Raw genomic sequence first — 57,671 nt, 5'->3', positions numbered from 1 at the left:
GCGTCGTATCTCATCCCAAAAAACTCCCCTTTAAATATGACTCCCCTCATTAAGTCCAGGTCCTAGTTTACTATTTATATGGATTTTATTCAATCGCCAATGTGGCATATTGTGTTTACTTAATTTATCCAAAAACATTTAGAACAAAGAGTCGCTCGAGACTCTTTGCGCGCTGGTGCGCGCAAGCTTTAGCTTGCAAAATTCATCTGCGCACCAGTCGCATCCATAGCGGAGCGCTTTTTATTCAATAGGAAATCCGAAGGAATTTCCTATTGAATAAAAAAAGACCGCCATGCTTTCGCATGACGGTCTCTGTTGTCTAAGACCAAAGGCTTTTATTACTTGCTGATACGAAGAGTGATGTACTCTGTACGTGAGCTGTATGCTTTTGTGATCTTGTTCTGATAGATGAAGTGAATAGCTGTTGTAGCCATATTGCCATCATATTTTGATGTTGATAAAGAGCTTGTCTTTGAATACTTCTTGCCCTGATATGAGTAGCTGTAATCTGTCTTATTATCTGCAACCTTACCAAGAGTAAGCTTTCCGCCATTCTTTAACTTTGTAAAGTTACTTGTCTTCTTGCTACCCTCTGAGAGGCCATCGATTGTATCGAAGCAATCGCCGTCGCTGTTAAGGTCAACTCCACCCTTCTGGTGAACGAGCTCTGTCTCTGTTCTTGTGCCGTACTCATCATCATAGTTTGAAGAATCAGCCTCAAGTACCCAGTCATTATCCTTCTCAACCCAGATGTTTACAAGTCTGTAATCCTTGTTCATCTTAACCTTAAGCTTACCGGACTTCTTTGTTGTGTAGCCTACGCCATACTTGCTCTTGCCGGAATAGATGTACTTGTTGTTGTTAGCGCCCTTTGAATAATCATAAAGGAGCTCTTTTCCAGCGTATGTGATTGACTTGAATGCAGCTGCATCCTTAGTTACGTTAACAGTGATTGTCTTCTTTGTAACTTTGCCTGCTTCATCCTTAACCTTGTACTGGATCTTAGCTGTACCAATGCTCTTACCGAAGAGTCTGTAATTAAATGATGAACGCTTCTTCTGAAGTGCAAGCCAAGCTTCTTCTGTGTAGTTAGCTTCTGTCAGAGTTGTGAAAGCCTTAGAACCATCTCTGTTTGTGAAGTAGTAAGTCTTAGTATCCTTATCCTTTGTAGGATAACCTGTGTTGGTTGATTCACCAACCTTCTTAAGAGTGATGTTCTTCTTACCCTTGATAACCTTTACAGAATCAAGTGTCTCACCATAGTTGAGAGCAATACTGAATGTGCTGTAGTTCTCTACTGCTACATTAACCTTAGAAGGTGTTCCAACATAGTATCTGAGAGCTTCATCTCTTGCACTGCTGTCATATGTTGACTTACCGTCTGCTGTCTTAGTATAAGAGTATGTTTTGCCTGTTTCTTTTCTAGTCTCTGTAACTGTGTAGTCCTTTGTGGTATCAAGTGTACCATCAGCTGTTGCTGAACCCTTGTAATCAACGTCTGTCATAGCGTTAACGCTAACAGGTGTTACAAGAGTGATTGAGAGTGCCATTGCAAGTGCAGCAGCACCAAGTCTTGTGAATCTTGTCATTTAATTTCCCTCCATTAAACTTTTTTCATATTGACGTTCTTTCGTGAACGCCAACCAATGACTTTTATATTCTATCCCCATATTTTCCCTATGTCAACACGATAATGTGGCATAATAAACCACCTTTTCATTTCCAATTTTGAATGTTAAATATCGTTAATTACACGTTCTACAATACTTTTATCTATTATAAAAGTAATAATTTCCCATATTCGTCCCTGTACACCAAAAAAGAAGACCGCCACGCTTAGGTGACGGCCTTCTGATTGCTTATAATAGTCTTCAATTACTTATTTAAACGAAGGTTGATATAATATGTTGCTGCACCATATCTCTTTGTATTCTTTTCCTGATAGATGATATGGATTTTAGTTATAGCAAAATTACTCTCATACTTTTGAACGCCCTTGGTATTATACTTTGATGTCTTTGACTGGAAAGTATAAAGATAATCTTCCTTTTCTCCGGGAACAGTGCTAAGAGCGAGCTTTCCGCCATTCTTCATCTTTGTGAAGTTTGCAGTTCTCTTACTTCCCTCTGACATGCCATCGATTGTATCAAAGTAATCGCCATCACCATTAAGGTCTACACCGGCTTTTTGCTTAACAAGCTCTGTAGCTGAAGAAATGCCATAATCTTTATCAAAAGTAGAATCCTTGTCAACCTCACTTACCCAAGGATTATCCTTCTCAACCCAAATATTAACAAGCTTATAATCCTTATTCATGTTAACCTTGAATTTACCGGACTTCTTTGTTGTATAACCTAAACCATGCTTATTCTTTGATCCTGCATAGATATATTTATTATTCTTAGCATCCTTTGAATAATCATAAAGCAGATTCTTTCCTGCATAAGTGATTGTTTTAAAAGGAGAATCATCTGTGGAAACAGTAACTGTGATTGTCTTCTTTGTTACCTTCCCTGCTTCATCCTTAACCTTGTACTGAATCTTAGCTGAACCAATAGCCTTACCAAAAAGTCTGTATGTATACTTGTACTGAGTCTTCTGAAGTGCATAATATGCATCTTCTGTATAGTTGCCATCTGTCAAAGTTGTATAAGCCTTTGTTCCGTCAAGATTCTCAAAGTAATAAGTTTTGGTAGTTTTATCATACTCAGGGTAATCTGTATAGGATGATTCACCAACCTTCTTTAAGGTAATATTTTTCTTACCCTTAATAATCTTTACGGAATCCAAAGTCTCGCCATAATTAAGTTCAAAATCGATTTCTTCATAACAATCAATACCTACGGTAAGCTTTGACGGAATTCCCGCAAAATAATTAAGAGCCTCTCTTCTGGCTTGATAATCATATGTTGAAACACCGTTGGTCTGGGAATATGAATAAGTTTTACCTGTTTCTTTTCTTGTCTCTGTGACAGTATAGTCCTTAGTAGTATCGAGGGTTCCATCCTCAGTTGCAGTGCCCTTAAAATCAGTATCGATCATAGCATTTACTTTAACAGGCGCTACCATGGTAATAGACAATGCTAAAGCAAGTGCAGTTGCACCAATTTTAGAAAAATTCCTCATAAAAACAACCTCCATCATAAGAATACATAACGGTTTTTCATTACCGTATCTACGTGACAGTTTTCATTCTAGCATCTGCAAAACATTTGTCAACCCGCTTATAATGGGCATCTTCGGGCATTTTATAAAGTTTATAAAATGTTTATAATTTCGTATATGGAGCAAATACAGTAAGGACACAGATTTTTCACATTTAAGAAACCGTATCATAATCTAATCGTGTTTTACATTTTCTGAGAAATTTAATATTTTGAACCCTCAAATTTCGGTCCAAAGTGGCTACCTCGTGCTATAAATTTCTCCTCTTCAAGCAATAGTTTATCTTTAATTTTTGTCGGATGTCCGTTTATCAGGCTATCATACCCCCGCTTTCATAAACTTATATATCCTCTCGCAGCAATCAGGAGCCTCGTCATATAAAGCATGACCATAATCTTCATAAATATATGATTCACACCCTATCTTTTCAGCGATCTCAAGAGATGGCTCTTTTCCGAAAACCAGGTCTTTATCAGCCCCTATAATAAGTGCTCTGTTTTTGATGTTTTGAATGCGGTCCGAAATATCGAAATCAAAGATTCCCTCTGCGATGATAACAAACCTCTTTAAATCTTCATCAGTTACAAGCGTTGCAAGCTTCTTAAATGCATCGCGGTATTTGTTTACATAGTCTGCCGTATAGCATTTATCGGCAAATTCAAGCATCAGTGCTTCACTTTCCCCGGATTTGGCAAGTTCGATCCATTTGCCGATTACAGCTAAAGACTTTTCATTCATATGGGAACTGCTTGACTCCACCACCAGGTTGTTTATGAGCTCCGGGCATTTAAGCGCGATCGTCATAGAAATCATGCCGCCCTGGGATGTACTTATTATATTTATGTTCTTCAAGCCAAGTGCCTTTATTACTTCTATAGTGTCATTTGCCATATCCTCTATGGCGTATTTATCCGGAAGATTTTGTCTTCTGTCCATCACATAGACATCAAATTCTTCAGCAAAGATTTTGTAAGCAGCAGCTATAAAATCCGCAGAATCCATAACGCTCTTTATTGAGAGTCCCGGAATTATCACTATCGGATAGCCACCTTCTTTTCCGAATCTGAAATAGTTCATTACGATATTATTTGTTGTTACGGTTTGGATTTTAATAGACATTTTGGCCCCTCCTCATGTTTCTATATATATATTTAATTCCCATTTCATCCTCCAAAAAAGTAGTGACTTTTACACTTTTATGTAATAAAATAGATAGGTTGCACTACAAACGAATCTGTTTTGTAAAGAAAAGTTTTAATTATAGGAGGTTATTAAAAAAATGGATTCAAAACGTATGAAATGGAGCACATTGGCATTCATTGCTTTCTCCACTGTTTGGGGCTTCGGAAATGTGCTTAACGGTTTCGTTTACTTTAATGGTATTCAGGTTATTTTCAGCTGGATACTTATGTTTGCACTCTACTTTATTCCCTACGCACTCATGGTTGGCGAACTTGGTTCAGCGTTCAAGACATCAGGCGGTGGTGTAAGCTCATGGATTCTCAGTACTACAGGTCCCAAGCTTGCTTACTACGCAGGATGGACATATTGGGCATGCCACATTACTTACATTGCGTCCAAATCATCAGGCGGACTTAAGGCTCTTAGCTGGGCTGTTTTCAGAAACGGTGAGACCTATGACACATTCCCCACACTTGCTGTTCAGCTTGTAACCTTTGCAATTCTTCTTATTTTCTGCTGGATTGCATCAAGAGGTCTTAATCCTCTTAAAAAGCTCACAACAATTGCAGGAACAAGTATGTTCGTTATGTCAATTCTTTACATCATTATGATGTTTGCAGCTCCTGCCATCAATCCAAATGCAGGATATGTATCAATGGACTTTACTGCAAAAAATCTTATTCCTAACTTTGATGTTAAGTATTTCACATCACTTTCAATCCTTGTATTTGCAGTTGGCGGATGCGAAAAGATCTCTCCTTATGTAAATAAGGTAGAGAATCCCAGCAAGGGATTTCCCAAGTCAATGATCACTCTTGCTATCATGGTCGTTGTTTGTGCAATCCTTGGTACTATCTCAATGGGTATGATGTTCGATCCCGCTGAGATCAATGCATCAGCTGAGAGTTTCAACGCTTACAACTCAAACGGAAGTTACTGGGCATTCCAGAAGCTTGGTAATTACTACCACATGGGTGACAGTCTTCTTATCATCTATGCTATATGTAATGCAATAGGTCAGCTTTCTACTCTTGTACTTAGTATTGATGCTCCTCTTCGTATGCTTCTCGACAATGAAGATGCCAGAGAGTTCATCCCCACAGGTCTTCTTAAGAAGAACGACAAGGGTGCTTATGTAAACGGTATCAAGATGGTTGCTGTTCTTTCAGGTTCAATCATTCTTATCCAGTCATTTGTACCTGGCGCAGCAGCAGTCCTCAAGCAGCTCACAAAGCTCAACTCTGTCTGCATGCCTCTCCGTTACCTCTGGGTATTCTTCGCTTACATGGCTCTTCGTAAAGCCGGCGATAAATTCCCTGCTGAGTATCGCTTCGTTAAGAATCAGACTGTAGCAATGTTATTTGGTGCATGGTGCTTCATCGTGACAGCTGCCAGCTGTATCCTTGGTATGTATGATGCAGATCCTTTCACCTTTGCACTCAACGTAATAACTCCTCTTGTTCTTACAGGACTTGGTGTAATCCTTCCTATCATTGCAAAGAACGAGAAAAAAAAATAATAAGGTCGACATAAAAGGACACAAACATGAAAAGCTTTTTTAGAAAGATCAAATCAGATCCTGTTCTTATAGCAGCATGGATACTTGCAATTATCTCTTCTGTAGTTGTAAGACCCGACAGATCATATCTGTCTTATATTGATTTCAGGTCCCTTGGCATTTTGTGGGGACTGATGATCGTTATACAGGGTTTCAGGGAAAATTCCATATTTGAAAAGATCGGTGAGATTCTTCTTAAGAAAGTACAGACGGGACGGCAGTTGGCTGCCGTCCTTATCCTTATGTGTTTTCTTGGAAGCATGCTTATCACCAACGATGTAGCTCTTATTACATTTGTTCCTTTCGCTCTCATGACACTTCACAGCTGTAAGCGTGAGGATATGATGATCCCGGTAATAGTTCTGCAGACAGTTGCGGCAAATCTGGGAAGCATGCTCACCCCAATAGGTAATCCTCAAAACCTTTATCTGTATGGTTTAACCGGAATGAGTCTTGTGGATTTTGTTCTGTGCATGTTACCCTACAGCCTGTTCTCCCTGCTTCTTCTTATTGTTTCGCTCTTCTTTATCAAGGGCGGAAAGGAAAGTCTCGGAGAAAGAAAAGACAACTACCAGGTAGTAAAAAGCTTTGGAAGCAAAAAGCAGGTAATTGTTTACAGCATCCTTTTTGTAATTGCACTTATCACTGTACTAAGGATAATTCCATGGTATGTAATGGCTCTTATAATCCTGGTTACTGTTGCAGTTATGGATGGCAAAATCCTTCTGAGAGCCGATTACATTCTTCTTCTTACATTTATCGGATTTTTCATTTTCACAGGTAATATGGGAAGGATTCCGGCGGTAAGTGATTTTCTTAGAGCTGTTTCTGCCGGGAAAGAATTTTTGATCGCAATTATTGCCAGCCAGTTTATCAGTAATGTTCCGGCTACTCTGATGTTATCCGGTTTTGTATCAGACTACAAAGAGCTGCTGATCGGCGTCAACGTAGGCGGACTCGGAACTCTTATTGCTTCAATGGCAAGCCTTATCTCATTTAAGGCCTACGGAAACGATTATAAAGATAATCGAGGAAAATATATTGCTGTATTCAGCCTTGTAAATATAGCATTTCTGATAGCACTTTCAGCATTTAAGCTTTTCGTATAGTTTACAGGTTTTTCGTAAACAGCCCCGCAGCGAAGCCATCCGTTCAGAAATGTGCAGTTCTCGGACTAGGATGATGATTTTCAAAATGAAGAAAGCAGCAACTGCCGATTGCTTTGAGCAACGTCGAAATGAGGCATTTGCTGCTTTATGAATTTATCTATAGAGTGCGCCAACATATGCTGCGCGGTCGATCACTCTTCTGGTATCGTTGCAGTAAACAACTATATTTATTCCGTCAACATGAAGTGAGTAATCCTCATTGTCAATCATTATGCTGCTCTCGTTTCCTGCATATTCACCCTTAGAAACAATGGAGTAGTCTACTCTGGATTTTCTGATACTGCCGACAGATCTTACCATATCTGTATCATGTTGCTGCTCCAGTATTTCTTCGCTTTTAATTCCGCAAAAGCTTTCGCCCTCTTCCATGCTCAGATCAAATCCCAGTTTTGCAAATTCAGCCTTAGCTTCATCGTCAAGACAGTACGATACATCGGATTGTCCTGCGAGAAATACGGTATATCTCGGATTAGCAAGGAGATTGATATACTTGCCAAGGTCGCTTATGTTTTGCAGCTCGCAGTCCTCCAGTACCTGTTTGTAATAGTCCTTAGTACTGCTCCACTGCTCATCCTCGATACCTGCAACGTCATAATCGTTCAAAAGAGTGTTTCCCATGTATTTTGAGAGTTTCTTTGCACCCCTGATGTTGCAGTGCCAGTCATCACTCATATTTCTGCTGTACTTAAATTTTGATGCTTCATAATAAGCATTCTCATTAAAGTCAATGAATTCCAGATTATTCTCATCAGCATATTTTTTTACCGTATTATGCTTTGAGGTATCCCATCCGGTGGTTGGTGTTTTTGTAAGTATGAGCTGAATTCCTTTCTCTTTGCACAGAGCTACGATTTTATCAAGATACTCTGACATAAGAGGATGCATTTCAGTAACCTGCTCGTGATCGAATTCCAGATATGGCTGATAATCCGGATATACTCCTCCGCGTCCCGCAAGTGGAGCAAAACCCTTAAGCTCAAAATGTTTTTCCATACTTGCGAAGACAAAGTCCGACTCAGCAAGGTTCATCCATCTTGTGTGGAATCTCTCATTCGTGAAAAGATAACTGTTTACGGTCTGACTCTCATCATATTTACAAATATCATTTATGCAATTCCACTTAACACCTGACCATTTCATGGCATCAATTGCCATTCGTGTAAAGGATTCAGCTGTATTAAGTGCATCATCAGGATTGAAGGTATAGAGCATATAAAGTTCCAAAACTACTGCAGAAGGGTTCTGAAATCTCAAAGCCTCCTGAAGCCAATAATAAGATACAAGCAGGTTTTGCTGCTCGCAGCAAAGATTGTAGCTTCTGATTCCGTTGTTGTCATAAACAACCTGGGGATTAAAAGCCGCTCCGCCGTGGCTGCTGCCGAGAAACAGAACATCAACGGTGTTCCTTTTCATCTTGTAGAATCCTTTAAAGGTGGAAGTCGTCGACCAGGAATCCTCATAGTATTTTTTCGGTGTTACCACATAATTTACCGTAGTTACCACAAAACAAAGTATTAGCGTAAATGCTATCGCCCGTATGGCGAATTTAAAATGCTCTTTCATTTAAAAGCCTCCATAGATAAAATCCTGAGCATCAAAGCCAAATCCATATGTACCAAGGAGCATAATGCCCACTATTGCAGCGATGTAAATTCCCCATCTTATTAAAAGAGGCTGTCTGTAGATTTTATCGCCTACTGATTTTCCAAGCTCCTGATACTGCCCGACCTTGATCAGAATGAAAACAGAAATAATAAGAACAACTATTTCCTTCCAATGAAGTCCCAGGGTGAAAATCCTGTCATTAAAAAGTACCCAGGGATTAAAATCGGTAAACATGTGAAGAATAAGCTTTAAGCCTTTGTTAAGGGAATCAGCTCTGAAAATAATCCATGCCCAGTTAACAAGCAAAAAAGTGCCTGTCTGTTTTATCCATCTCTTTTTATTGGATTCGGGTGTAATACTGCATACCTCATAAGCCCTTTCCCTTACATTGAAGGTCATCTCTCCGATTATCTGATAAAAAGCATGCATAGCTCCCCATACCAGGAACTTCACACCGGCTCCGTGCCACAGTCCGCTTAAGAGAAAGGTTATTACAAGATTTATATATTTTCTTGCTTTCCCATGCCTGTTTCCACCAAGGGGTATATAAATATAATCTCTAAGCCATTCACTTAAGGATATATGCCACCTTCTCCAGAAATCCTTGATTGAGAGTGAAAAATATGGTCTCTTAAAGTTGTTTATAAGCTCGATTCCAAAAAGTCCCGACACGCCTCTTGCAAGTGTGGTGCATGCGAGGAAATCTGCATAAAGCTGAAGGCTGTACAAAAATGATGCCACCCAGATATATGCGCCCGAGTAAGCGGGAAAATTATCAAAAACAGTGTTTACAATAACTGCAGCCTTATCGGCTATCACAAGCTTTAAGAAAAAGCCCCATATTATCTGCTGAAATCCCTTTATAAATCTCTCCTCATTAAAAAGATTTCCATCTATGAGCTGAGGCTGAAGTTGTTTATATCTTGGTATCGGTCCCTGAATTATCTGCGGGAAAAATCCGGCAAAAAGAGCATATTTGGCAATGTTCTTTTCAGGCTCTGTTTTACCTGTATAAACATCAGCAAGATATGCGATAAGCTGTAATGTGTAAAAGGAAATCCCAAGAGGCGTTATCCAGTTGACGGGATCCATCTTCAGAATATCCGCAATTACAAAGTTTGAATTCTTTATAAGAAACCAGGGCGCAGCCACGCCTAAAATTCCAAGGATAAAAGCAGCCTTTCTTCCGCCCTTTTGAAGCCTCTGCATCAGAACCGCTGCAATATAGCTTATGATAATCGTTCCAAGGAATATCCAAAGACCGGCTTTGTAGAAAGCTACGTAGAATGTGATGTCAGCAATAAGAAGCGCTATCCATCTTATTTTTTTCGGAAATGCATAATAAAGCACCAGTGCCAGAAGCACCAGTACATAGTAATTCAGAGATATATAAACCATTCTTCAAATTCACCCCATAGTCTAAATTTAAACCATCTTTGATTATAGCATAGATTTCCGAACTTCTTCATAAATTCGGAAATCATACCATATCGATATTATACAAAGTGAAATTTTATACGAAAATACGATAACAATTTATAATCTTTTTATTAACATGTAAAAAAGATTTAATCCTCTGTTCTAAGCATTATGGTAAAATTCAATATACATAAAGCTACATTTCACTTTGTTTTTGCGTCTTTTGCCTGATACGAGGGGCTTACTCTATGAGCATTGATACCATTGAAAATGTATGTACTTTACTTGCTGTGATCATAGGGACTCTTTATGCTCTTTTCAGATATGTAAAAACTCCCAAGCGCGGATGGCTCCTTATTTCTGTCTTCTTCATGACTCACCTGATAAGCGATTACTATTGGACCACCTATACTCTTGTTATGGGGGAAAATCCTGACGTTTCTGCTTTCATGGCTTATTTGGGCTGGAACATCGGCTATTTTGTTATGTTCATTTTTGCACTTCATATGAGACCGGAGGGCACTAAGGGCTTCTTCCATCCCATGATAATTTTGCCTATTCCGCTCGGCATATGGCAGTTTTTCATTTATCTCCCCTTTGGCGGTATTATAAATAATATTTGGGAAGGTGTCTTTGCCACAGCAATCGCATGTGTAAGTATGCAGGTAATCATCCATTACTTTATGCACAACACCGAAAAGCGGGAAATTCCCTGGCTTCACGCAACACTTCTGCTATTCATAATCTTTGAATACGGTATGTGGACCTCCTCCTGTTACGATTGGGACAGCTCTTTGACAGATCCGTATTACTACTTTTCTTTTTTTGAGTGTATATCTCTGATCCTTATCCCCTTTGCCATAAGCAAATGCTATGAACAAAGGGGCTTATCAAAAGCAGCACGAAATGTACAGGAAACAAGATTAACAATACTTCTCCAGGTTATGATAACTGTAATTATGTTCTTTGGTACAACCGGCGGTTACTATATCGGCATTCAAATGAAACGTGCTCTGCCTGAGGGTATTGATGATCCGTCTAATCTAAAAAACATCGCAACCACTCTCTTTATCATTTCCATATTATTGGTAATATTCATAATGATGTTCATCCTTATGATAGTGCTAAGATACAAATCTATTGAGCGTGATATGCCCGAGGATGCAGCAGTAAGGCGCGGACGTCTCAATTTCGTACTGACGGTCATCATTACATTTTCACTGATGATAATCTCTATATTATATACATCAAAACTGTTTTACAGGGTATCCGTGACAGGTGCCAAAGAGGATGGGCAGGCCAAAGTATATTCCACTGTGGAAGATTTGGAAAATTATCTTGGAGTTGCAAGATCCATACTCTGGGTTACGGCCGATACCGTTGATATCATGATGCACCGGGGAGCATCTCAGGAAGAGATCACCGATTATATCTACAAGCAGACAGAAAATCAGTCACAACAATTCGATGAAAATTTCACCGGTATATATGCATATATTAATGGTGAATACATAGATGGATCGGGATGGGTTCCGCCTTCAGATTATCGTGTTGAAGACCGTGACTGGTATAAAGCTGCTGTAGATGCAAACGGTAAGACCATAATTGTATCCCCTTACATAGATGCTCAGACAAAATCCATCGTTATCACAATCTGTAAGCTATTGGATGACGGTGGGAAGCCCGGTGATTATAAGAACCGTGAGGTAGTAGCACTTGATATGATAGTAAACCATGTACAGACCATTGCCGATGATGTAAATATCGGCGGCAAGGGTTTTTGTTTTGTTGTAAATCATGACGGTATGATCATAGCAGATCATGACAGAACTCATAATGGCCAAGATGTTAATAAAATCTACGGGACCGATCTGCTTGGCACCTTTTCAGACGATACTTACAGCACAATAAATACCCATTTAAACGGTGATGCTTACACTCTCTTTGTAGGTAGCGTCACAGGACAATGGTATGTAGTTATTGCTATTAGTGATAAGGAGCTCCTGGAAGAAACAAACCGCCAGCTTACTTTTAATATTCTGGTCTCGCTTATTATTTTCCTGCTAATCTCCTTCTTCTATTTTCTTGGTTACAAAAACGAGCAGTTAAATGCAAAGAAAATGGAAGAAATGCGCACTACCTCCATGCGCCGTGAATACGAAGCCATGATCTTAAAACAAAAAGAGGTTTCCGCAAACGAGGCAAACAAAGCAAAGAGTCAGTTCCTTGCTCAGATGTCACACGAAATCCGCACTCCCATAAATGCTGTGCTTGGCATGAATGAAATGATACTTCGAACAACAAAAGAAGCACAGACCATGGATTATGCAAAAAATATAGATTCCGCAGGAAATACTCTGCTTGCCCTTATAAACACCATCCTTGATTTTTCAAAAATCGAAGACGGAAAGATGGAAATCATTCCTGACAGCTACGAGACCGCGCCTTTGATCAATGAACTGATAAATTCCATTTCTAAACGAGCAGAGGAAAAAGGGTTGGAATTAATAACCGCTATAGATGATACTCTTCCCTGCATGCTCTTTGGTGATGATGTACGCCTCAAGCAGGTTATAGTAAACCTCCTCACAAACGCTGTTAAATACACAGAGAGGGGCTCTGTTAAATTAACAGTAAGAAATTCAGAAATAACTAATGGCATCCTTAAGTTATATGTATCTGTAAAAGATACAGGAATAGGTATCAAACCCGAAGATATCGATCGTTTGTCACTATCCTTCCAGAGACTTGATGAAAAAAAGAACCGCAACATTGAAGGAACAGGACTTGGTATGTCCATAGTCACAAATCTGCTGACTCTTATGGGCAGTAAAATATGTGTACAAAGTACCTACGGTGAAGGCTCCAATTTCTTTTTTACCATTAATCAGAAAGTAATTGATGAAACGCCTATCGGTAATTTTGCAAGTAACCCTGAAGCTTCACTCACTGACCGATCCGATAAAGACCTTGTTTTTGCTCCAAATGCCAGGGTCCTTGTTGTAGATGATAACAAGCTGAATCTTATGGTCGCAGCAAATCTGTTAAAGCTATGCCACATAAATCCGGATGCGGTAGCTTCAGGTCAGGAAGCCATAGAAGCTATGTCACATAAAACTTATGACATGGTTTTCCTTGATCACATGATGCCGCAGATGGACGGAGTAGAAGCTCTGCATGAAATGCTAAGCCAGGGTCTTATTGCAACCAATACCAGAATGATTGTTCTGACCGCAAATGCTGTTGTCGGTGCAAAGGAAGCATACATGAAAGAAGGCTTCGATGATTATCTCTCAAAGCCCGTCGAAATAAGCAATCTTGTTGCTATCCTGAAAAAATATCTTCCAAAGAGTGCATTCGAGGAAAAAGTGCCGGATAGTCAGGAACCCAAAAACACAGGAACAGTGCAGGAAGATTCTTCCGATAAAAACAGCAATCAGCTCTATGACCTTGAAAATCTTAAAGCTGCGGGAATCGATCCTGACAGTGGCATCGAGTACTGCGCAGGTGGAACAGATGCATACTTTGAAATATTGGATTTCTTTACGATAGATTATGAGACAAAAAGTGCAAAGCTCTCCTCTTACTTTGAAAACGGAAATTGGAGCGACTACAGTATTCTTGTGCATTCAATAAAAGGAAACCTTCGCACATTGGGAGTTGCCGATCTTGCAGAAAAAGCTCTTGATCTTGAGAAGGCATCAAAAAATAAAGACATTACATTTATTATGGATAATCATTACTCCTTCATGGAGGAATATCACACACTGAAGGAAAAAATAAATGCGGCAAAGAACTGATTCCTTGCCGCATTTTTATTTAAGTATTTATACAAGTTTTTTCAGCTTCCAAGATACGCAGCTTTGACCTTTTCATCCTGAAGGAGGTCTATGCCGGTGCCTTCCATGGAAATCTTACCGTTTTCGATAACGTATGCCCTATCCGCCACATGAAGTGCCATATTGGCATTCTGTTCGATAAGAAGGACAGTGGTTCCGGCCTCATGTATCTGCCTTATTATCTCGAAAATTTCCTGTACAACAATCGGTGCAAGACCAAGGGAAGGTTCATCCATCATAAGGAGCTTTGGTCTTCCCATAAGCGCTCTTCCGACAGCCAGCATCTGCTGCTCTCCTCCTGAGAGTGTACCGCCTTCCTGCCAGGAACGCTCCTTAAGCCTTGGGAAAAATCCATATACTCTCTCAATGTCCGCTTCCAGATCGTCTTTTCTTAGATATGCCCCGATCTTAAGATTTTCCAAAACAGTAAGATTTGGGAAAATCCTACGACCCTCGGGAACCATCATAACGCCTTTGGAAACTATTGATGTCGGATCTTTTCCGGTAATGTCATCACCTTCAAAGATTATTTTACCGCTCTTTGGTTTAACAAGTCCCGATATGGTTCGAAGAGTTGAGCTTTTACCTGCACCGTTGGCACCGATAAGAGTAACTATCTCTCCTTCCTTTACATCAAAGCTTATACCGCGCACAGCTTCGATTCCCCCATAACTTATCTGCAAATTATCTATCCGTAATACCTGTTCACTCATCTATTACTCCTCGCCTGCAACTCCCAGATATGCTTCTATAACGCGCTGATTCTTCTGAACCTCTTCAGGTACACCCTGGGCTATCTCACTGCCAAAATCAATAACATAGATGTAGTCCGAGATATTCATAACAAGGTCCATGTGATGCTCGATAAGAAATACCGTGAGATCGTATTTTTCACGAATCTGACGTACAAAATCTGCCAGTTCATTTGTCTCCTGCGGATTCATTCCGGCTGCAGGTTCATCAAGCAAAAGAAGCTTCGGCTTTGTGGCAAGTGCTCTCGCAATTTCAAGTCTTCTCTGAAGACCGTAGGGCAGACTGACCGCAAGCTCATCCTTGTAAGCATCAAGCCCCTGCTCTACCAAAAGCTCCATTGTTTCTTCTCTCATTCGCTTCTCTTCAGCGAGATTACCTCTGAAAATTGCTGAGAATACGTTCTGTTTTGCATGCTGATGTTTTGCTATCAGCACGTTGTCAAAAACTGTCATACTCTTCCACAAGCGAATATTCTGGAAAGTTCTTGCTATTCCAAGTCCGGTTATCTGATCCGGCGTGGGCGCAAGAGCTGCTTCTTTTGCGTACTTATCTGCATTTTCACCTTTATAATTCTTAGCTGCTTTTCCTTGCGGATGATTTCTTACCATGGGCTTACCCATGAATTCAATAAGTCCGTTCGTAGGCTGATATACCCCTGTAATACAGTTAAATGCTGTGGTTTTTCCCGCACCGTTAGGTCCTATAAGAGCAATTATCTTGTTCTCCGGAACCTCAAGCGACAGATTATTAACAGAGACAACGCCTCCGAACTGCATTGTTACATTTTCAAGTCGTAAAGCATTTCCCATATCCTACTGTTTCCTTTCCCTTTTTCCGGACACCAATTTCATGAGTCCGCTAAGACTCAGTTCATTATTCCCCATTATGCCCTGTGAGAAGAACAGCACTATTACCATGATAACTATGGAAAATACCACCATTCTAAAACCGTTTCTAAGAAGCGGTACTTTAAAGCCACCGATGTATTGCTCACTGTCAAGGAATCTTAGCCACCACTCGGAGCATGCCACATATAAAAAGGTTGCAAGCACACTACCGCTAACGGAGCCGATTCCGCCTATAACTACGATCAGAAGAATCTCGTAAGTCATTACAGAGGTAAAGGCTTTTGCCTGCGCATTGGCTACATACATTGCAAACAGTGCTCCGCCTACTCCTGCAAAGAAACTTGAGATTACAAAAGAAAGCATTTTGTGTTTAAACAAACTGATACCCATAGCCTCTGCTGCTATTTCATCATCACGGATTGCTTTAAATGCGCGTCCGTATGAGCTGTGAATAAGGAGGACTATGATAGCGATACAAACAGATGCTATAAGGAAAGGTACAAATGTAGATAATCTCACAAGTACATTTCCGGAACCATCTGTAATATTAAAGCTTGAAAATGTGGGGAAGCCTTTTATCATATTGGCTCCGTTTGTAATTCTTCCAAGCTTTTGCCACTGGAATATTGCTCTTAGTATCTCGGCAAAACCAAGTGTAGCTATAGCCAGATAATCACTTTTAAGTCTAAGTACCGGGATTCCTATAAGATAAGCAAAGAATGCAGCAACGCATCCTGCCAGTATAAGTGCGATAAGGCAGCCCAGTATCATACTGATTGCTCCGCCTTGGCCACTTGTTCCGAATATCCCTGAAAGGGCATCGATTATTGATGATTTTAACGCACATCCTCCGAAAAGGTAGTAAACCTGCTCTTTCTGGTCGGCAGGAACCGTAAGAATGGCATAGGTGTAAGCACCAAGCAGCATGAATCCGGCCTGTCCCAGTGAAAACAGCCCCGTAAAACCATTAAGAAGATTCATTGATACTGCTACCAGCGAATAAACCGCCGCCTTTTTCAGAACCGTAAACAGAGGACTGGTCGGCTGGAAAACCTGAGGAAGTCCGGGAATTATCGCACTTAGATTTTCAAGTAGTATTACCAGCAATAATAAAATTGCAATTCCTATAAATGCTCTTAGATTAAATTGTTTCTGCTTCATATTTTATACCTTGTCTGTAGCAGCTTCCCCGAAGAGACCCTGCGGTTTGAATACTAGAATAATGATAAGGAGCGCAAAGGTAAATGCATCCGAAAAGACTGAAACGTCCCAGGCTGAAGGCAGCCCCTTGATGATGGTTTCACAGATTCCGATCAAAAATGCACCGATGACAGCTCCCGGAATAGAACCGATTCCTCCGAATACTGCGGCTACGAATGCCTTAAGTCCCGGCATTGCACCTGCCATGGGCGTAATTGCAGGATAGTTTGTAAAGAACAGTATCGATCCTACTGCCGCAAGTGCTGAACCGATAATAAAGGTTGCGGAAATAACGTTGTTGATTTTTATTCCCATGAGCCTGCTTGTCTCAAAATCCTTTGAAACCGCTCTCATTGCCATTCCGACCTTTGTTCTGTTTATAAGCTGTGTAAGCGCAAATACCAGTGCAAGAACCAGAATGGGAGTAATGATTACCACCCACTTTGTCTGTGTTCCGGCAACATTAACCGTATTTGATAAAAACGGTATGGTGGGATAAGTCATAGGCTGTCCGCCTGTAATGTATGTCGCTGTATTCTGCAAAAGATAACTTACACCGATAGCTGAGATCATAACCGACATTCTCGGAGCATCTCTCAAGGGCTTGTATGCCGCTCTCTCGATTGTGAATCCCAAGAATACCGTAAGCAGAATAACAAGAGGTAATGACTCCCCGATAGGAAGAGTTGCGGTGAAATATATTCCCATGAGTCCCGCTACCATAAATACGTCACCGTGAGCAAAATTGATAAGGCGAAGTATTCCGTAAACAAGTGTATATCCGATTGCTATAAGAGCATATTGTCCACCAACCGATATTCCCGAAAGCAATACTGAAATGATATATTCCATAAATAGATTTCCTTTATATTAGTTTTTCTGCAGAGGTACTGCGCCTTTTAATGACACAGATTTCCTCTGCAGAATAAGTCTTTCACATTATTTAGATGCAGAACCGGTCTGAACCTTTTCAAACGCCCATGTGCCTGAAGATGTATCAGCAGTCTTTATATATGCAGTATCACGTACAGCATCACCGATATCATCAAATGCGATTGAGCCTGATACACCATCCCATTTAACTCCCGGGATTGCAGCTTTGATAGCTGCCTTATCGCCTGTGCCTGCTGCCTTGATCGCCTCAAGAGCAACATAGTATGCATCATAACCCATAGCTGTTACGGCTGAGATCGTATCGTTACCGCCGTTTGCTGTCAGAGCATTGGAATTGCCGTTGATATAGTCCTTGATTCCTTTATCAAAGGTCTCTGAACCACCCTCCTGATAGAAGGTAGAAACAAACAGCTGAAGGTTTGTACCCTTTGTAGCTTCAAGAACCATGTTGTCATCAAGTGTATCGGAGCCAAGGAAAGGAATTCCGATATCAAGTGAAGCTGCCTGCTCCATGATCTGCTTTGCATAAGCGATGGATACGGGTGTGAAAATAACATCTGCACCTTCACTCTTTGCTTTATTAAGATATGAAGTAAAATCAGAATTGTTTGTAGGGAATGAGTCTGCGATTACTTCTCCGCCTGCTCCTTCAAATACCTGCTTGAAGAAAGCAATAAGTCCCTGATCGTATTCGTTTCCGTTCTCTCCGAGACAGTAAGCCTTCTTTGCAGAGAATTTATCCATAGCAAAGTTTGCAAGAACGTCTGCCTGGAAATTATCAAGGAAGCAAATTCTGAAGTAATAATCATTTCCTGCTGTTACATTGGGATTTGTGCAGGTAACGCCGATAGCTGCGAGTCCTGCTTCTTCGAATTTAGGTCCGCCGGCCATAGAAACACCTGAACCGTAAGAGCCAAGAACCAGAGATACGTTCTTGCCGACAAGTTCTGATGCGGCTGAAGGAGCCTTGTCTGCTGATGATCCGTTATCAGCAATAACCAGTTCAACATTGTAGGTCTTTCCGTCGATATCAACGGTGGGTGTCTCAGAATTTGCATACTGCATTCCGAGAATTTCCTTTTTTCCGCCTGAAGCAGAATCGCCTGTAGAAGGCTCAAAGACACCGATTTTAATCGTGTCTCCGGAGGATGATTCTCCCGATGCCGGTGCAGCATCTCCCGATGATCCGCAAGCCATAAGCCCAAAAGCCATGACGCCTGCCATTGCCATTGCTACAACTTTTTTCATACTCATGCTTTACCCTCCTCATATGAAAATATATGTGTTATCATGTGTTATTTATTATTTTAGTCATACATTTTCCCATCGTCTACTTTTTTTTGAAAATTTCCATTCATTTTTTAGTGTTTTTTCTATTATTTACCTGACTTCGCACGACAAAGAAGGGCTGAGATAGCTATCCGCCCCTCTTAACCCTCAGACCATATGCTCATCTTCACCGTTAATGGACGGATAGCTTACTTCGTGGAAAAGATGGGGCTCGTTCTATGCTTTCCGTTTGAAAAAGAATACACATACTGCAGCGACCGCATAGACTGCTGCTCCGATCATCATTGGTGAAAATACACCCTTTTCCGGAATCAGAAGAAGCTCTGCAATAACAGGTGCAAAAGTAAGCAGCACATACGAGAGCACTACTGAAAGAATAAGTGCAGAGGATTCATCCACGGATTTTTTTACCACCTTAAGTTCCATAAACTGGTCGGTACACATAGGTGTGGCAAATCCATCCAAAAAGCCCAAAATCATGCTTGTTATAACTATCATGAGCGGAAGCGGAGGCATTTTGAGTATAAAGATACTGACTGCAGTCAGAGAAAAAGCAAACGCTATGGATAGCGGGATTCCAAATATCTTCTTTGCCATAGATACCAGATAGGGTCCTATATATATTCCTGCGATACCATTGGCAATATAGCAATATGACAGCATGACAGAAGAAATGCCGTTTGTCTGACAGATTGCGGGAATAAGTGTTACGCACAGCATGACACCGATATTAAGCGGAATACCTATTACTACCACATAGAACAGCATCTCCCATGAAAAGATCATCCTGATAATGCTTCCGATTTTAACAGGCTTCTCCTCTTCTCCGGAATTCTCTCCCTTTTCCTTTAAAGCTCTCCATGGAAGAAGGAAGAACGAAGCCAAAAGATATGCGAAAAACAGACATGCAGAAAAAACAAAAGTCATTGCATAACCTGTATTTGCTGAAAGAATAGCACCAAGGCCCGCTCCGCAGGTAGCTCCGGCAAGAAGTCCTGCATTGTCCTGGGAAATATTGTCGCTTCTTCCTGTCTCAGTCTCATACCCCTTTGTGATAAGATAATTTGAAACCTGCTTAAAGCCCGCATAAGCAATACCTGCAACAGCCCTGCACAGGATTATTATCAAAGCCGTACTCATGCTAAAGGCTGTCACATTGCATATGATCATCAGGATCGTTGAAACAATGAGCATTACACGTATATTAAACTTCTTTACAAAGCGCGGGAGAAGCAGCATTGAGATCATCTGCGTTAAGCCTTCCAGGGTAAGAGGAAGTGCTGCCGTCATACCGACAGAAAGGCCAAATACAGACTCTCCGCTCTCTCTTATTAGCATAGCTGCATAGGGAACACACATATATTCCGCCGTAGAGCATAAAAATCCCGAAAATCTGAGGGCAATTCCAACCTGCTTTTCAGAAAAGCTTTTTCCTTTCCCCGATGATTTTTCAAACTTATCAACCAAAAGTTCAGTAATATTATTAAGCTCAAATACAAAAATCATCAGGATTATCATTGTTGAAAGAAGAACAAGAACAATATGGTACATTTCCTTCTTCATTGCTTCAGTAGAAAGCTCTGCCTCAAGAAATAGCATAATCCCGTCTTTTTCATTTAAATTTATGGCGTAAGACAAAATATCGGATTCTTCATCTGTCCTTTTAAATTCAGTAATGTGATCGATTACCCGAACCGATTTGATCATCGTAAGAGAATAAACTCTTTCCTCAATATAGTCCTTAAGGTCATCCACCTCTCTGAGGTCAACACCCTGGCTCTGGACACGCCTTATCGTATCCTCAAGATTTTGCATGGTAACCTTAATGGAATCCTCCATTTTTCCTATATAATCATTCTGGAATCTGTTTATCAAAAGAGTTGATAAAACAATGATGCTTATAGTCATTACAATAATTGTAATGGCCTTTTCAAAATTACGGTTTTCTTTTCCTTTACCTGTTTCCAGGAATTTGTCCGATCTTATTATTATGACTAAGATTGCAAGGACCATCATTTCAATAACGCCAACTATCACTGATAATACGACCACATCTTTTTTCAGAATTTCAAAGCCTTCTTCAAAAGCCTCTCCGGAGTAAAGACATCCAAAATATCCGAGAATTTCCTCATCCTGATGAATAGCTGTAAGGATAACCTCGCTGCGACCTTTTTTTATGATCCCGCCGTCATTTTGGGGAAGTTCATCATATTTTCTTGCAAACTCCCTGCTGCTTATGAAATCATTAATCTCTTTCTCTACATCCCTGTCATCGGATGGGAGGAAGTACATAAGCTCACCATCTTTTCCGATCACAAAGGACACCGTTCCATCCAACTGACTGTCAAAGTTTTCGAACACCTCATCCATACCATAGTAATTCTCAAAGCTTTTACCAAAGCCTATGGCAGTTTCAAGGTTTGTAACGGTATCCTTTTCAATTTTGGAAATAACCTGTTCTTCCAGATTCAGTGCCGATGTACGGTAGTTAAGAAAGGCCATTACCGAGATAAAGACTATGGCCAGTTCGGCAACCAAAAGCAATATCAACAGATACATCCAGGTATCTCTTCTCTTAATCATGGCGTCTCCCTTTTCACTGTGAAAATCCGATCGCACGCTGCCAGGAACTCAAAAGACAAAGGATAGCCTATTTCTCTGGCAATTTCATAGTTTACATAAATACTCGGTGCACTTGTATAAACGCAGGGCAGACTCCCAACCTCAGCGCCGTTTAAAGTCCTGGCAATTACATCTGCCACAAAAAGTCCTACGTTTTCCATATCATTTGCCGATATAAGCATAAGTGCGCCGGACTCAATAACAGACACATCATCCATAAGATATACAGGGATTTTTTTATCGTACAGATATTTAAGACATGGCATCAGATATTCCATATCATTGATAAGATCAACCGTAAGGAAAAAAGCATCAATATCTTCCTCTGCCATCTTGCGGAATTTGTCTTCTACCATTTTGTAGTACGCATCTCTTTCCTCTGCTGTCTCTCTTGGCTGCTCGTCGATATTGTACTTAACGATTGAAAAACCGACTTCCTTAGATGAAGCCTCAATATCCGGCACACCTGAAATTGTCTCATCACCGTAAATGATCACTCCAAGGTGGTCAAAAGCCTTTAGGGAATGATAGTATTTAAGCTGTCTGAGGGGCAAAGACGGCTCGACCTGTGCCCACACATAAGGGCTTCCCGTCCCTTCGGTTGCAGAATCGATAATTCCGGATGAAACGGGATCAGTAGCTGAAAAGTCTACCATAGGCACCTTAAGCCCAAGTTCTTTTACAAAAACTCCTGCACTGGTACCCGTAGTTATAATAAAATCAATATCTCCATCGTTTACACGCTTCTTAATATCCGAAGCAATTTTGTCTTCATCCTCATAGGCAAGATAATAGCAGGCTCCTTCCGAAAACTCGATGTAGTCACCAATATCTGCTTCCTGCAATAGCCCGTACATTTCATCCACGTATATTTTCTTTTTTTCAATGTCCTCAGCTGTAAACGGGATACTGTTTTCCTTTATCCATCCAAGGCTCTCAAGTCCTGAAAGAATATAATAAAGCTGTTTGCTAAAGGGTATATATTCATCATATGAAACGATACAAAATCTCCTCTTCGGAGTTCCCTTCGGTACATTGGGAGCTGTCTCAAGAAAAGTATCTGTTCTGTCACCACTAACCTCCGCTGCCCTCACACTGCCATAGGGGATTATAGAAAACACCATCAGTATGACAAATAAGACGCAAAGAAATCTTGTTTTTTTCATCATATGTATACCTTTTCCAATCTTTCCGCAGTTATGGTCAGCCAGTCTCCATGCACATAATCAAGGTGATTTCGAAGGAGGATACTTTCCTCGGTTACACCGTTTTCACCAAGTAAAATTCCGGTATCGCCCACAGCCACATCATCGCTTCCCGTAACATCAATGCAAAGATTATCCATGCAGCTTTCATCAGCAAGAGGATAGACCTTATCATGTATCCTTATCCGTACATTGTTCTGTGTAAGAAGAAGCGGACAATCACAGTAACCGATCATGGCTCTTGCTATTTTTCTTTTACCGGATTTATTATCTGCCGCCTGATAGTTAAGAGGAATTGCCCCATCTATCTCACGTACATCAAAAATCCTGGTACATATTTTCATGGCAGGCTTCAATAGACCTTCAGCACCACAGCTAAGACCATACATAGCTGTTCCGACTCTGACCATATCATAAGAATATTCGGGGAAAGTAAAAACAAGCGATGAATTAAGGACATGCACTATAATAGCCTTTCTATGTTCATCGCTGATACCGTTTACCAGCTCGTCAAAATCCTGAAGCTCTTTAAAGATTTCCTTCCTGTCGTTACTGTAAGCAGAATAAAGATGCCCGTATAAACCGCAAACATCAATTCCTTCTGCCTCAAAAAGTTCGTTTTCAGATTCCTTAAAGCAGTCATATCCAAGGCCCATTCCGGAATCCCATACGTCAACACGAATGTGTACTCTTATTTTTTTCCCAAGTTTTATTCCCAGTGAATTTAATGCTTCAAATTGCCGCATATTGTAGATGGAGAATACAGCGTGGCATGCCTTTTCTCCTATCTTTTTAAGAAGGCACTCGATTTCTTTGTCATCAGCCATGCCGATAAGAAGTACATCTAAGCCGTCATCCTCGGTCTTTCTGAAAACACGCTGCATCTCACTGACTTTTCCCACAGCTGTCATATCAGACATCTTACCTGCAGACAGCAGCTTTTTAACACCAATAAGTCCATGCCCGTAGGCGTTTCCCTTGATGACCGCACAAATCTTTGTATTCTCTTTTAGACGACTGCGCACTACACCTATGTTATAGGCTAAAGCGTCGCCGTAAATCTCCATCCATGCCGCTTTATCTTCTCTCATTAGTCACCACATTACCCGGATAAATCCTGAAAACTTCCTCTGCAATTTTCCTGTACCACTCAGACTCTCTCTCATCCCTTAGTACCAGGTCAAAATACATTTCCGAAAGGCCGATCATATGAGCATCCCAAAGTCCGGTCTTCATTGAAAGCTCTCTTACCCTTTCAAAAGAAATCGGATTCCCCCATAGCTCTACAGGTCCTGTTGTTGTAGCAAAATCATCTCCACCGTGTAGCAAAAACATGGGACCGCATATATATCCCGTGCAATCGTAGGCTGAAATCACTTCAGCTTCCTTCGTAAGCTCAGACTTTTCCAAAACCCTGGTAAGCATCTCCTGCCACTTAGGAAGATAGGAAGCCTGAAACATACCGCCCATCCAGGTTATACCTCTCTCAAAGAAAAGAATGAGCGCCTCTGTAAACACACCGGGGAACACTTTCTTCTCTTTAAAAAGAGCAGTAAGATCATCTTTCTTTGTGCTAAAACTAACAGGTTCCTTCCTCCAGTCCCTTCCCGTCAAAGTACCGTCTTCATTAAGGCTTAGCATAATCTTTCTGCCTTTTTCATCCGCTGCTCTAAAAAGAAGGTCTCCAAGAGATAACCCGTCTTCAAACTTTTCCCGTACTACCTTTTCTCTGATGTTTCTGTCATAAAGAAACTTATAAACAATCGATGATTCATCTTCCAGCTCTTTTAGCAAAAGAGGTTGTACTACCGTCTCCATTTCCAGATATGTAAACATCGGAGCCTTGTCTGTAAATAGGCGGGGTATCAGTTTCTGTCCTATCAAAGTTGTCTGAGATGAAAAATCCTTTGCATTTCTTATTTCATCGTTTTCATATATATCAGTACATATTTCGTTTAATGTTCGTTTTTGTATTTCCGTAACCTTAGCATCTCCAAGACGCTTTTTAAAGCGTTCCACCATTTCCTGTGAAACAGGCTCAGCATGAGATGCCAGCTGAACACTGTATTTTGCAGGAAAAATAGGTATAAACTGCTTATTATCACGCAAAGAGTAAGCGCAGATTCCCCGTGAATAGGTAGAGTTTTCAAGCTCCACCTGACCTGCTGCCAATATGGGCACTGCCGGATTTTTTTCTCCAAGCTTTTCAAGCAAAAGAGCAAAAAGCATGTCCCCCTGCAGAAACTGCGAGCAGTATAGTGAACCATGGTGGTCTGCACTGCATATCACTTTCTTTTCAAGAGATGTCTTCATCTCTTTAGCCGCATCATCGCCAAGAAGCTCTTTTGTCAGTGACAAGACAGATTCTTCGTAATCATCAGCCTCGATGAGCGCTCTAACCTGCCTGTTGTGTATCACTTTCTTTGCCTGCAATAATACAAATGTGTCCAAGTTCACCCCGCCATAGGCATAGCTTGCCATAACGGTTTCGTTTCTCTGCCTGCAAAGGGCTGCCATCCTGCTCACACTATAGTTATAGGTCATTTATTTGCCCTCTCCGAAATAAACGAAACCAAGCATTGTAATATCGTCAAACTGAGGTGCCTCTCCTACAAAATCGTCGATTTCTTTCTTCATAGCCGGCAATAGATCTCTCGGAGCTGCATCCGGATTACGGTTAAGTGCATCAAGAACTCTCTGCTCGCCAAACAGTTCATTTTGAGTATCGGTGGCTTCTGTAACACCATCCGTATAAACATAAAGACTGTCTCCCGGATTCATATGAAACTCTGTCTGTCTGAATTTAAGGCCTTCAATAGTAGCCACGGCAGGTGAATGCTTTGTCTTTACAAGCTCGTAAGAGCCACCACGCCTTCTGATTGCAGGATACTCGTGACCTGCATTTACTTCCAGTGCATCTCCTGTCTTAAGATCGATAACCGCAGCCCATACCGTAACAAAGAGCTCAGCGTCATTTCCTTCGCACAGCTGATTATTAACATGCGCTAATGCTTCTGCCGGAGCTTCACCGGTCTGCAGACGGTTCTTAATAAGTGTCTTTGCAATTACCATGAAAAGGGCTGCCGGAACGCCTTTCCCTGATACATCCGCTATAACAAGCGCAAGATGTGTATCATCAATCAAAAAGAAATCGTAGAAGTCTCCACCCACCTCTTTCGCAGGATCCATGGTAGCGTAGATATCGATATCGGTCCTATCCGGAAATGCCGGGAAAATCTTAGGAAGCATATCAGCCTGGATTTTATTGGCTATACTAAGATCCGCGTCAATACGTTCCTTCTCCGCTGTTACCTTCTGAAGATTAATCATATGCTCTTCAAGCTCTGTGATCATGCTTCCAAAGCTCGTGGCAAGAACACCGATTTCATCCATCCTGCCGGCATGTTTGATTATGCTCTCGGATAAAGCAGGATCTTTTTTCTCAGAATACTCATTAATTCCCTGTTCAACCCTGATAATACGCTCCAAAATTTCCTTACTGAGAAGCATATACAAAACAACAGTAAACAGTATCAAAACAACAGCTGTCACAATACCCTGTTTTACCACGTTGGACCATATTTCGGAATTGACATATTCAACACTGATCTCAGAACAGATAAGTCCAACCTTTTCTCCATTTATCACAAGGGGAACGCAATAGGTATAGACATGCCCGAAATTATTATCCAGCGAATCAAAGCCATCCTGAGTCACGCCTGTATTCCAGGCTTCCCACATGTACTTATGAATTGCCGGATCCTCATAGACGACATCACCCAGCTTTAAAATTTCCCTGCCATCCGCAGTCGTTGTCGTTTCCATAGTTGGATCGAACATGTAGTTCATCTTGAGTTCCTGTTCATTCTCAGGATAGATAAAATACACATAGCTTAATTCAAAATCATCTACAGCATCAAAGAAAATGGTGAACCAATAATCAAAGGAATAATTCACATACAGCCTTTGACCTTCCAGATCAAGCTCGTCAAATGAAAGGTTTGTTCCATAGTTTTTCCCGGGATATTTTTCCGCAATATAATCATAGAAGGCCATCTGAGCTACAGGAAGGTCGCTCCTAAAATCGACAGGGACCTGCACCATGTCTGGATGCTCCTTGTACCAGGCTTTCAGATTGATAAACTCGTCCCCCTCATTCTGGATCAGCTTGCTCAGATGTGTGGTAAGCCTTCTTAAATCAGCCACACACTCCTCATGGTATGATTGTGTCTGAGCAAGATAGGTCATAGTCTCATTTACCAAAAATGTTCCCAACGCAAAGAGCACAAATACCACTATGAATAATTTAACAAGGCTACTTTTTTTCCTGTTTGAAGAGGTACTCTTATCCATTTTTTTCCTTCCTTCACTCTTGTGAAAAACAGTTTCCCATTCTTTCATTTACTTCACATTATTACGATGCTTTGTTAATAATTTAATGCTCTTTCGGACTTATGATGATGTACTTGTCAGTCTGCTACTGTAAACAGGTCTGAAAAACCTGTGGTATCAAGTATATCCATGATAGGCTCATCAACATTATGAAGAATGAGCTCATTGTCTGGAAGAGCCTTTTTTATTATGAGCAGAACTCTTAGTCCTGCTGAGGATATATACTGAAGGTCTGCGCAGTCTATTATCACCGAATCAACCTTATTATTACCAAATTCCTCTTCCCAGGCCTTCAGGAAAGCAGGTGCCGTTAATGAATCAACCCGTCCGTTAAGCTTTATATGCAGTTTGCCTGACGCATTCCGGAAGGTAGATGAAAAATCGCCTTCCTCATACGAGTTTTGCGTAGAATCATCAAATGACACATCAGGATTAGAAGTAATCTTCCAAATGTGTACATCCTTAATGAATGTCTTAAGCCTGGCAATCTGCTCCGGTGTAAGCTTTGAGAACATCTTCAGTTCAATATCGTCGCGATAATATGGTATCCGCTCAACATTTAGGCCGTACGAATTATATACCTTTTCAACTACATTCAGATCAAATCCGCCGTTTAGATCGGATGAGCTTTTTTCGCCTTTTCTTTCAACCAGAATAGTTCCCATAATATCTGAGTCGGACTGACTGTTAAATGCTGTCAAAAACGCATTCAGCATCTGCTGTCCTTCTTCTTTGGTCTTTGCAAAGGTTCCTATTCCGGCACGATAATATGCCATTGTCTCAGCATCTGCGGCAAGCCAGCAGCCGCCTTTTGCAGCGAGCAGCCGCTTCATGTTGGCAAACAGCCTTTTCTTTTCTTCCTTGTTCAGATACGGCGTAAGACCTTCCATAGTTATGCAGATTGGTCCGTCAATATGTTCAACAGCCTTTTCCAGTGATTCATAGCTTGTAACATCAACCACCTTAAAGGAAGCCCTCTTTTTCTCCTCATCCGTAAGCATCTCATTTACAACGGGTAAAAAACTGTCGATTACCGCCGGAAGGTCACCACCCACATAGGTCTTTCCGAGATCAAGCATTTCAAAAACTCGCTGCGAATAACCACACGGCAGATCAAAAATTGTATTTATTCCACTTTCTTCAATTGTCCTGTTCATCGCAACATGCCTAAGCTCGTGTATGAGTATCCCAACGTCTCTGATACGCTCATCTGTAACGGCACTGTTTTTGTAATAGTCCATATCAACATTAAGTCTCTTAAGGATCTCTGCAGCCTTCTCATATCCTGCAGCTGCCCTCTGAGACAGTGTTGTTACTGCTGTCTTTGAAACCGGGTTAGCACGTTCAAATAGTTCTTTGTCAGTTGTCATCTGTTTTAACCTCCAGTTTGTCTGTGCGGTAACCACAAAAAGTTAGATTTTTTTGGTATAACTTTTTGAGGACCGGTTCACTGATTTAAAAAGAAATACCCTCTTTATTGCACTTTTTTAAGTCAAATTCATCAGGATTTCTTATACCTTTTCAGGTAGATCCATATGCGCCACATCGTTTAACATTTCAGTAGTTTCAAAGCTTATTCCGTTCTCTGTTAGCTCTTTTTCAAAAGCCCTTACCAAAATGTCTTCCTCAAAGTTTTGATGCATTGTCATAAAAATCTTTCCATTTACTGCCGCTATCTCAACCAGAAATCCATTTGCGTTTGGTACATGTGTCCAAAATTCCTTTATATATTTTCCAACAGATGGATATTTCCATTTTCCGACATAACTTACCATGCACGTAAACAGTTTTCTGCCTTTTGATAGCATCATTCCATAGGTCTGCATCTTTGCCTCTACTTGCGGAGTTGCTTTGGCAATTGCCTTATTCCTGGAAGAACCAACGGTCATCGCCTTCTGTATCCTCTCCTCTTCACTTTGTATGAAAGTTTTTCCTCGATATACTGTACACTGTCTGTCAAAGGGCATTTTCCTGATTTTACCGGAATAATCAAAGAAAACTGTACTCACACAGTTATGATGTGTCTTTGGAGCATGCAGCATTGGTCTGGCGTTAATAACATAGGACCCCATTATTCCTTTATTTCTCTCAGGGAAAAGCTTATCAATCGTGCGTGCAATCAGTATTGACACCATTACTCCGGGACTTGCATCATTGGCTGATGAAAACTTTAAAAAGTCCTTTTCGGGAATCACAACATCATATAGCTTCTGTTCGCAGGGCGTAAGGCCTCCGTCTTCAATCAATGAAAAAGCAGGCTCAAGTTGTGGGGTAGGAATATTGCTTATATCAATCTCAGGCAAAAGATCCTGCGGATCAATATACTCCTCGGGCTCAATCTCATCATCAAGAGTCCTGATTCCCTCGCTTTCAACATCCCCATACCTCAGCTTGGTGTAATAATAGAGTATCGTGGACAAAACCATGTACATTCCTGTCCCATCACAAAGTCCATGATAAAAATCGAGGTATATCTTATCTTCAAAGTAGCAGACTGCCCACATGTGATATCCCGTTTCTTCTGCACCAAGGGTCACTCTCTTCTTTGTGTTAAGGACAGCTATAGGCTCATTGTTCTCCTCGTAATAGATTTCATTATCATTACGCTTCATTTTTAGAAGAAGGTACGGATAACGTCCGGCAGCTGATGCTACCGCTTCCTGCAGCATATTGCCGTCAATCTCATCTTTTAATCTAATAACCAGTCTTACATTGTAATCTGATTCCTGTCCAAAGCCTCCGTAAACATGCATTATGTCGCCGGCAGTTATCTTTTTCATATCACTCAACCCTCATATTTGCTATTCTTTATGCTTTGTAGAATGTTCCATTATCTGTTATTCTGTGTCATAGCCTCGCAAAATACTCTTTTCTTTCAATTTCTTACTATGTTTCAATATTACTATAACCAGACTGAGGGTAATCTAAAAAAAGCATAAAGATTTCATATACTAGAACATCGCCCGCAAAATAACCAACCTAATTCGAAGCATGTCTGCCCGAGAGTGCAGTTTCAAAAAGCGTAGAGGTAACGGTCTTCAGCGAGGTTGTTGTAACTGTGCTATCAAGTAAACAGTCTCTTACTTTGCTGTATGTTTCAAAACGATTTGCCCCCAAAATATCAACATTCTTCATATAAAAGTCTCCTCAATATCATGCTTTTCATCACGTTTGCTTTCAGTTCTGTATTTCATTCAGCATATATTCCGCATACGCTTTAGTTCAATATTTGAGTTCCCCATTTTTATTCCTCCAAATGCCATAATTCAGGAAGTTTATAACACGCATATTTATCGGCAATTTCATAGAAAATCCGGAGTCACAAATTCAATGCCTTTAGCAAGACATTCATCAAGTATCTTCTTATAGTATCCGGGCACCATCTCCTCAGTTTCATCATGAGAATGAAGCAGCAAAATGTGATAGCTGTCAGGTCTGATATTATATTCAGCAAAATCATAAGTCCAAAATGTATCTATATCCTTATCAAGTCCATTTTCTTTCCACCATGAATAAGGAATATTCGTATCATCAACTTTATCAAAGCTGTGCTCAACCAGATAATTTTGGAAAATTTCTTTATTTTCTCCACCTTTATCTCCATAAGGAAATCGAAACGGCTTGTATTTTCTCCGGACTCCGGCTTCTTTATACAATTCATCCAGTACACTCTCACATTTTTCAATCTCTTTAACTCCTTCATCAAAAGAAATCTCAGAAAAATGAGGATGCGTATAGCTGTGATTACCGATAATAATTCCCTTTTTTACCGCATATAAAGCCTCATCATGATTGCGTTCAACATTCTGTCCCCACGCGAACATGATTACAGGTATATTCTTTTCTTCCAGATAATCCACTATTGAAGGCGTATTCCCAGTTGAAAAATCATCCATTGTAAGTAATGCTATTATCATTGCTATTCCTCCAACATAAAAGACATGTGCTCCCATCAAGAAAACACATGTCCTTATCATATCATAGCAATAACTCGCATTACATCGCATTTATTGCTTGTTTTATATCATTTAGTTTGGACAACAAGCATACCGTCTCGAGTATTGTTTCATTTTCCAAGGACAATTCTCTAACATTCCTACCATTTATCGGAACGGGGAAATTGAAGACTATATTCTTTACCCAGCAGCCTTTAGCAGGCTTTTCCGGATAGATGTCTATCCTGTCAATGAACGCTCTCATGAATTCCTTCTGCTCAGCTTCGGTAAAGTCCTTATAGAGTTTATTGAACGCAAGCAGGAGATTGTAGACACTTGTTCCAGACAGATTTTCCTGCACGATACTGTCTATCTGCTTCTGTACTTCATCAATCTGGTTCTCTATATCCTCTATAATATCATACTGCTCATCATAACGGCTCTGCAGATCTGAAACTTTCCTGTCATAGTGCGGATCATCAACATCGAGGCAATCCATCTGCTTTGCCAGTCGATTCTTTGTGCCAACAGCCTGCTTAAGCTGCCCCCTGAGAACATCTTTCTCATTCTCAAGTTCCTCTGTATCCACAGCATTTCCAATCTTTTCCTTGATAGCACTCTTGAATTGATCATCCTTTACCATTGCTGATATGATGGATGCGACTAGATTATTCATTTCATTCTGCTCAATGTTCAGCCTGAAAGTACACTTGTGTCCTGTTGCACCAAGAGTATTCTTACAATAGTAATAATACCTGGTCTTGTTATCCTTGCTATGAGCCTTGGCTATATTTCCATAGAGGCTTTTGCCACAACACGGGCATTTCAATATACCTGATAGGATGTGAGCATGATCAATGTCATGAACCTTCTGCCGTACATATGCATTTTCCTTTCTCTTAGCCTGAGCAAGATTCCAGTCCTCTTCAGAAATAATGGCTTCGTGAGCACCCTCGTAGATAGGGAACTCTGACTGCTCCACCACATGCATCTCGTTACGTGTGCCTATCTTCTTCTCTGTCTTGCGTCTTCCATATGCAATTTTCCCCATATAAACCGGATTATCCAAAACATCCTTTACAAAACTGGATGAAAAGCCTGATATGGTGTTGTTCTGACGAAGTTTCTTCGTGTATCCATGAATGTTAAGATAGCTTGCCACACCATTGATACCGGAATTAGTGTGAATATAACGATCATAGATCAGCTTAATGATCTCCACCTCATCATCTGCTATCTCAAGCCCGCCTTCAACAAGCTTGTAGCCATAAGGGGCAAAACCTCCGTTCCATTTGCCTTCACGAGCCTTCTGCTCACGACCTGCCATTGTCTGAACTCTTATATTCTCACGCTCCATCTCAGCTACAGCAGCAAGGATTGATATAAGAAGCTTTCCGGCCTCCTTCGAGCTGTCGATGCTATCTTCTACACAGATAAGGTTTACACCAAAGTCCTGCATAAGCTGCAATGAATTAAGAATATCCGCAGCATTTCTTCCAAATCTCGACAACTTGAAAACAAGGACGTATTTTACCCCGTCCTTGCAATCTTCGATATCATTAAGCATTCTCTGAAATTCATGCCTGCCCTTTATGTTCTTGCCGGAGAATCCTTCATCAGAATACTCGCCTGCAATTTCCATATCCTGGTATTCCGCATACTTTCTGATTTTTTCTTTCTGAGCTTCCAGAGAGTATCCATCAACCTGAATAGCGGTGGATACTCTTGTATATATGTAACACTTAGTTTTCTTAGTCTTTGTCATAAATTGTCATCTCCCTCCATTTTTCTGTTGACAACTGTAACAAACCTATTTAAGATAAGGATTAAGAAATGGGTTTTTCACCGGGTAGGGCTTCGGCCTGACAGGACTTGCTCGTTTCTTTTTTTATTTCCATAACATCATATAGATATTTCTTCCCACTGCCTGCATGTCTTATCAATAGTCTGGCGTGAAAAATATTGTATCCTGTGATTTCATCATCTTCACCATAGATTGGTAATCCAAAACGAGTGTCATACCTATACCATCCATTCTTAGCATCACGGCCATGCTTTTTCTTCCTGTTTTCTTCGAACACCCCATTCGTAGCTATTTCAATCATTTCCGGTATTCCCTGTGCAGCATTTGCCTTAGCTTTAGCAACCGCACCTTTCAGCTTCTTGGTATAAACAGATCCGGCATATTCCCCTGGAAGAGTTGTCCCAATATATATGATTTCTCCATCCTCTGCTATTGAGTAAAACTCTCCCACATAATCTTTAAGATACTGTTCGACATCTTCCCAGTTCAGGCTTCGCTTACCCTTAAAGATAATGTCATTTATCATGACAATGCTGTTTCCATCTGCATCCTTAATTACAGATACATTTCTTGATTTGTTTCCTTTTTCCATATTGCTCCTCACTTCTTTTAAACCCCTCGAATTCAAGGGGTTTAGGATCATTCAGATTATAAACAGGTCGATTTCGACCTGTTTAAACATACTGATTCCAAGACAATTATTCCTTCTCATCATCCTTTTTCAGCAGTTTTTCCATCCTTATGTAATACTCCAAAAGCCTCACAACATAATCAGGTGCATGCCTCATATCACGCTCCCACTCAGTAACAGTCCTGTAAGGAATATTAAAATACTCGCAGAATTCCTTGCGGTTCATACCAGTACTTTCGCGTAGTTCTTTTATTTTTTTCGCTTTATCATCCATGAGATGCCCCTTTCTCAATTACACGTTGTGTATAAGTTTACCATAAATAATTCTTGTACACAACGTGTAATTCATTGTTGTCAGGCAGCACTTACTACATAAGAATAGCCAAGTACAACATCACGATCATTTGTGCAAGAATCTGATTCTGCCCCATCCGTGCAGAACTCGTAATCTATCATATACAAGACCATGTTTTCCTTCTCCAACCTCTTAAGCAACCCTGGGCCGTACTTCACCATCAGTCTTGCAGTAACATCTACCCATCTCTCAAAAGCAATGTTATCTTCCCTGTTATCATAGTACTTTTTCATCATTCCTCCTTTCCCAAGCTGGCAAGTTCCAATACTGCACCTGCCATGCCTGTAAATAATATGATTTCTTCTGTGACACTACAGTGACATGCCCTTATCTTTATCCTTTTCCTTGACCTTTCTGGGCGTTCTTGCTGCAAGCTCCTTATCTGCCCTAAGATCAGCTACAAGAGATCTCCTCTTGTGCTCCATCTCAGGCATTACAGATGGCTCAATTTCTGAAAGCTCTGCATTTACTTCTTTGGTAGTCTTATCAAAAAGATCCTTATCAAATGATGCCTTGAGGCTGTCCTTCAGTAACTGCCTTGATTCGTCCTCATATTCAGAATGTACTTTTGTTCTTTCCTCAGAAATCTGAACAAACATATCTGAGCTGAGAGCGTGGATCTCGTCCTTATATTTTTCAAGAGTATCTTCTTTGGACTTTTTGATTTCAGGTATCTGACCACCCAGCTTTTCCACTATGCCTTCAGCTTCCTTGATTGCCTTTCGAATGTCCGTGATCCTCGTACCATCGGGCATACCATATCTGGAAAGTGCAGCAGCCCTTTCGCTCTTAATTTCCTCAATTTCTTCTGTGAGTACAGTCACATGACTTGTGTATTTGATAAACTTAACCTTTTGATATGGTTTCAAGTTCTTAAGCTTTCCGTTGAATTCTTTCCGCTCTTCAGCCCGGGAGCTTATCTTTGCGGTACAGTCTTCATAGATTGTCTTTAGTTCTTTCAGTTCACCAAGCCTTTTCTCGGCTGCCTTTTTCTGTTTCTTCTTCAGATGCAGCTGAAAAGTGTAAACAACAAGGCTTTTAAAGAACTTTTCAAGCTTTGAAGCAATTGCCGGGATATTGTCTGAGGCAGCTTTTGAGTATGCCTTTACTTCCTTCTGAAGTTTTCGAAGAAGGCTGTTATCAGACTTGATCTGGCGGTTTATCTCGCATCTGTCGGATACAAGCCCTTCTTTTTCCATGTTCCTTGCATAATAACCTTCGTGTATAGTCGGCTGTTCCTTGATGCCCCTTGCGGCATGGCTCTCGCAGCTAACCCGCTCAGCTATGCCATATCTTTCCTGATAGCTGTTTATGATATCTTCCCATGACTTTCGCCAGGTCTGCAGCTGCCTGTCGCTGTTCCATTCCTCGCATATGGGATTCTGTCTTCCATATTTTGAACTCTTGGGATACTTGGATGTCCTCTTGGAACCTTCGATAGTGGCAGCCTGAGCCGGAGTTAGATATATCTTCTTTTTCTTACCTGGGATGCTGTAGAGATACTGCTTCTCCCATCCAAGATCCTTCGCGGTTTTGAATTCATCAGCAGTAAAGCCTTTTTCAACACCATCATTATAACAGACGTATTCCTTCTGGGTCTTTGCCTGCCATGAGCCATCATCGTTAAGAGGACGCATGGTAAGCATTATGTGAGCATGCGGATTGTACTTGTTCACATCATGAATGCTGAAATCTGCACACATCCCTTTTGATACGCATTCTTCATTAAGATATTTCTCAAGCATCTCTACCCAGACCGCAGAATCCAGCTCCCTTGGAAGGGCTACGACAAGTTCTCTTGACAGTCGGCTGTCTCTTGTTTTCTCAACTTTTTCAACTGCATTCCACAGTTTTTCTCTGTCTGCCCATTCTGCAGGGGCCATTGGCGGTAACATGACTTCACTATGAACAAGTCCGGTTTTCTTGCGGTAGTCATGTGTCACGCCGTCATAATCGTTATAAAGCTCGCTGCAGGATGCATAGGCCGATGATGCTACAGCAGAACGCCCAGCTCCGCGGCTTATCACTTTTGCTTCAAGATGAAAATAGTTCATTGTGTCAATCTCCTGATATAAATGGAAAAGCCAGGAAAGGAGTTCTTTCCTGGCCGTAAAGCTTTTGACCTCGTAGAGCGCACGCCACCACCTGCCAAGGGCAGGTGGTGAGTAAGTGCGCCCTTCTTTTCGAAGGGAAGCTTATGTCATGTTTCTTAGTTCCTATGAGGCAAGCTTAAAGAGCTCTGTAAGGTAATCCTCAAGCTCTTCCATTGTCATATACTGTGATGCAGGAAACGCTTTTTCCAGTATCCTGCCCATATCTATATGGCGCTTTACCTTTGCTTTGTTTTCCCTTGCCCTGTCTCTGTTCTCAGCCTGTTCCATGCGATGTCTTGCCTGAATAGCTGCTTTTTCTTCCGGTGTCATTACATTGTTTTCGTTATCACTCATGATTTTTGTCCTTTCTAAATTGTTGCAGAAGTACCGGTTTGATACCACTTTGCTGTTTCTTGTCATTAAAAAAGCACCAATACGCTCTGACTGAATTTGGGGATCAGAAAGCAGGTGTCCAAATCCGCTGATTTCAGTCAGTATTGGTGCCAAAAGTATGAAGTGTCTGGTACTACAAATATCATCCATCAAGATAGTCCCATGGGATGTCTTCAGGATTTACTTCAATATCTGCCTCATCAGTCCCGCTGTTATCTGCGCTGTCCTCAGCAGCTATTCCTGCCGTACTTTTTGGAATGATCATCGTTCCATCCTGTGCTGCTGTGCATAAAGCAGCAGCATAGCCGGACAAAAATAACGGCAGAACATTCCCTAAGGCATGCTCCACCGCTTCCACGATCTTTTGTACAAATCTTTCTTCTTTTTCCCTGGTCTCCAGATAGGGATCATCTTTTGCCTTATAGTATCTGTCAAAGAAATAATTGACGCTCACGGCAACGGCATGGCTGTATGAGCGGAATTCTTCTTTATCCATTGTCTGCAGATACTCCCAGGCCTTTTTATCCGCAGCCTTATCAAGATTGAAGCGAAGATTTGTGCTTTTTACATTTTCACTCATGCACATTCCTTCTTTCTGTTAAGGCTAAGATACGCCAGCAGTTCATAGCCCTTGGCCGTTGCACAGATATCATCAATGATCGTCACTCTGGAAGCATCATAATTTCCAAAGTTCTTAATGATACACCCTCCTCCACCTACGATATAGAGCCTCATAAGATCAGGGTTATACTCGTGTTCCCTAAGGGCAGTGAATACCTTCCCCGCATATTCCCTGGCGGTATTTCTGATCACCTCAAGATATGCAGTTGAAATATCAGCTTCGTTTTTCCTTAAAACCTGCTGAATCACACGCTCATCAATTGTGGTCTGGAATTCTTTAGATACAGCATCTCTTACAGCTATGACACACTGGTTTACTCCAAGTTTTTCGGTGAAACTCCGCTTTTCATCTGGCTTTTTCCCATTAAGAAAAATGAGATTCATGGTTCCGTTCCCAATATCAGCAAGAAGATTCAGTCCCAGGCTGTCATTAATCTTTCCTATAATAGCAGGGTATCCCTGGGGATATACAGAGCAGCCCGTAATATGCACTTTGTATAGTTCGCTGTTCCACTTAAACTCAGCATACTCATTCTTAAGCATGTACTGTCTGAATTCTTCCTTCTGCCTGTATATCCATGTAAGTGGCAGTCCTACAGCCAGATGCACTTTTGCTTCATACAGATGCGCTGTATGCAGTTCACGGGCTATTGCCATTAGTGTCAGAAAATAGTAGTCTTCATCAGATACCTTGTTATCAACAAACTCTTTATGGGTGTCACCGATGCGATAATAGATGCCTTTGTATTCCAGAATGTTTTCCGAAAAAATCGGCTCAGTATCATAAGCAGTGATACCAGTAGGAGTGCATGTTGATGCTGTTTTGATGTTTCCATAGCCATGGTCAATGCCGATGACTACAATTTCTCCATGCTCCTTCATTTCGCAGTTATCTCCTTTCCTTCAGTATTGCCGGACCATACGAAAAAAGAGACCAGGAAATCTGCATTCCCAATCTCTTTGATGTAAGTTCCAAAATATTCAGTTGTAAATATACCGGTCATCTTTTGACCACCTTTCCGGATCAAGCAGATTTGGTATCAATGTGGAACTCTTTTGATACCACTCGATCCATTATAAGGATAAAACACATAGAATCGCTATGCATTGACCAACAATTGACCGACAATTGGCTTTTTGCATTTTTTATGAAAACATATTTATCCCAACTTTTTATCACAAAGGCTTCTTGCATTATCCAATAACGAAAACCTTGCATCATCCGGCTTCGGAAAGTAAGTGCATAGTCTTTCGCATATCCTGCACAGGCATTCAGGATCATATTCGTATATTTCAGCATAAGCCTTTAGGACATTTCTAAAGTGATCTATTGCATCCCTTGTTTTCCCTGCAGATGCAAGGATGCTTCCAATGGTCTCTTCTATATTTGCATAGTCTGTTGAGTATACGGAAATTTCTCTTGCTACGACTTTCCCTGCCTTTTTTAAGATGCCAAGCGCTGCATCTACATTGCCATACGCTGCCTGCAGCTGTGCAAACAAGCAGGTCTGTGGTATTGCGTCATGCATATACAGAAGATCAAACTCCTTCAAAATCCTGATACCTTCTTCGATGTGCGGACGTGCATTATCAAGTTCGCCCCTCATACAATAAAGTGTTCCAAGATTTGCATGTACATTTGAATACAGCAGCGCATTATCCGCAGTAACTTCCGTTATAAGCGATGCCGCTTCTTTCTCATATTTCAGGGCTTCTCCATTATCATCATCATCCCTTGCCTGGGACGCTTTATAATCCAGCAGGAGAATCCTGTCCCTGACATCACCGATGCCTTCTTTTTCTATCATGCTTTCCATGAAAGAAAGCCAGAATGACATATCAACATAAGTGTTCGGTCTGTCAAAATATGCATATGCATCTTCCACAACCCTGAGTAGGAGCATGGGCTCATCGCAAGTAAGACTCAATATAGCCTTGTCGATCACCTCAGGAATAGCATCATAATAATCAGGTTCATCATTTCCATGAAGAGTGCAGTCATACTGGATATTTTCCAAAAAGTTTTTACAACCGCTTATGCTTGGCTTAAGCTCAGCTATAATGAGTTTCTGTATTATCCCATGGATACTTATCCGGTGACCTTCACCTTCATGGATCAGCCCTATTTCAATAAGCTCGGACACAGGATTAAGATTGGTAATTCCCATCCATCTTGCAAAATATTTCTTAGATGCCCCTTTCTCAGGCATGAGAGTCATACAACGCAGTATATCATGATATTCCGGTGCCAGTTTGTATAGGCCAAACAGTGTCCTGATATGATCTGCATAGGTGGCTTTTTCAGTCTCGCCGTCCTTGGACACCTTTATCTTATCAGATGATGACATATCCACCGGTGCAAAGAACAACCTCTCACTGAGTTCTTCAGGTGTCATTATCCCTTTCTGCAGCATCCTTGCAGCAAGTTCTATTGCAAAGGTATGATTTTGCACGTTAAATATGATACTCGAGATTGCATGCTCATGATCTGCAGCATCTTTATAAAGGTTCTGCATAAGTGCTTCCTGGGCACCAAGATCCAGCTCATCCAGATAGATGCTTTCTCCGCCACTTATAAGATTTCTTGTTGTTAAAAGAACATGGCATGAATATTTCATTACAACTGCCAGGATGGGATCGGGATCTGATTCGATATTAAAATTGTCAATGATGAGCAGGGTATCTTCCTTAAGAGTTCTGAGAAACCTGTTATGCTGCCTGAACAGCTCTTCTTCTGTTGCATCAAAAGGATCATTAACAAATTCAAGTGATGCAATGTCTCTTTGAAGACTTCCTGAATAGAATATATAGATCTGATTTGTGTATTCTTTTCTGTAGGTCTTTGCATAAGCCTTCGCCGTCTCACTCTTGCCCATGCCTGCTATACCATGCAGGAAAACCTTCCCTGAACCAGTCAGGACATCCCTGATATTCTTAATCTCAGCTTGCCTACCAACAAAGTATTTACATGGTAAAGGCGGATTGCTGCCTATTATATATGTGGAAACAGCAGGAGAAAGCTTCCCCTCTGCAATTGAAAGCATTGTATCATCCGTGTGTTTTATGAAATTCCGCTGAAGTGTGAAGTAAAGAGTCCTACCTATGAGTCTCGCTATCCCCTCAGGATCAGAGCGCGGAAACTGTTCTGTAATGTGCGCCTTCATGGTACCTGAGATCGTATCATCAAGCATAAGAAGATCATATGTTTTTTCTGCGCACATGGACGCATCATAAAACAAGGGAACAACATTTTCTCTGATATCATTTATAAGAACATCTTCCATTTGATGTTCCTGATAATACCTGGATATCTTAGGCGTCAGAGCCTTCTGGCCGTTAAACCATTTACATACAAGAGCTATATCAAAGTCATAGCCTGAGTTCTCTTCATCATTTATAAATGTTGCAAACACTTCATAAAGCAGATCGGTCTGGCTAAGTTCCCTTGAATCGCTGATATACTCTTTTATTGTCTGTATCACAGAGCTAAAATCACATATTCCCAAAAGGTTTACCTCATAAAAAAGATTGGCGTCAGCATATGCTTATATAAGCAAAATCGATGTTACGCACTCAGAGTGCTTTATATATCAACATGCAAATTGCTAATACATTTTTGTAGTATCATCTCCGCATCATTTCCTTGTATATCGAGACCTGTCGCTTTAATTAGCTCCACATCCTTTATGCCATAGTAGTTTTCTGCGAGCGCTTTTATATATCCAAATCCATACTCTTCCGGTACATAATAGCCGCCTGCAGTCATTACGTAATAAAGCTTTTTGGCCTTACACAAGCCAATAGGTATACCTTCGGACGAATACTCAAAGGTTATTCCCAGAACATTGATATGTTCTATATATAGCTTAAGCACTGCAGGAAAAGACAAATCCCAATAAGGTGCAGCTATAACAATCATGTCTGCTTTGGCGAACTGTTTTGCCAGATCAAAATATGGATCACTATAATCCTTTTCTTTTATGTAATTATCTCTTTTTCTAAGGAAATCCTCGCTGGTTAACGGAAATGCAACTTCTGACAGTCTGACTTTGTCTGCTTTTTCACCAAGCTTTTCAAGCAGTTTTTCCGCGATCTTTTCAGTTCTGGATTCTGTTCTTACACATGCATTAATGAAAAGATTCATTTTCCACTACCCCTACACTTTTTATAATCATGATTTAGCTGCCTTCATGAATGCCGTGCTTATCACACTATAGATCAGATATGTGATGAGTGTTCCAAAACATACATCAGTCAAAAAATGATTGGTCATATGAATGCGGTTATATCCATAGACTATTACAAATATGCAAGCGATCACAAAAGCTACTATGTTCTTTCTTTCGCTCCTGTTTTTAAATACATCAGTCAGCATCGGAAGCGCAAACATCATACTGGCTATAGTCATGTTTCCACTAGGCCAGCTCTTGAAGCTGTCATCACTTCCTGCCAGATTAGGTATCATCTGCCACCAGTTCCTGAATTTACTCATGGGATCATCAAGAGTTATCAGGTATTTGTATCTGGGTCTTGAACCGACCTGCTTAAGCCATAGATTTACATTATCAGCTGCAATACCGGCTACAATGATGGCAGCTCCTACCGCAATAAGCTTATCCGGATCTGCATCGTTAAGGAGCCTTACTACTACAAAAGGCACCCATCCATAAAGCACCGCCCAGAACAGCCAGCTTAGAATCGAAAGAAACGGTGAGCTTTCACCTGCTGTATAGTTAAAAAGAGCTCTTACAGTTTTTCCGTTGTAACTGTTTGAATAATATACAGCCATAAACCAGCACAAAATAACAAGCACCCATGCCAGCATGTTATATTTCTCACCTTTTTTCTTTAGTCCCACAAAAAAACATGCTCCGGCAGCCGGATACAGACAGTAAGAAAAGTAGGAACCGTATGTTGCAAAAAAAGCTCCAATATCAGTTTTATTGGCAAGTGCCACATTGATGTTAAAATCCCATACCGAACCAATAATTATACCAAGAATACAGACAATAACTACGCTCCAAAAGAATTTCATTGGCATTGTCATAATCTTTTTCTCTTCCATAGCCCTGATCCTTTCTGCTCATACGCTAATCTTTCAGATTTCACATTTTTCTATTCTATCGATGACTCTTCATTAAAATCCTGCTTATGCCGATTAAGCTCAGCTCTTGTTTCTTCAGCAAAAGAATATTGAATCATGTATTTACCATTAAAAGCATGGGTTACTCCCGGATCACCCTCCAGAAACCTGTAATAATCACAGTCCACCTTAGAAATATCAATTCCTACACCCACACGGTCTTTATGTCGTATAATGTCCTCTATACCAACTGAGGCAAACGTATCCCTCAGATCCTTAACATATTTTCTTATTCTTGCCTTGGTCTGTTGATTAGCCGGTTCATCCGGCCAGAGGCAACCAATCATTGTATCATTAGAACACATAGCTCCATGTCGATCCACCAGACAGGCAAGAAGTTCCTTACTCTTGGAATAAGAAAAGTCTACCGGAACTCCGTTATGGAAAACCTCAAAAGTACCAAAACATCTGATTCTAACCTTTCCCCCTGGCTTTCCCTCTTCCTTATTCTCCTGTTCAAATCTCAGCACTGACAGTTGATGCTCCACTGCGCCTTCGGTTATAGGTTTAAGCAAGTACCCGCTTGCGTCCAGTTCAAAAGCTTCTATGGCATATTCCTTATGTCCTGTGATAATGACAATGTTAAGCTTTGGGTAAATCTGCCTAAGCCTTCGTCCCAGGTCAAGGCCATTAACCTCCCCCGGCATTTCAACATCAAGAAATGCTACATCAACTTGTCGGTCTTTTATCTGTCTAAGTGCCTCTTCAGGACTTGTGGCACCTATATGTGTTCCTTTCGGATCAAGTTTTCGCAATATCGAAAGCAATAGTTTGACCGTCAGTTCGCGGTCATCTACAGTGAGCGTGTACATTTACTTCCTCCCCTTTTGTGGAATCATTATTACCACCTTTGTTCCCTGACTATCTGAACTGATTGACAAGCTCCCATCACATAGTGCCTGAAGGCGTTTCTTTGTATTACTGATACCAATTCCTTTTTTCTGCTTCTGAGCATCAGTCAGGTCCACATGTTCAGGTCCATTATCAGTAATAACAATCTGAATATAATCACCCAACATATCCGTAGACATAAACACTTTTCCAGTACCATCGCGATGCACAAGTGCTCCATGCTTTACCGCATTTTCTACCAAGGTTTGAACACATAATGGTGGTACGGAAAAATCCCTGACATTAAGCTCATAATCAAAAGAAAAACTCTGTGACGGATCGGCATGCTCCAATGCTACGTACTGATGAATATGTCGCATCTCTTCGTCAAAGGGTATCAAGCCCTCACAGGAAAGCGCATCAATATTGCCCCTAAGATACCCTGCCAGATTATCAATGCTTTCTTCTGCAGCCTCCGGATCTGTACGACATAATGTTTTAATGGAAGACAACGTATTAAAAACAAAATGAGGCTGCATCTGAATTGCCATCTGAGCCGCCCTGGATAACTCAAGCTTTCTCTCTTCCTCTTCAAGCCGCTCCTGCGTATCTATAAGGTTCATATAGTAGATCAGATTAAGTGAAACAGACCATGCAACAGAGTATAAATGCAGTTTAGGGAGAAAAAGAGATATGCAGAAAGCAAATATCATTGGAATTACCATGCATGCTATCTGCCTTACCGGAATATCACATCCATGAGGAATTGTTAGATTACTATTCTCATCGCAAAATATACTTACTGCTATTATCGCAACAGAAAAATATATAAAAATTCGCGACATTGCGTCACATACAATCTCAACCTGCTTCGCATCGGCAAAAAATATACATAGGTTCCCTATCAGATTGATAAATAAGACATAGTAATGGACCGCCATGGCATATATAAGAAATCGCCCTCTAAGATTATTCTTTTCGCCGATATTTTTCTTAACATATGCCGGTATCAGAAGAAGCAGCAGGATCAATATACCGCAGCTGTCCAGTATCAAATTGCAAGCTATTATTGCATTCATGATATGACCTCTTCAGAGATAACAGAAACTATCCTTGCTACTTCCCTGGCACATAAACATCCCCGTAAATATGCTATAAACGTATATATCCAGACAAAAACCATAAAAACAAAAACGACTACTGTGAACCCCAACGGCATTTCCGGAGCAAAATGGTCAGCTAGAATTACGATTCCGAGTATAGGAAAAGAAATAGCAACTCTCATAGAGAGGGTCTGATTTCGATACACTGCCACTTCCTCTCCTATGCTGCGAAGCACATCCATGTTTCCACGAAGCAACATAAATAAAGAGGCTCCAAGGACTATCTTTATCAGAAAATCTATAACTGCATACAGCGATTCAGACCATGCATAGAAGTCCCCTTCACCGGTTATCAAAGATACTATTTTAATTGTAAGTGCAATTGCATTTACCAGGATCAGCGTAAGAAAGCCTCTTCTGGAATTATTATACGAGGCAGAAAGTTTTAATACCTCATCGAGTCCGCTTATAACAAGTAAATAGCAAAGCGCTGACCCACAGTACCTGAAGATTTCAATTACATAGAGAAACTTTGTAGTCACGCTGGAATACTGCGTCACGCTGCTCATAGTAATCTCACTTGCAGCATACCCGTCATCAATCATCTGATAATTGAGGAGCTGCCCAAACAACAATATTAATAAAGGACTTACCATCATAATAATAATATCAAATAGCAGCCCTTTATGTATTCGCCTAAAATTCGATGCCACTAAACCTTTCAAAAGAATCACCTCTATGATCTAATTATCATAGTACAATTGTACAACATTGACACTTTAAATCGTCAATCATTTAGTATTTAGTTATTGTGGATCCAGTGGCACACCCACTTACCAGCAAGGACTGCTTTTTCTGTCAATCTGATATACATTTCCCCGTTCCTAGGTTTAAATATCGAATCTTTAGTAAAACACAGGGCGTTTCCCCTATGTATTAATTCCACATCTGGTAAACGCCCATTTTTGTCATCATTAATTGTTACACAATATTACCCATTTGATTTCTTTATCGTATTGGCAGCTATAAAGATCAGTATAGAAAGTGCAACACCAACTATTGCACCGACAACACCTTTTGCATCATCTCCAATGGTTGATATGAGAGTTCCAATACTGCCTATAACTCCCAAAATTGCAAATATCCATGCCGGCATGATTTTGGCGTTGTCCTTTGAAGCCCTAACTGAGAACCATCCCTCAAGAATCTCAACTATACTGGATATCAATAAAATTATACCAACAATAAGAGATGTCGCCCCCATACCAACTGCAGCTGCTGCTTCCTCTTCGCCAGGTGCTACATCAGCAACAGTGCCAAGAGCACGTGCTCCTATGATAAGTACGATTCCCGCAATCACACCGAGAATTCCAAAGATCAAAGTGATAATACCCGTTACTTTTAATATCTTATTACTTGTTTCAATACTCATGATGCTTTCCTCCTTAAATGGTGCTTTCTGCAAGCTTCTTTAATATAGAGTGTATAGAACCAAGCGTTCCGTATGTGTGAATAAATGTAAAGATTTTGACTACTTATTGTAAAATTTTTATAAAATCAAAAAATCCTCAAATACTATTGTTAAGCTCCAACTCCAAGTTTATTAAGCAGCTCGTCAACTCTTTTCTTCCATCCACCTCTAAAAAACTCACATGCGACCATATCTTTACCTAAATAGTCATCAGGAGTTGTATTCAAGGCCACGGCCCGGCAGCCTCCGCAACACATTGTCCGGTACTCACATTCTCTGCAATCCGTATTGTGCTCCATAAAATCACTTACTCTGTAATTAACTATATCCATGTACAGTGAGTCTGAGTCAAGAATCTCTTCTAATGGTGTTTGTAGCATATTAGGAAACATTCTATATTTTTTATACGCTATTTAATAACAATCAGTGCAGTACTAATTGCTGCTGTAGTAATTTGGTGTTGGAAAAAGCATAAAAAATTGGAGCCCGTCTGAGCTCCAATTTTTATGCTTTTTTATCTATTTTTTTTGAAGAGGAATCTATCATCTTGAAAGCATTATACATGGCAAGCTGTTTGGAGTAAAAGCCCTTAAAATCTTTTAGCTTTGCGCTATTGCCCTCCTTGGCCATATCATCAATGATCATGTCCATGCTGAACTTGATGTTATACATAGAATTGGCCATGCCCTGCATGATTCTGAGAACATCGACATGGTTCTTAAGAATGAAGTCATCTATATCCTTTTCGGTAATTCTAAGAAGAAGCACATCAGAGTACGTCACCACGGTATAAATGGCTGGCTTTCCACCTGTGAGAAGCCCCATTTCTCCGAAATAATCATCTTTAGATTTTATACCTATTATTGCCTCATCCTTGGTTTCATAGCCCCTGTAAAGCTCAACATTACCGGATATAATCTTGTACATATCCATATTGGCTTCACCTTCATGCATTATCACAGTTCCTTCAGGTACTTTTATAACCATTGGCATCTCCATTTTTGCTATTATTCATGTCAACAACAATTATAATTTAAGCCTTGGCAGCTTTTTATACTGCATCGGCCCAACTTTTACTTCAATACCCTCTGCCTTTAGTTCTTCTACAAATGCATCCAGATATTCTCTTTTCTTATTAACCTGTTGGAAATTGAGGAACAGTTTATCCTGTATTGCATTCATCTCCAGCATCAGATGACCGTCGGTTATGTTATAGATTGATTCGATATAATCCGCCATATTCCCCCAATCAATCCTGCCTGTGTAGCTTACGGTATATGAGTCTGCAATACCTTTTCTAAGGAGAGAATTGTTCGATGCATACTTGCATTTTCCCTTGTGAGTCTTTGGCCTGTCGATATTTTCTCTATGCTCTACTACTGTCTTATATTCCTTAAAGCTTACTTCCGGTTCCATCTGAAGAAACATACCTGCCCTGGTCACAGTACTGATCTTGCTGATAGGCCAGTCCAGCATTTCATTCTTGTATTTTACATGGAGCTGACGAACAAGATCTCTGTAGGTATTAGGGCACCCTACATCAGCATTATAATTCATTGAAATTCGGGCTGAAATCTCAGTTGCCTTCTTATTGTCTGCCCATACCTTTCGAAGTGCTTTAAACATAAAGGCTGCAACGATAGAATTGGGACTTCCATCGTTACTCTTGGCGTAGCTCATCAGCTTTTTAAGATCTATCTCAATCGGAAAATATGTAGCATCTCCCGAAAAAGGATTGAGGTAATAAGCCAGGTACTCTCCGATAGGAACAAACGAATTTCCGCCTTTGTATTCCGTGATAGGTGCATCTTCAGGAAATGCATTCACATCCGGAAGTGCCATTTCGCCTTCTTCCAATGGGCTTCCCGGCAGTTTTAATCCCTCTGCACTAAAGGTGTCTCCTGTTTTATCCGAAAGATATTGCCAAAGCGTTGTCTTTATCCAGAACATCGCCCCAAAGCCTCCGCAAAAGCAGTGGCTGAAATTAAAAAAGATATCTCTATCCTCATAGGTTATCAAAAAGAATTGATCATTTGCATCATTACCGCCAAGGACAACGGGTTTGGGGGATTCTTTTGTCACCACTATAGGCTTATCATTATCAAGGAGAACATATCCGCCTTCCTCATCAATCATTACCTTTTTATTGAAATAAGGGAAACGCTTAAATGCTTTTTTAGCAGCATCCTCCAGAATCTCTCCGTCTATCCTGTCTTTAAGTCTTACCCTGATTCTTACGGTAAATGCGAAGTTTTTGGAATACTCATAAAACATATAACTATCATAATCATACTTCATAGAAGATTCCTTTCCATAACCCTTATATTACTGCCCAAGTTCATTATAACATTTTGCATGTATTTCTTTTCCAAACTATCTTCATACGCTTTTTTGCAAACTAAAAACTGCCACCAGTCAAAAGTGATGGCAGTTTTTTAATTGCCTGGTTTCTATTACTTCTTCAGTTCTTCAAACTTCTTAATAATTTGGGCTTCCAGATCCTTGTTGATCTGTCCAAGTAAACTATCAAGGGCCTCTGTAAGCTGCTTTTCACTGGTGTTTTCACCTGCAACCTTATCCTCAACTGCCTTTTCCTGGATTGCTTTAAGGACATCGAACTGTACCAGCTTCATAAACACCGGCATATTGTTTCTGACAGCTTCATTCATGAATGCTGCAACCATATTGAACTGCTTTGCCTGCTGCTCGTTTGACTGTAATTCTTTTAATGCTTCTGCTTGGTTCATTGTAGGCCTCCTTTTAATTTAAGTTTGTATTTTTGCTGCCCTTTGGCAATCATGTACCTGTTTTTTCTGACAAAAAATATTCTACATAGCCGAGCGTTCGCTATGTGTGAATTATTGTTAGCATATTCTCTATATTTCATAAATTATTCATAAACTAACTATAGACTTTCTATAAAACAAGCTATTATTGCTTCATTATTCACACATGCGGAACGCTCATTTCAATACACTTTTAGTAAATAATATGACAAAAGCAACAGGAGGAATGCTATGAGATTTAAAGATCTAACACCTGAACAAAAAGAAATGGCCAAAAAATGTAAAACACCCGAAGAACTTTTAAAACTCGCCCAATCTGAAGGATATGAATTGACAGATGATGAGATGGACCTTTTATCAGGAGGAGGCATCTGGGATGGTGATTATGATGGGAAAGGAAAATGGCAGTGAAATATGAGACTTTCACTGATACTTCCGACGTATAATCGTGCAGGTTATCTTAGAGAGACCTTGGCATCTGTGCTGGACCGGATTACGGAGGAATATGAAGTCATCGTTATTGATGACGGATCGGATGACGAGACCGCTTTATGCCTTGGTGAATTTGAGGGGATATCTGAGCAGATCCAAATTCATTATCTTTCACATAGAGGAGTTTCCATTGCCCGTAATACGGGTATTGAATATGCCACAGGCGATTATGTAGCTTTCCTTGACTGTGACGATACTTTGAAACCGGCTTTTTTTGAAGAATGTAAAGTTCTTTTGGAGAGTAAAAAGGATCTGTATGTTTTGGGCTATGATCGCATAGAGGCGGATGGGCAGAGAATTCCTTTTTGGCTCCGGGATCATGTATACGAAAATCCTTCAGACTTTGCAGATGACTACATCCGAATGAGGCATCTGCTGGTTTATTCTGCATGCAACAAGCTTTATCGCAGAGACATTCTAGACAGATTTAGCATCAGATTCAGAGAGAGTCTGTCATTCGGAGAGGACAGACTCTTTAACTACGACTATATAAAAAAGTGTAGGAGTATCGTTACTTCTTCGATTAAGATGTTCAATTACATTCAGAGGAATACGAATTCTGCGTCAAACAGATCTTTATCTGATTATTATGACATTATCATGATGCTGCATAAAGCTAAGATGCAGTGCTTCATAAGCCTTTCATGTAAGACTTCAGTGCCGGAAAAAGCAGAATTTGCAGGCAACGATCTCTCAAACGAGATCAGACATATGCTTGGAAGATTCCAAGCTTTTCCTGATGAAAAAAAAGAAAATCTTTCAAAGATCAACAACCTGATTTTTGGAAAGATGGATGACTATAAGGGCAGATTTGATTATATTCTTGTGCTAGGAAGTTCAAACTGTGCTTACAGGGCAGAAAAAGCATTTGAAATAGGAGGTGCTGATTCTGATACTGTCTTTATCTTAAGCGGCGGAAACCCAAGTATAGATGGAGTTTTAACGGAAGCTGAGCACATGCGGAAGCATCTTCTGGAAAAAGGAATTCCTGACAATAGGATCCTTGTGGAAAAATATTCCAGGAATACCAGGCATAATCTTGAGTATTCCGCATCTTTGATCCGGAAGGATTTGGCTACAGGCAAGCAAAAGAATAAGGAAGATCTGCGCATAGCGATTATTACCGCTGGTTTTCATATTCACAGAACGAAGCTTATTTTTTCTAATAATTCCTGGCTTAGGGATAAAAATGTTGTGTTTATTCCAGCCTTCGGTACACATACCAGGTTAGATAACTGATATGAGAACGATGTCGGAAAGGAAATATGTCTTCAGGAAATTGCAAAGACTGAGATGCTTAGATTTAATGCCGGAGAATATGAATACCCCAAAAGCAATAAGGAAGAATATGAAAGTGCTCTTGAAGCTGCAATTAAAGCTAAAAGGCACTGGATTTCATCAGAACTTGAGGATAACGTAAACAAATACCTTGATAATCTTGGCAGTGACAGGTTTTATTGTGACTACGAGGAGTGCATTCTTCCTTATTGGAGTATATATGACCAAAAACCTAAGAGGCTCTGGTTCGACTATTATGGAGGAAGAGGAAATGTATCTGATCCGCGATTTATTCCGGATGATTTCTACTATTTTGAACTCCTTCCATACTTAAACAATCTTCAGTTTGGCGAAGCTCTGGCTGATAAATGCATATTTGCCAGGATGCTCCCGGATATTAAACAGCCTGTGACTGTTTGCAGCAGGATTTCCGGTGAATTCTATGATACGGACGGAAGACTTATTGATAAAACCAAAGCTGCTCGGATATGTATTGAAGACGGAGAGACTTTATTTTTTAAAGAGTCTCTTTATACATCAAAAGCCCAAGGTGTACGGGCTATTACACCCCAAGGGAGAACTCTTAAGGACTACCTTCGTTTCTTTGATGAGATGGGAGCTAACTTTATAGTACAGGAGAAAGTACATCAGCATGAGGAACTTTCACACCTGTGTAATAGTGGTGTCTGCACAATTCGCATCGATTCGTTGTTTTTAAATAGTAAGGTGACCATTATTTCAGAGGTAATCCGGATTCCCGGAGAAGGACGTAAGTATTGTATTATTGGTTCACCGGCGTCTCGTATCCAGGACGGTGGGCAACTTGATACAACGGTCGAGTAGATAAGGGGATTTCTCCCCTTATCCCTCTACAGAACCGGACGTGCGTCTTTCTCGCATCCGGCTCCTTGCAAAGTAAATTATTCAACAACCATCATTCATAGATACTGACGTACGTTCTGGGCGTTGCAAGGGGGTAGTCTCTCAACATATCGTTGAACTGGCCCCAGTTATAACTTCGCCGCTGGCTTCTGCGGTTAAGCCACTTGAACAGAAGCTTTCGTACTATATATTTAAAATCAGATATAGCCTTTGAGTTGTCAGTGATCCCGTAGTAATGGAAATATCCAACTAGCATGCTGTTCACTCTCTTAATGATTTCCTGTAACGGCAAGGTTCTCATATCAGCCAACCATCGATTGACTTCTTTGCATTTCTTTGTGAACTTTTTCTTGCTAGTCTTCCTCTTCACCCTGAACTTCCCGTTCCGACTCTTGGAACAGTAGTGTGTAAAACCCAGAAAGTCGAAGGTTTCAGGTTTTCCCTGCCCTCTGTTTCGCCTGTCTCTTTCGGCAAATCTACCGAATTCAATCAGTCGACTCTTGCTTTCTTCCAGTTCCAGTCCAAAGTATTCCATTCTGTGTTTCAGCCTTTTGTAGAATTGTTCAGCTTCATCTTTGTACTGAAAGCATACAACAAAGTCATCCGCATAAACTACCGCCCCTGCATAGCCTCTCAACTGTGGCTTAACAACATCATTAAACCACCACAGAAATACGTAATGCATGTATATATTTGCTATGACAGGTGAACAGACCGACCCTTGTCCACTACCTTCTTCTGTTTCCTCATATTGAAAGTCCTTTATTATCCCTGATTTCAGCATCCGCCTAACCAGTCGTATAACGTTCGGGTCTTTAATCCTTGACTCTACAAATTTGACTGCCCATCTATGGTCGATATGGTCGAAGAACCCTTTAATATCGGCGTCAAGTATATAGTTTGTCTTCTGTTTCTCAATCATAGAATTTAGTTTTCTTAGTGCCATATGACAGCTACGGCCGTTCCTGAATCCCATCATCTCCTCATAGAAATGAGGTTCAAAGACTGCTTCCAATATGCGCCTAAGCGCTTCTTGTACCAGCTTATCTTCATAACAGTAGATACTTAAAGGTCTGGTCTTTCCATTTCCCTTTGGTATCTCAACTCTCTTTGCAGGTTGTGGCCTATATGATTTCTTCTTCAGACTCGCTATTAGCCTATCAAGGTTCTCATCAAGATTATTCCCGTATTCCTCTTTTGTTACTCCGTCGATTCCTACGGCTTTATCCTTTTCCATCTTATTGTGACATTCCATTAACATTTCCTTGTCAATGAGATGTCCAATGGAAGTAAAGACCATTTCAGGGTTTTCTTTTGATAATTGCGATATTCTCTCCAATTTCGTTAACATTATTGTTCCACCTCTGTGTATGGATAATGTTTCCTCAAAGATATAGCTTTGCATGGCAGAGCTTAGAGGTATAGCCCTTTCTCGCCTTCCCTCCAGAGGCATTACCCTCCTTCATCGGTACTATGCGGCCATCCGACTGCCTATGACTCATTTGCCCTCCTTCGTGAGTTGTCGGGCATACCACTTATACATTAGGGGCTTCACACTTGCCCTGATATGGAAGTCACAGGCTCTCCCCAGTTGACATGACACCATTGTGCGACATGGCTGACTCTCAACCCCGTGGCGTCGCGGCAATCTTCGCCATTAGCAATTGCACGCGTGTTGCCTTCCGCATCGCTTAATTACGTCGGCACACCATCTTAATTTATTTCGGGGCTAACATGCCTTATGACCCTATCGCCTAACTTCCTACGCTTAACCTACGCTGTTACCAACGCATGTTCAAGGTCGCTATTGGTGGTTGGCTAGACCTTTCCAAATGGGATTTCCACCCATTAAATGCCATGCCCTTTGCTGGGCGCACTAAGCGCGAAATATTCCGGCGGGTTGCGCTATCCCGCAAGGCATGTTAACAGGTACAAGGGTTTTTGCCCATAAAATATACCCCAGCCTCATAAGAGACTGGAGCACCTTGACAATTCACATATGATAAAGATTACATTGCGTCGAAGATCGCTTTCTGATGCTGTCTGTGAAGTTCATCCAGGGCTTCCTTGCATTCAGGATGCCATGGGCAGAGCTTCTCAAGATCTTCATCGCTGGTAAGAGATGTTGGACACTTCATGAGAAGATATTTCAGGTAGTAATAAACATCAACGCCATTTGCCTTAGCTGTTTCAACAATGGAATAAGTAAGAGCACTTGCCTCTGCGCCATCAACTGAGTCTGAAAACAGCCAGTTCTTGCGGCCAGTAACAAAGGCCTTGCAGCTTCTCTCGGAAGTGTTGTTATTGAAACTGCAGCCACCATCCTCAAGATAGGTTTCGAGGAACGGTCTTCTGTTTTGGATGTAAACAAGGGCTTTGTACATCCTGGAATTCTTTATTGCAGTCTGGCAGTCAAGCCAGTTCCAGAAACCGTCAAGTACAGGTTTCTCCTTTTCAAGGCGGAACTTCTTTATGGCATCGAAATCAGAGCCCTTCTTTTCATGGATTTTCCGTTCCATCTCGAAGAGCTTGTCGACATAGGCAAGTCCCTGTACTGCCGGCTGGCTGTGATCGTATTCCTTACCTTTGGGAATGGCATCTATAAGATACCTTCTTATGTGCGCCCAGCAGGAATTCCTCGTGCAGTCCCTGAGCTTATTGTATCCACTGTACCCGTCAGTCATAAGGTACCCGTGGAATCCTTCAAGGAACTCCTTTGCAGTATCTCCAGCCCGTGTCGGAGAATAGTGGAACAGAACTATCTGCTCCGGATCAAACTCTCCCGAACGGAAAACCCACATGTACGACCTTGATTCAGCCCTGCGCCCTGGTTCTTTGAGCACCTGTACGGGCGTTTCGTCTGCCATTGCATATCTTCCGGCAACAAGCTTTCTCTGGAAGTAATTGCACATAGGCTTGAAGAACTCTTCAGCGTTATTGATTATCCAGTTGGCAATGGTTCCTCTGCAGATTTCGGCTCCGTACATCTTGAAGTCTTTTTCCTGTCTGTAAAGAGGAAGAGAGTTAACATACTTCTGATACATTACCCACGCAACTGTTCCGGCAGATGCCATGCCGTGCAGCATATGTGCCTGACCGTCGCGTCCTCTTACGATGTACGGGACCTCAGCATTTATCTTGCAGTTAGGACATCCATAGCTGACACTGTAGTAATCAATGATCTTGATACTTGGCTTAATGAATTCGATCTCTCTGCGAAGAAATTCTTTCCCAATCCTCTCAAGAGGAGTGCCACAGACATCGCAGATGCGCTCATCTTCAGGAACATCAAGAATAACCTCCTGGACAGGGAGGCCTGCAAACTTATCAGACATCTTGGATTTTTTCTTGCGGGTATGTTTCTCGACGGTGGTGAATTCCTGTTCCTCGGGATCAGGATCAGCCTTTAGAGTTTCGGCTTCATTGAAGAGATTCAGCTGTCCCTCAAAATCATCATGTTTCTCACTTGATCTGCCAAAGAGTTTCTTGGTGAGGTAATCTATCTGTTCCTGCAGGACTTTTTCTCTTTCGATATGTTCCTGCTCTTTCAGAAGATGCTCCTCTTCGCGTTTGTTAGCAGCCTCAATGAGTGCGTTGAGATTTCTGATGGTGGTATTCAGTTCTTTCACAGTGTCCTTCAGCTCAATGAGCTGCTGGTCCTTGGAATCTCTCGCCACGACAGCCTCCTTACATCTGATATATAGATTTTATCAGACTTACAAGGCAATTAATATCGGTAAAAGTGCCAAAGTGATCTGAAAACCGGCATCTAATTAATCCGATATAAGGCGATTTCAGAATTATGCACAAAAACTGATACACAGACCTTAAGAGGCTCTAATGGCCTTAGGTTGCTCTATATCGATACCTGAGAGAAGCCAGTCGAACTCGCGCCAGGTCAGGTTGCGTACTTCATCCTTGTTTCTTGGCCAGCGGTATCGTCCCTGTTCGGCGGATAGTCTTTTGTAGAACAGTATGAATCCGTCCGGCTCCCAAAGAAGCATCTTGAACCTGTCAGCCCTTCTCCCACAGAAGAGATACAGAGCCCTGCTTCTTGGATCCATGTGGAGCTTGTCTTCGATTATGGCACAGAGGCCATCGATAGACTTTCTCATGTCAGTGTAGCCGCAGACAATGTATATCTCATCTGCAGCTGTTATATCGCCGATCATACGAAGCTCCTTAAGGCTGAGAGAGTCCTGGTTACAAGATCCGGATCAGCTCCGTTACAGAGAGAAATATGTACATCTCCAAGACTTATCTCTATCATATGTGAATTGTCAATGTGCGGTGCCGCCTCAGGAATGATCTTCTGTGGCGGCTGGATATCAGGAACGATATCCACTTTGACCACATCCTGTTTTGGAATGGCCAGGTGATATATATCATCAGCGCTGCGAGGAGGAATTGCATAAGAACATTTCCGCAGCCTTTTGATAGCAGTGTTTAATGAATGACGGCTGATACCATTTAATGCGCACCATTGAGCGTCCGATAAACCGCTTTTACGGCACTCCTGGACGAGCTTGAACCACTCATCTTTAGTACGATAATGCTTGGGATCTGACATAAGCTATCCTTTCCATGTGACACCAAAATGAAGTTCATAAGTTCAAGTGTTCACACTAAAATGTAGTTTATAGTTCAAATCCATTATGAGTGATTGTGGGACGCATTCACATCCGCCGGATTATTTCGCGCTTACGATACAACTGTCTATATCAAGGGGAAAGGTTTTTTTGATGCTGAGAGCATGGGTATATTTAATAAAGGATATTCAATTCCGTTTTATAGCAAAGTATGTGACGCAGTTGCCAGCGCGCATACTCAGATACCTCATTTAAAACTGATCGGATGGGATTTCACTGTTGATACAGAAGGAAATCCTGTAATGCTTGAATACAACGCGAAACCTGATGTGGGAGTACAAATTGTGACAGCTCAGCCATACTTCAGAGATTTGACAGATCAGATTCTAGATGATTACTTCTTTGAAAGAACTCTTTCCAATAATCAGAAACAAGGCAGACTTGTGCAGTAAAGAATATGAGAGGTAAAAAATTGAAGACACCCACATTTGCAGAATCATTTGAGACACTTTGTATCTATACCGAGAAATGCGGTATGGACAGAATGTTCTTTGGAGATTCCCTGAAAAGAGTAAGGCAAATGGCACCGGCTTTTTTATTGGGGAATAGTTTTCCTGAATTATACTTTGAATTTCCGTTAATGGGAGATCCCTCTCTCTCGGTGACCTTTTTATATAGTGATCTTGAAAGAAATATGCAGATTGATTCACCTCTTGCCATCGGCTATGATGAACTTATCAACTACATCGCAGACACTCAAAAGATATATCCGGATGTAGGCTTTGGCTTTGAATTAGACACAGAGAAAACCATTGTTCCTCCGGTTGCCGTCCATTTTGAACCAAGGAATAATCCACTCCTTGTAACTCGTTTCTTTGAGCTGTTAGGAGAAAAAGAACGCCTTCATCTGTATGATGATATGAGAAAAAGTCTTCCTAAAAACTGGGAACCGGCTTATTTTGGACTGTTTCGGGAAAGACCTGAAGCACCGCTTCGTGTCTGCGGATACTTACAGAAAGATGAAGTAATATCATGCAAAGAGGATCCATCCCATATAAAGGATATATTCGACAAAGTGGGATTCACAGCCTTTGACCAAACAATGATATCTCAGATTACAGAGGTTCTAAGGATTGAACCGGCTGGTTTTGGTTATCAATTTGATATATATCCGGATGGGACCATGGGGAAAATCTTTTCTATTGAAATTATGCTAAAGGAGCGTTCTGAAAAATCTATCAGAAAGTCTTTTGAAAAGGGAGCTGCCTTGCAAATACTTGATATGATGAGAAAATATGGATTGGCCGAAGAAAAAAGCCGGTTGCTTGGTGAATTTACCTTTGAAAGGTCAGTTCCTGTTGAACTTAAGGATGGCTCTTTAGCACCTTTCCATTTGGGCTTTCGCCCGAAGTGGTTTAAGATACGCTGGGATAATACTAAGCTTGTCCCGGCAAAGTGTTATTTCCTTCTTCAGGCAGCATTTGAAGAAACCTTTTTCTGAATAAAACTTTCTGTTCGTTTCTGTACATTCTCCTGAAGATTTACAAAGAAAAGGAAATTATCATAAAGATGAAGGCTTCCATCAGGGAAAATATCAAGAACTTTAGGATACTGACTGGTATCAATACCCGTTACTACAAGTGAACCTCTTACCGGGTCAATATATGCACCGTACTTTCCCGCTTCCACGGAAAGAATCGCACCCGTCTTGCTATCCTGAGTAACAGTTCCTTTATTAAGCTTTTTAGAAGCCACTGTACTATCCGTTCTCCAGTTAAGAGGATTGATTGATATTGCCTTTGTTCCTGCAGGTATAACCATAGAATCTGTAACAGTTCCATCCTCACAGTCAAAACTTATTACAACACCGGTATCAGTCTCTTCCTTTGCAGGAACTATCTGCGGATACTTCGCTATCATATCTTCCGTCATGCTCCATCCTATTGCATATACAGCAATCAGATTTTCTCTAAGATTTATAGCTCTTTCTTCACTTCCGCCATAGTATTCTTCAAGGAGCCTGTAGCACATATCTGCCCCCTGTGAGAAGCCTGCAAGAATAAGCGGTTTGCCGTTATTCTTATGTTCTATGTAATACTTAAACGCCGCTGATACGTCCATAT

General features: G+C 40.9%; 53 protein-coding genes (2 of these 53 only partly in view). 8 read left to right on the top strand and 45 right to left on the bottom strand.

Going from position 1 to position 57,671, the window contains the following annotated elements; translation table 11 throughout:
* The 4 genes from BV60_RS0108175 to BV60_RS0108160 all read right to left on the bottom strand — a co-directional run.
* Positions 1 to 14, bottom strand: the beginning of a protein-coding gene (locus tag BV60_RS0108175; protein ID WP_029320797.1) for a TIR domain-containing protein. The gene continues 3,019 nt to the left of window position 1, outside the view; 14 of the gene's 3,033 nt are visible here — the first part of the coding sequence; it begins with the start codon at positions 12 to 14; the stop codon falls past the left edge of the window.
* A gap of 324 nt (positions 15 to 338) precedes the next feature.
* A complete protein-coding gene (locus BV60_RS0108170) occupies positions 339 to 1,589 on the bottom strand; it encodes a hypothetical protein (protein WP_029320796.1) in 1,251 nt (416 codons plus the stop codon).
* Between the two features lie 286 nt (positions 1,590 to 1,875).
* Positions 1,876 to 3,126 (bottom strand): hypothetical protein, encoded by a 1,251-nt coding sequence (locus BV60_RS23760; protein WP_029320794.1) that lies wholly within the window; start codon positions 3,124 to 3,126, stop codon positions 1,876 to 1,878.
* A gap of 357 nt (positions 3,127 to 3,483) precedes the next feature.
* Complete coding sequence (locus BV60_RS0108160) at positions 3,484 to 4,284, bottom strand: alpha/beta fold hydrolase (protein ID WP_051656590.1); 801 nt, start codon at positions 4,282 to 4,284, stop codon at positions 3,484 to 3,486.
* A gap of 160 nt (positions 4,285 to 4,444) precedes the next feature.
* Here BV60_RS0108160 and BV60_RS0108155 point away from each other — a divergent pair, with 160 nt between their 5' ends.
* Together BV60_RS0108155 and BV60_RS0108150 are read left to right on the top strand one after the other, a co-directional pair.
* The gene (locus tag BV60_RS0108155) at positions 4,445 to 5,866 is read left to right on the top strand and encodes an APC family permease (RefSeq protein ID WP_029320790.1); all 1,422 of its coding nucleotides are present in this window, start codon (positions 4,445 to 4,447) and stop codon (positions 5,864 to 5,866) included.
* A 26-nt stretch (positions 5,867 to 5,892) separates the two neighbouring features.
* Positions 5,893 to 7,014, top strand: coding sequence for an SLC13 family permease (locus BV60_RS0108150; RefSeq protein ID WP_029320788.1), 1,122 nt, complete (start codon positions 5,893 to 5,895; stop codon positions 7,012 to 7,014).
* A 153-nt stretch (positions 7,015 to 7,167) separates the two neighbouring features.
* On the opposite strand, the gene BV60_RS0108145 is transcribed toward BV60_RS0108150, so the two are convergent.
* Together BV60_RS0108145 and BV60_RS0108140 are read right to left on the bottom strand one after the other, a co-directional pair.
* Positions 7,168 to 8,637: a hypothetical protein gene (locus BV60_RS0108145; protein WP_029320786.1), complete on the bottom strand. Its 1,470-nt coding sequence runs from the start codon at positions 8,635 to 8,637 to the stop codon at positions 7,168 to 7,170.
* Positions 8,638 to 10,077, bottom strand: a complete 1,440-nt coding sequence (locus BV60_RS0108140) for an MBOAT family O-acyltransferase (protein ID WP_029320785.1) — start codon at positions 10,075 to 10,077, stop codon at positions 8,638 to 8,640.
* Between the two features lie 269 nt (positions 10,078 to 10,346).
* Here BV60_RS0108140 and BV60_RS21820 point away from each other — a divergent pair, with 269 nt between their 5' ends.
* Positions 10,347 to 13,898, top strand: a complete 3,552-nt coding sequence (locus BV60_RS21820) for a hybrid sensor histidine kinase/response regulator (protein WP_051656589.1) — start codon at positions 10,347 to 10,349, stop codon at positions 13,896 to 13,898.
* A gap of 41 nt (positions 13,899 to 13,939) precedes the next feature.
* Here BV60_RS21820 and BV60_RS0108130 read toward each other — a convergent pair whose 3' ends face one another.
* The 34 genes from BV60_RS0108130 to BV60_RS0107965 all read right to left on the bottom strand — a co-directional run bounded on the left by BV60_RS0108130 (position 13,940) and on the right by BV60_RS0107965 (position 48,268).
* Positions 13,940 to 14,650, bottom strand: coding sequence for an ABC transporter ATP-binding protein (locus BV60_RS0108130; RefSeq protein ID WP_029320782.1), 711 nt, complete (start codon positions 14,648 to 14,650; stop codon positions 13,940 to 13,942).
* A 3-nt stretch (positions 14,651 to 14,653) separates the two neighbouring features.
* The gene (locus BV60_RS0108125; RefSeq protein ID WP_029320780.1) at positions 14,654 to 15,499 is read right to left on the bottom strand and encodes an ABC transporter ATP-binding protein; all 846 of its coding nucleotides are present in this window, start codon (positions 15,497 to 15,499) and stop codon (positions 14,654 to 14,656) included.
* Positions 15,500 to 15,502: 3 nt separating this feature from the next.
* Positions 15,503 to 16,699, bottom strand: coding sequence for a branched-chain amino acid ABC transporter permease (locus tag BV60_RS0108120; RefSeq protein WP_029320778.1), 1,197 nt, complete (start codon positions 16,697 to 16,699; stop codon positions 15,503 to 15,505).
* A 3-nt stretch (positions 16,700 to 16,702) separates the two neighbouring features.
* Positions 16,703 to 17,590, bottom strand: a complete 888-nt coding sequence (locus tag BV60_RS0108115; protein WP_029320776.1) for a branched-chain amino acid ABC transporter permease — start codon at positions 17,588 to 17,590, stop codon at positions 16,703 to 16,705.
* Between the two features lie 87 nt (positions 17,591 to 17,677).
* Entirely contained in the window at positions 17,678 to 18,886 is a 1,209-nt protein-coding gene (locus BV60_RS0108110; RefSeq protein ID WP_035777158.1) for an ABC transporter substrate-binding protein, read from the bottom strand.
* A gap of 252 nt (positions 18,887 to 19,138) precedes the next feature.
* Complete coding sequence (locus tag BV60_RS0108105; protein ID WP_029320773.1) at positions 19,139 to 21,505, bottom strand: MFS transporter; 2,367 nt, start codon at positions 21,503 to 21,505, stop codon at positions 19,139 to 19,141.
* The gene (locus tag BV60_RS0108100) at positions 21,502 to 22,713 is read right to left on the bottom strand and encodes an ABC transporter substrate binding protein (protein ID WP_029320771.1); all 1,212 of its coding nucleotides are present in this window, start codon (positions 22,711 to 22,713) and stop codon (positions 21,502 to 21,504) included. The genes BV60_RS0108105 and BV60_RS0108100 overlap by 4 nt, the downstream gene beginning before the upstream one ends.
* Positions 22,710 to 23,840 (bottom strand): alanine racemase, encoded by a 1,131-nt coding sequence (locus BV60_RS0108095; RefSeq protein WP_029320769.1) that lies wholly within the window; start codon positions 23,838 to 23,840, stop codon positions 22,710 to 22,712. Before BV60_RS0108095 ends, BV60_RS0108100 begins: the two co-directional genes overlap by 4 nt.
* Positions 23,827 to 25,293, bottom strand: coding sequence for a hypothetical protein (locus BV60_RS0108090; RefSeq protein WP_029320767.1), 1,467 nt, complete (start codon positions 25,291 to 25,293; stop codon positions 23,827 to 23,829). Before BV60_RS0108090 ends, BV60_RS0108095 begins: the two co-directional genes overlap by 14 nt.
* A complete protein-coding gene (locus BV60_RS0108085; protein WP_197029543.1) occupies positions 25,294 to 27,102 on the bottom strand; it encodes a PP2C family protein-serine/threonine phosphatase in 1,809 nt (602 codons plus the stop codon).
* A gap of 116 nt (positions 27,103 to 27,218) precedes the next feature.
* Complete coding sequence (locus tag BV60_RS0108080) at positions 27,219 to 28,511, bottom strand: STAS domain-containing protein (protein WP_029320764.1); 1,293 nt, start codon at positions 28,509 to 28,511, stop codon at positions 27,219 to 27,221.
* A gap of 141 nt (positions 28,512 to 28,652) precedes the next feature.
* Complete coding sequence (locus tag BV60_RS0108075; protein WP_029320763.1) at positions 28,653 to 29,921, bottom strand: hypothetical protein; 1,269 nt, start codon at positions 29,919 to 29,921, stop codon at positions 28,653 to 28,655.
* Positions 29,922 to 30,120: 199 nt separating this feature from the next.
* On the bottom strand, positions 30,121 to 30,276 hold the full coding sequence (locus BV60_RS23165) for a hypothetical protein (protein WP_156036036.1): 156 nt from the start codon (positions 30,274 to 30,276) through the stop codon (positions 30,121 to 30,123).
* 167 nt (positions 30,277 to 30,443) lie between these two features.
* The gene (locus BV60_RS21010; protein WP_035777154.1) at positions 30,444 to 31,058 is read right to left on the bottom strand and encodes a polysaccharide deacetylase family protein; all 615 of its coding nucleotides are present in this window, start codon (positions 31,056 to 31,058) and stop codon (positions 30,444 to 30,446) included.
* 79 nt (positions 31,059 to 31,137) lie between these two features.
* Complete coding sequence (locus tag BV60_RS0108060; protein WP_029320759.1) at positions 31,138 to 32,841, bottom strand: recombinase family protein; 1,704 nt, start codon at positions 32,839 to 32,841, stop codon at positions 31,138 to 31,140.
* Positions 32,842 to 32,902: 61 nt separating this feature from the next.
* The gene (locus tag BV60_RS0108055; protein ID WP_035773491.1) at positions 32,903 to 33,472 is read right to left on the bottom strand and encodes a hypothetical protein; all 570 of its coding nucleotides are present in this window, start codon (positions 33,470 to 33,472) and stop codon (positions 32,903 to 32,905) included.
* Between the two features lie 106 nt (positions 33,473 to 33,578).
* A complete protein-coding gene (locus tag BV60_RS0108050) occupies positions 33,579 to 33,785 on the bottom strand; it encodes a helix-turn-helix domain-containing protein (protein ID WP_026528699.1) in 207 nt (68 codons plus the stop codon).
* Between the two features lie 80 nt (positions 33,786 to 33,865).
* On the bottom strand, positions 33,866 to 34,099 hold the full coding sequence (locus tag BV60_RS0108045; RefSeq protein ID WP_029320755.1) for a hypothetical protein: 234 nt from the start codon (positions 34,097 to 34,099) through the stop codon (positions 33,866 to 33,868).
* 78 nt (positions 34,100 to 34,177) lie between these two features.
* Positions 34,178 to 35,920, bottom strand: a complete 1,743-nt coding sequence (mobQ, locus tag BV60_RS0108040) for a MobQ family relaxase (protein ID WP_029320753.1) — start codon at positions 35,918 to 35,920, stop codon at positions 34,178 to 34,180.
* Between the two features lie 162 nt (positions 35,921 to 36,082).
* On the bottom strand, positions 36,083 to 36,502 hold the full coding sequence (locus tag BV60_RS23755) for a hypothetical protein (protein WP_242840961.1): 420 nt from the start codon (positions 36,500 to 36,502) through the stop codon (positions 36,083 to 36,085).
* The gene (locus BV60_RS21005) at positions 36,495 to 36,932 is read right to left on the bottom strand and encodes a hypothetical protein (RefSeq protein WP_035777148.1); all 438 of its coding nucleotides are present in this window, start codon (positions 36,930 to 36,932) and stop codon (positions 36,495 to 36,497) included. Before BV60_RS21005 ends, BV60_RS23755 begins: the two co-directional genes overlap by 8 nt.
* On the bottom strand, positions 36,929 to 37,855 hold the full coding sequence (locus BV60_RS0108025) for a ParM/StbA family protein (protein ID WP_029320748.1): 927 nt from the start codon (positions 37,853 to 37,855) through the stop codon (positions 36,929 to 36,931). The genes BV60_RS21005 and BV60_RS0108025 overlap by 4 nt, the downstream gene beginning before the upstream one ends.
* A complete protein-coding gene (locus BV60_RS24025) occupies positions 37,852 to 37,977 on the bottom strand; it encodes a hypothetical protein (protein WP_255358102.1) in 126 nt (41 codons plus the stop codon). Before BV60_RS24025 ends, BV60_RS0108025 begins: the two co-directional genes overlap by 4 nt.
* 156 nt (positions 37,978 to 38,133) lie before the next feature.
* Positions 38,134 to 40,479 (bottom strand): hypothetical protein, encoded by a 2,346-nt coding sequence (locus BV60_RS0108015; RefSeq protein WP_029320747.1) that lies wholly within the window; start codon positions 40,477 to 40,479, stop codon positions 38,134 to 38,136.
* A gap of 77 nt (positions 40,480 to 40,556) precedes the next feature.
* A complete protein-coding gene (locus BV60_RS0108010) occupies positions 40,557 to 41,117 on the bottom strand; it encodes an NAD(P)H-dependent oxidoreductase (protein WP_051656587.1) in 561 nt (186 codons plus the stop codon).
* Between the two features lie 27 nt (positions 41,118 to 41,144).
* Positions 41,145 to 42,038 carry a phosphatase PAP2 family protein gene (locus BV60_RS0108005; RefSeq protein WP_029320745.1) on the bottom strand — a complete coding sequence of 298 codons (894 nt, stop codon included), beginning with the start codon at positions 42,036 to 42,038 and terminating at the stop codon, positions 41,145 to 41,147.
* A gap of 50 nt (positions 42,039 to 42,088) precedes the next feature.
* Positions 42,089 to 42,928, bottom strand: a complete 840-nt coding sequence (locus tag BV60_RS0108000) for a response regulator (protein WP_026511605.1) — start codon at positions 42,926 to 42,928, stop codon at positions 42,089 to 42,091.
* A complete protein-coding gene (locus tag BV60_RS0107995; protein ID WP_029320744.1) occupies positions 42,929 to 44,026 on the bottom strand; it encodes a sensor histidine kinase in 1,098 nt (365 codons plus the stop codon).
* Positions 44,023 to 44,709 carry a hypothetical protein gene (locus BV60_RS0107990; RefSeq protein ID WP_029320743.1) on the bottom strand — a complete coding sequence of 229 codons (687 nt, stop codon included), beginning with the start codon at positions 44,707 to 44,709 and terminating at the stop codon, positions 44,023 to 44,025. The genes BV60_RS0107995 and BV60_RS0107990 overlap by 4 nt, the downstream gene beginning before the upstream one ends.
* A gap of 332 nt (positions 44,710 to 45,041) precedes the next feature.
* Positions 45,042 to 45,482, bottom strand: a complete 441-nt coding sequence (locus BV60_RS0107985; RefSeq protein ID WP_029320742.1) for a hypothetical protein — start codon at positions 45,480 to 45,482, stop codon at positions 45,042 to 45,044.
* A 149-nt stretch (positions 45,483 to 45,631) separates the two neighbouring features.
* Complete coding sequence (locus BV60_RS0107980) at positions 45,632 to 45,901, bottom strand: SPASM domain-containing protein (RefSeq protein ID WP_197029542.1); 270 nt, start codon at positions 45,899 to 45,901, stop codon at positions 45,632 to 45,634.
* Between the two features lie 124 nt (positions 45,902 to 46,025).
* A complete protein-coding gene (locus BV60_RS0107975) occupies positions 46,026 to 46,508 on the bottom strand; it encodes a cyclic nucleotide-binding domain-containing protein (RefSeq protein WP_029320740.1) in 483 nt (160 codons plus the stop codon).
* Between the two features lie 39 nt (positions 46,509 to 46,547).
* A complete protein-coding gene (locus BV60_RS0107970; RefSeq protein WP_029320739.1) occupies positions 46,548 to 47,819 on the bottom strand; it encodes a hypothetical protein in 1,272 nt (423 codons plus the stop codon).
* A 155-nt stretch (positions 47,820 to 47,974) separates the two neighbouring features.
* Positions 47,975 to 48,268, bottom strand: coding sequence for a hypothetical protein (locus BV60_RS0107965; protein WP_029320738.1), 294 nt, complete (start codon positions 48,266 to 48,268; stop codon positions 47,975 to 47,977).
* Positions 48,269 to 48,538: 270 nt separating this feature from the next.
* Here BV60_RS0107965 and BV60_RS0107960 point away from each other — a divergent pair, with 270 nt between their 5' ends.
* Genes BV60_RS0107960 through BV60_RS0107950 form a run of 3 tightly spaced genes read left to right on the top strand, consistent with a single transcriptional unit; the run spans position 48,539 to position 50,920 of the window.
* On the top strand, positions 48,539 to 48,718 hold the full coding sequence (locus BV60_RS0107960) for a Nif11-like leader peptide family natural product precursor (RefSeq protein WP_029320737.1): 180 nt from the start codon (positions 48,539 to 48,541) through the stop codon (positions 48,716 to 48,718).
* A gap of 3 nt (positions 48,719 to 48,721) precedes the next feature.
* Entirely contained in the window at positions 48,722 to 50,038 is a 1,317-nt protein-coding gene (locus tag BV60_RS0107955) for a glycosyltransferase (RefSeq protein WP_029320736.1), read from the top strand.
* 54 nt (positions 50,039 to 50,092) lie between these two features.
* The gene (locus BV60_RS0107950; RefSeq protein WP_029320734.1) at positions 50,093 to 50,920 is read left to right on the top strand and encodes a hypothetical protein; all 828 of its coding nucleotides are present in this window, start codon (positions 50,093 to 50,095) and stop codon (positions 50,918 to 50,920) included.
* A gap of 91 nt (positions 50,921 to 51,011) precedes the next feature.
* On the opposite strand, the gene ltrA is transcribed toward BV60_RS0107950, so the two are convergent.
* The 4 genes from ltrA to tnpA form a co-directional block, all read right to left on the bottom strand.
* Positions 51,012 to 52,310 carry a group II intron reverse transcriptase/maturase gene (ltrA, locus tag BV60_RS0107945; protein WP_029320732.1) on the bottom strand — a complete coding sequence of 433 codons (1,299 nt, stop codon included), beginning with the start codon at positions 52,308 to 52,310 and terminating at the stop codon, positions 51,012 to 51,014.
* Between the two features lie 658 nt (positions 52,311 to 52,968).
* Positions 52,969 to 54,636, bottom strand: coding sequence for an IS66 family transposase (tnpC, locus tag BV60_RS0107940; RefSeq protein WP_051656586.1), 1,668 nt, complete (start codon positions 54,634 to 54,636; stop codon positions 52,969 to 52,971).
* A gap of 150 nt (positions 54,637 to 54,786) precedes the next feature.
* Positions 54,787 to 55,131: an IS66 family insertion sequence element accessory protein TnpB gene (tnpB, locus tag BV60_RS0107935; protein WP_024864678.1), complete on the bottom strand. Its 345-nt coding sequence runs from the start codon at positions 55,129 to 55,131 to the stop codon at positions 54,787 to 54,789.
* Complete coding sequence (tnpA, locus tag BV60_RS0107930) at positions 55,128 to 55,529, bottom strand: IS66 family insertion sequence element accessory protein TnpA (protein WP_051656585.1); 402 nt, start codon at positions 55,527 to 55,529, stop codon at positions 55,128 to 55,130. Before tnpA ends, tnpB begins: the two co-directional genes overlap by 4 nt.
* Positions 55,530 to 55,712: 183 nt before the next feature.
* On the opposite strand from tnpA, the gene BV60_RS21000 reads away from it, so the two are divergent.
* A complete protein-coding gene (locus BV60_RS21000; RefSeq protein ID WP_029320724.1) occupies positions 55,713 to 56,000 on the top strand; it encodes a sugar-transfer associated ATP-grasp domain-containing protein in 288 nt (95 codons plus the stop codon).
* A gap of 20 nt (positions 56,001 to 56,020) precedes the next feature.
* Positions 56,021 to 57,049 (top strand): hypothetical protein, encoded by a 1,029-nt coding sequence (locus tag BV60_RS0107920; RefSeq protein ID WP_029320723.1) that lies wholly within the window; start codon positions 56,021 to 56,023, stop codon positions 57,047 to 57,049.
* Here BV60_RS0107920 and BV60_RS0107915 read toward each other — a convergent pair.
* Positions 57,019 to 57,671, bottom strand: the 3' portion of a protein-coding gene (locus BV60_RS0107915) for a DUF3089 domain-containing protein (RefSeq protein ID WP_051656584.1). 388 nt of this gene lie beyond the right edge of the window; 653 of the gene's 1,041 nt are visible here — the last part of the coding sequence; its start codon lies beyond the right edge, outside the window; the stop codon is at positions 57,019 to 57,021. The two genes, BV60_RS0107920 and BV60_RS0107915, sit on opposite strands and share 31 nt — an antisense overlap.

Origin of the sequence: Butyrivibrio sp. AE3004, from assembly GCF_000703165.1 — a bacterium.
GTDB lineage: Bacteria > Bacillota > Clostridia > Lachnospirales > Lachnospiraceae > Butyrivibrio.
This window is presented reverse-complemented; position numbering and strand designations above follow the sequence as displayed.

Coding starts and splice junctions, on each gene's coding strand:
- BV60_RS0108050 (WP_026528699.1), bottom strand. CDS start 33,785: ATGGATGATAAAGCGAAAAAAATAAAAGAACTACGCGAAAGTACTGGT.
- mobQ (WP_029320753.1), bottom strand. CDS start 35,920: ATGAACTATTTTCATCTTGAAGCAAAAGTGATAAGCCGCGGAGCTGGG.
- BV60_RS0108120 (WP_029320778.1), bottom strand. CDS start 16,699: ATGAAGCAGAAACAATTTAATCTAAGAGCATTTATAGGAATTGCAATT.
- BV60_RS21000 (WP_029320724.1), top strand. CDS start 55,713: ATGGGTATATTTAATAAAGGATATTCAATTCCGTTTTATAGCAAAGTA.
- BV60_RS0108060 (WP_029320759.1), bottom strand. CDS start 32,841: ATGACAAAGACTAAGAAAACTAAGTGTTACATATATACAAGAGTATCC.
- BV60_RS23165 (WP_156036036.1), bottom strand. CDS start 30,276: ATGAAGAATGTTGATATTTTGGGGGCAAATCGTTTTGAAACATACAGC.
- BV60_RS0108110 (WP_035777158.1), bottom strand. CDS start 18,886: ATGAGTATGAAAAAAGTTGTAGCAATGGCAATGGCAGGCGTCATGGCT.
- BV60_RS0108115 (WP_029320776.1), bottom strand. CDS start 17,590: ATGGAATATATCATTTCAGTATTGCTTTCGGGAATATCGGTTGGTGGA.
- BV60_RS0108075 (WP_029320763.1), bottom strand. CDS start 29,921: ATGAAAAAGATAACTGCCGGCGACATAATGCATGTTTACGGAGGCTTT.
- BV60_RS0108145 (WP_029320786.1), bottom strand. CDS start 8,637: ATGAAAGAGCATTTTAAATTCGCCATACGGGCGATAGCATTTACGCTA.
- BV60_RS0108105 (WP_029320773.1), bottom strand. CDS start 21,505: ATGATTAAGAGAAGAGATACCTGGATGTATCTGTTGATATTGCTTTTG.
- BV60_RS0108090 (WP_029320767.1), bottom strand. CDS start 25,293: ATGACCTATAACTATAGTGTGAGCAGGATGGCAGCCCTTTGCAGGCAG.
- BV60_RS0108140 (WP_029320785.1), bottom strand. CDS start 10,077: ATGGTTTATATATCTCTGAATTACTATGTACTGGTGCTTCTGGCACTG.
- BV60_RS0108000 (WP_026511605.1), bottom strand. CDS start 42,928: ATGTACACGCTCACTGTAGATGACCGCGAACTGACGGTCAAACTATTG.
- BV60_RS23760 (WP_029320794.1), bottom strand. CDS start 3,126: ATGAGGAATTTTTCTAAAATTGGTGCAACTGCACTTGCTTTAGCATTG.
- BV60_RS0107975 (WP_029320740.1), bottom strand. CDS start 46,508: ATGGTTATAAAAGTACCTGAAGGAACTGTGATAATGCATGAAGGTGAA.
- BV60_RS0108150 (WP_029320788.1), top strand. CDS start 5,893: ATGAAAAGCTTTTTTAGAAAGATCAAATCAGATCCTGTTCTTATAGCA.
- BV60_RS0108100 (WP_029320771.1), bottom strand. CDS start 22,713: ATGATGAAAAAAACAAGATTTCTTTGCGTCTTATTTGTCATACTGATG.
- BV60_RS0108155 (WP_029320790.1), top strand. CDS start 4,445: ATGGATTCAAAACGTATGAAATGGAGCACATTGGCATTCATTGCTTTC.
- BV60_RS0107965 (WP_029320738.1), bottom strand. CDS start 48,268: ATGAACCAAGCAGAAGCATTAAAAGAATTACAGTCAAACGAGCAGCAG.
- BV60_RS0108010 (WP_051656587.1), bottom strand. CDS start 41,117: ATGAATCTTTTCATTAATGCATGTGTAAGAACAGAATCCAGAACTGAA.
- BV60_RS0108025 (WP_029320748.1), bottom strand. CDS start 37,855: ATGAAGGAGCATGGAGAAATTGTAGTCATCGGCATTGACCATGGCTAT.
- BV60_RS24025 (WP_255358102.1), bottom strand. CDS start 37,977: ATGACCGGTATATTTACAACTGAATATTTTGGAACTTACATCAAAGAG.
- BV60_RS23755 (WP_242840961.1), bottom strand. CDS start 36,502: ATGGATGATATTTGTAGTACCAGACACTTCATACTTTTGGCACCAATA.
- BV60_RS21010 (WP_035777154.1), bottom strand. CDS start 31,058: ATGATAATAGCATTACTTACAATGGATGATTTTTCAACTGGGAATACG.
- BV60_RS0108055 (WP_035773491.1), bottom strand. CDS start 33,472: ATGGAAAAAGGAAACAAATCAAGAAATGTATCTGTAATTAAGGATGCA.
- BV60_RS0107990 (WP_029320743.1), bottom strand. CDS start 44,709: ATGATGGTAAGTCCTTTATTAATATTGTTGTTTGGGCAGCTCCTCAAT.
- BV60_RS0107970 (WP_029320739.1), bottom strand. CDS start 47,819: ATGAAGTATGATTATGATAGTTATATGTTTTATGAGTATTCCAAAAAC.
- BV60_RS0107950 (WP_029320734.1), top strand. CDS start 50,093: ATGCTTAGATTTAATGCCGGAGAATATGAATACCCCAAAAGCAATAAG.
- tnpA (WP_051656585.1), bottom strand. CDS start 55,529: ATGTCAGATCCCAAGCATTATCGTACTAAAGATGAGTGGTTCAAGCTC.
- BV60_RS0107995 (WP_029320744.1), bottom strand. CDS start 44,026: ATGAATGCAATAATAGCTTGCAATTTGATACTGGACAGCTGCGGTATA.
- BV60_RS0107980 (WP_197029542.1), bottom strand. CDS start 45,901: ATGCTACAAACACCATTAGAAGAGATTCTTGACTCAGACTCACTGTAC.
- BV60_RS0108080 (WP_029320764.1), bottom strand. CDS start 28,511: ATGACAACTGACAAAGAACTATTTGAACGTGCTAACCCGGTTTCAAAG.
- BV60_RS0108085 (WP_197029543.1), bottom strand. CDS start 27,102: ATGGATAAGAGTACCTCTTCAAACAGGAAAAAAAGTAGCCTTGTTAAA.
- BV60_RS21820 (WP_051656589.1), top strand. CDS start 10,347: ATGAGCATTGATACCATTGAAAATGTATGTACTTTACTTGCTGTGATC.
- BV60_RS0107960 (WP_029320737.1), top strand. CDS start 48,539: ATGAGATTTAAAGATCTAACACCTGAACAAAAAGAAATGGCCAAAAAA.
- BV60_RS0108005 (WP_029320745.1), bottom strand. CDS start 42,038: ATGGAAGAGAAAAAGATTATGACAATGCCAATGAAATTCTTTTGGAGC.
- BV60_RS0107955 (WP_029320736.1), top strand. CDS start 48,722: ATGAGACTTTCACTGATACTTCCGACGTATAATCGTGCAGGTTATCTT.
- BV60_RS0108130 (WP_029320782.1), bottom strand. CDS start 14,650: ATGAGTGAACAGGTATTACGGATAGATAATTTGCAGATAAGTTATGGG.
- BV60_RS0107985 (WP_029320742.1), bottom strand. CDS start 45,482: ATGAGTATTGAAACAAGTAATAAGATATTAAAAGTAACGGGTATTATC.
- BV60_RS21005 (WP_035777148.1), bottom strand. CDS start 36,932: ATGAGTGAAAATGTAAAAAGCACAAATCTTCGCTTCAATCTTGATAAG.
- BV60_RS0108095 (WP_029320769.1), bottom strand. CDS start 23,840: ATGAGAGAAGATAAAGCGGCATGGATGGAGATTTACGGCGACGCTTTA.
- ltrA (WP_029320732.1), bottom strand. CDS start 52,310: ATGTTAACGAAATTGGAGAGAATATCGCAATTATCAAAAGAAAACCCT.
- BV60_RS0108170 (WP_029320796.1), bottom strand. CDS start 1,589: ATGACAAGATTCACAAGACTTGGTGCTGCTGCACTTGCAATGGCACTC.
- tnpB (WP_024864678.1), bottom strand. CDS start 55,131: ATGATCGGCGATATAACAGCTGCAGATGAGATATACATTGTCTGCGGC.
- BV60_RS0108045 (WP_029320755.1), bottom strand. CDS start 34,099: ATGAAAAAGTACTATGATAACAGGGAAGATAACATTGCTTTTGAGAGA.
- BV60_RS0108125 (WP_029320780.1), bottom strand. CDS start 15,499: ATGGGAAATGCTTTACGACTTGAAAATGTAACAATGCAGTTCGGAGGC.
- BV60_RS0108160 (WP_051656590.1), bottom strand. CDS start 4,284: ATGTCTATTAAAATCCAAACCGTAACAACAAATAATATCGTAATGAAC.